Here is a 57,671-nt window from a genome sequence, read left to right as displayed (position 1 = left end):
ATTTTATCGAAGGATGGCAAGGTGTACAGTTACGAAAGGCAGTTTGCAGGTGTTATTGACAATAACTATGCCCAGACCGACTGGTATAAAAAGCTGGGGGAGTCTTCCGGCAACATGGTGTGGCTGGGATTATACCCCGGATCACCCATTAATACGATGCAGCAGCAGGATAAGGTGTTCGTCTTTGGACGGAAACTATATGATTTGACCAACCACAAGGAGATCGGAATTCTCGTCATCGAAACCAACCCGTATCCGATCATGGAAGCGCTCTCTAACGTGAGCATCAGTCCGGGGACAAGGGTCTACATCCTGGGCGAGGATCAAAAGGTTATTGCATCTTCCGGACAAAAAGGAGCGAAGCAACCGCAGCTTGATCAGCTGCCAAAACCTACGGAGGACGAAAATATTGTAGTCGACAGCACCTCGAACCAGTTAATCGTAGCTGCCAACACCTCTTTAGCTGGATGGACCATCTATGGTCTAACGCCTAAAAAAGATATAAGGGCGGAAGTCTATCAGACGACGAAATATCTGATTATCGTAGTGTTGCTGCTCATCATTTTGTCTACGGTGCTCGCATCCATCGTTTCACGCAATATTGCTTCACCGCTAAAGCTGCTGATCCGGGAGATGAAGAAGGTAGAGATGGGGAATTTCAGCGGTTCGGTCAACGTGAATTCTTTTGATGAGATTAATAGTCTTGTATCGTCCTTTAACCGAATGGTGCACCGGATGGATGAACTGATCGAGACGATCAAGATTTCGACGGTCAGTGAAAAGAATGCACAGCTGCAGGCGCTGCAATCCCAGGTGAATCCGCATTTTCTGTATAACACGCTGGATATGATCTATTGGATGCTGGATGAGCAAGAAAATGAGCAGCTGAGCAGGGTTGTGCTTTCGTTATCGCAAATGTTCAGATACAGCAGCAATTGGGAGGAAGCATCAAGGACGACATTAAGGCGTGAGCTGGAGCAAATCCGTCATTATCTCACGATCATTGAGATGAGGCTCGGTGGAAGACTCCGGACGGAGATTGAAGCGGATGAAGCTTGGATGGATGTTGTACTACCTAAAATGACCATTCAGCCGATTATTGAAAATGCTGTTAAATACGGCCTGGAGCCGCAGGGCAGCCTCGGATATCTGAGAGTGACTACGGAAGCACATGAAAACAAGCTGCATATCAGGATCGAAGATAACGGCGCTGGCATGGATGAGCAGACACTGGAGAGAGTGAGAGAGACGCTCACGCACAGACAATCAGGAATATCAAACGAGGAAAAGTCCGGACCAAGACGCGGTATCGGGCTCCGGAATGTCCATGACCGCCTCGTTATGATGTTCGGTGAAGCCTACGGCCTGCAGATCGAAAGTACACGTAAACAAGGTACGATGGTTGAAATCACCATTCCTATACCATCAAAGGGGGAGAACGAAGATGAACATATTGATCGTGGATGATGAGAATGTAATCCGGGAAGGGATCAAACGGACGATCCGCAAAGCTTTTCCTGAGCATGATGTACAATTGGCAGCAAATCCGGATGAAGCGGTCATGATTCTGAGAAGCGGTCATATCGATGTTGTGCTGACAGATATTTTGATGCCGGGCATGACTGGACTTGAATTCATGAAGCTGTCAAGAAGCAGCCATCCACATATCAAATGGGTCATTATCTCCGCCTATTCGGAATTTGCTTATGCTAAGGAAGCGGTGAGGCTCGGAGCCAAGGATTATTTGCTAAAGCCTATTGGCAAGGATTTACTGGTTTCCATGATTGCGCAGCTTGTTGAGGAAGTAGAACGGGAAGCTGAACTGGAACAAGAGGCCAAGATGCTTCGAAGTAATCTTAAATTTTTGCGGGAAGCTGTATTTCAGCGATGGGCAATGGGGCTGGACATCGGGAATATGGATATTGCCCCTTTCGTGGAGCGGCATCCGCAGTTTCAATTGGCTCTAATCAAAATGGAAAGTGACAATGCGGTTCATCTGGAGCATTACATTGTAGAAAATGTGCTCAACGAGCTGATCGAAAGATATGGTGAAGGGTTCGTCACCAGTTTGGACGGCAAAAGTCTGCTTGGTCTGATCACCGTTGATGAGGGATATGGGATAAAAATTTTAACGGATGAGCTGCGGATGCATCTGAAAAAATATGTGAAGGTTCCATTTCAAATTCAGCTGTCGGATGTGATCAGTGATTTTAATAGTATCCCTGCGATTATACAGAAAATGGGACGCGATTCAGGCACACTGGAATTCGATTACTACGCACCCGGTGGTAACCGGGCGATGGAAGTTGCTGTACAGTATATCCGGGCGAATTATAATACCGATGTGACCCTTGAAAAGGTGGCTTCTGTCGTGTTTTTGAATCCGGCCTATTTCAGTCAGGTATTCAAACAAAAAACGGGCAGCGGATTTAAGGAATATGTAACAGGACTTCGAATGGAAAAAGCAATCCATCTCCTGGATCATACCCAGCTTAAGCTGGTTGATATCGCAGAAAAGATCGGTTACCAGGATGTAAAGCATTTCACACAGGTATTTCGTAAGCGCATGAATGTCACACCGACAGAATACCGGCAGCGTATGGCATCGGAATCCAACATGAGCCGAGCATGTCATTAGAAACAACAAGACAAATCGGATGTGTATTTGATCATTAGAGCTCTGTCATTTCAATGTGGCAGGGCTTTTTTTTGCATATATAACAACAGTTGAATTGATAATAAGACACTTATTGATATATAGGAACAAATGTTCTATAATTGATTTATGAGGTACGTCGAGCGTGATAGAATGGAGGCATTTCGTTTTGAAAAAGGATATATGGAATATCGCCGAACGGATGAGGGAGAGCAATGTACCCGGACTAAGCATGGCTTTTATCAGTGAAGGGAAACTGAGCCGTCATGAATGTTGGGGAGAGGTGGAAGCGGGAAGCGGGGATCCTATTCAATCTAATACGCTGTTTAACGCTTGCTCCATCAGTAAATTTGCTGCGAGTATACTCGCACTTCAGTTGGTTGAGGAGGGGCTTTTGAGTCTGGATGAAGATGTGAGCAAGTTCTTGATTTCATGGGATATCCCTGAACATCCAAGTTTTAATTCACGAACGGTTACTCTTCGCAGACTCCTCTGTCATCAGGCGGGGTTCGCTGACCCCCAAGGAGGCTTTGGTCAATATATCAGCGAATACGGTTCTCCTGACATGGCTAAGCTGCTTCGAGGTATGACTTACTACTGCCAACAGCCGATTGAATTGATGGCAGAGCCGGGCAGTCAATTTATTTACTCGGATACGGGTTTTTGTATTATCCAGCTGATGATCGAGGATGTGACAGGGGAGTCCTTTGATAAGCTTCTTCGAGAAAAGATATTTGAGCCGTTACATATGAACAACAGTATCATCGTTACATCCCAATCGGGGATCCGGATGGGTTCAGCGGTTGGACATAACAAGCATGGAGTACGTCTGAAGGAATCTCATCCCATATACCCATATCCGGCAGCAGCCGGATTGTGGTCAACATCTGCGGATCTGGCCTTGTTAGTTGTGGAACTCCTTTCTTCACTTCAGGGAAATAGCAGGCTTGGCATCTCTGCGGAAACTGCTGGCGAAATGATCAAACCCCAAGGCTGTTTCAAGTGGTCGGGTCTTGGTGTATTCCTTGAATCCCCTGATGGTGAACTCGAAGTTTCATCTCTTGGCTGGGGAGCAGGATTTCAGTGTATGCTGATTACTTATCCGAAGACAGGCACAGGAGCGGTCTTGATGATGAACGCAGATCCGGGAGTGCATCAGACCCAAAGCCTGCTTGGACATCTAGCAAGTTTGTGGCAGCAAGGGCAGCTAATTTGAGAGTAATAAAAAGCCCTTGTTCTCTTCGCAAGAACAAGGGCTTGTACATATGAACAGCATAAATTACTTCATTAATGAATATCCCGGAACAACCCGACAACCTTGCCAAGGATCGTCACATGATTCAGCCTTAGCGGCGTATAGGACGGATTCTCTGGCTGTAGACGAATGTGATCCTTCTCTTTATAGAAAGTCTTGACTGTAGCTTCATCCTCGTCGGTCATCGCAACGACAATGTCTCCGTTATCAGCGGTCTGCTGCTGACGTACAATGACATAGTCCCCATTATGGATGCCTGCCTCGATCATACTATCTCCCATTACTGAAAGCATGAATACTTTCTCATCCCCTACAAAATGCTGGGGAAGAGGGAAATAATCCTCAATATTCTCTGTTGCGGTAATAGGCACACCGGCTGTAACCTTACCAACTACAGGAACTCTTGCAATCGTATGTGTGAACAGGTTACTGCTCTCGGACTCTTCCTGACCCAGAATCTCAATGGCGCGAGGTTTCGTAGGGTCTCTACGGATTAAGCCCTTCTTCTCAAGTCTGTCCAGATGACCATGAACAGTTGAGCTCGAAGCCAGTCCTACGGCTTCACCGATCTCACGAACGGAAGGCGGATAACCCTTGGCCCGGACTTCATTTCTGATAAATTCCAATATCGCTTGCTGCCGGCTAGATATCTTCGACATTCCCCATCAACCCCATTAGTAACGTTTGGTAAAATTATAACATAGAACTACCGTTCGTACAAACACAAGTTCTAAAATCAGGAATTTCAAATTCGATACCATTTCTCCATATCTAAAATATTAATCAGTGAAAGGATTTCTATCTAAATACTACAGTTTCAAGGCAGCAATTTGGATATAAGTAATATTTAAATAAATAGGAACAATAGTTCTGGGAACAATCGTTCGAAAAAAGTATTGAACAAAACATGTGTTCGTGTTATATTGGTTTCATACAAGAACAAATGTTTGGAGGAATCCTATTATGTTAAGACACACTACATATCAGAGTATTTATAATAATGACTTTATTGAAACTGCAAGCAGCGGTTTGAAGACTACGGAACGTTATCAAGCATTACAAGCCATGTTCACACGCCGTCTGCTTTTCAAGCTTTTGTTGGCGGCTGTAATTATTATCGCTGGTTGTACAGGCATGGTAAGAGTATTTGCTGGTTCTTCTCAAGATGAGATACCGCTGGAGCAGGTGGTTGTTTCCCAGGGAGATACACTTTGGGGAATCGCTGTGGAATACAAACCGAAGGACATGGATACACGCGCTTTTATTCGTGTTATTAAGGAAACGAACCATTTAAAGTCCAGTGGAATTGAAGCCGGAGATGTCCTATCTCTTCCTTTATATTAATAGTTTTTATACCAGAAGAGCTTGGAAAGGTTCATACCTTGACAAGCTCTTTTTCTCATGGCAAAGTTAGGTATGAATTGAATAATGGAGGAGTAGTGTATGGATATCGACAGCTTAGTTGAGCGGATTAACGAGCTTGCCCGTAAGCAGAAGGAAACGGGTCTGACAAAGGAAGAAACAGAGGAGCGTGCTAAACTGCGCGAACAATACCTCCAGAACGTCCGCCGCAATTTTAAGTCCCAATTGGAATCCATCGAATGGGTCGAGGACCAGCAGGACGGTAAGCGCAAGTAAAATACATGACAAGATGGTTAAGGGGGAACAACTATGTCCCGTTCCTGGGAAAGAATGGTTCAGAAAAACACATCTCAATTAAACAAGCAGCGCAAGAAGGATGGAAAACCTTCAATCTATGCTTCGAAAGGATCTGCAACAGCGGATATTTTCAGAGGCCGGAATTTCGTTCTTCCCGTAACATTAGTTGCACTGGCCGCTATATATGTGCTTCTGGGTATGGCTAGTCAGCAGCAGGCGATGAGCACTTCATTAACTTGGATTGTGGTCGGACTGTATATTTTACTTGCGGTGGTTATTTTTCTGCGGAGACCGTTTCTCAAGGTGGATAAAAATTCAATTTCTACGATTAAATTCAACAGAGATCGCCGTCTCACGGCTGACCAAATCGCTAGCATTAAAGTTGGTTCCGGTTCGGTGGTTATTGAACTTAAAGGTGCAAAGGGCAAGAAAGGAAAAGTAAGTAAAGGCGGCAACTGGGTTTTCACCCGATTGATCAATCGTTATGATACCGCAGCCATGGGTGAACGTTTGGAGCGTTTCGCTAATACTTTTGAAATTCCATTTGAAAAATAATAGATAAAACACGGGAGAGGGATGGATAAGATGGGAGCAACCGCTGTATTTTTTGATTTGGACGATACGCTGCTCTGGGATGAGCGGAGCGTGGAGGAATCTTTTCGGGCGACCTGCGACACGGCTGCTGCGAAAACGGGGATTGATTCGCGAGCGTTAGAAGAGGCTGTCCGCAAAGAGGCCAGAGCTTTGTACGAAACTTACGATACTTACGCTTTTACTGCCATGATCGGAATCAATCCTTTTGAAGCACTATGGGGTAAATTTACAGCGGGTGAACAACCTGAATTCCGCCGGATGGAGCAGATCGTCCCTGGTTATCAAAAAGAAGCATGGCAGCGCGCACTTCGTGCAATGGGTGTGGAGGATGAGCAATTGGCTCTGCAGCTGGCAGAACAGTTTGGAGCAGAAAGACGTGCTCGTCCGCATGTGTATGAAGAAACCTTTCAGGTGCTTGATGAGTTAAAAGGACGTTATAAACTCCTGCTTCTGACGAATGGATGTCCTGGACTGCAGCAGGAAAAGCTGGATGGCGTACCTGCACTGGCTCCCTATTTTGATGAAATCGTTATTTCGGGAAGCTTTGGCAAAGGCAAACCGGATACAAGCATTTTTGAACATGCCCTTTCCCGTTTAAACATCAAGCCTGAGGAAGCCGTGATGGTAGGCGACAAGCTCTCCACGGATATGAAGGGCGGACTTGCCGCTGGATTAAACACGGTTTGGATCAACCGTAACGGGAAGCCCTACCACTCTAATATTCAGCCAGATCATGTGATTAAGCATTTGTCAGAGCTTCATGGTATTTTGGAAACTTTATAATGCTGTGCTGTAAGCTTTAATCAAAAAGTCTGCTTTGGTGATGCATGATTTACTGCGCCGAAACAGACTTTTTTGGTATAAAAAAGATGCTTGTGTCAATGACGTGTTTTATGAGAGATATTTGTCACCAAATTGTGAACAGGCTTGCGTTTTGAAAGAGTTAAAAGTATGTATAATAATTAAGGCGCGGTATACCTAAGCGTACATAACGAAGTAAATTGATTTAAGGAGTGACAGATATGAAGAACAGAATATGGTTAACGGGAGTTATTTTACTTGTTATTCTGGCGTTGGCAGGTTGCGGCAGCAAGAGTGAACATGATGGGATGAATATGGATGAAGGCATGATGGAGCCGCTGACTGTAGATTTAAGCTGGACACCGGAACAGGTAAAGGTAGGGCAAAAGGTATCCATTGAAGTAAATGTGGCACAAAAGGATAAAAAGGTCGATAAAGCGGATGAAGTGATGATTGAAATTACGAAAGAGGGAGACAGCAGCAACCATGAAAAGGTGCCGGCTGAAAATGCAGGTGCGGGAAAATATGTACTTGAGAAGACATTTGATAGTGATGGAACCTACAGCATTACTTCTCATGTAACCTATGGCCCACAGCATACGATGCCTACCAAAAAGCTGACTGTTAGCAAGTGATTAAAGTTTTTGATATGGACAAAAATAAAAGAACCTGGCTTTGTTCACAAAGTGCAGGTTCTTTTTCTTATGAAATAAATGAAATTAACAATTCATACGATTAATTAATTACGCTTTTTGGAAGCTAGGATCCTCAACAGGATAAGCAACCCAGCCATTCTTTTCAATGAAGAGACGGACGGCAATAATTTTACGGTTATCCATCAATGTAAAGAAGTGGTTGGTGTTCTCGGGTACAGAAATAACGTCACCAGCCTCGAGCTCCACATTAAAGTATCCAAGATCATCACTGCCCTTAATGACAAAAATTCCTTTACCACCAACAATTGCTCGGATTTCATCTTCCGTATGGGTGTGAACCTCTTCGAATTTGTTAAGCAAATCCTCAAGGTTTGGAGTCGAATCAGACAAAGTAATAACATCCCAAATTTGATAACCACGGCGTGCAGTCAGGTCGCGGATTTCTTCATCATATGTGCTCAAAATTTCATTTTTTTGCTCATCATTTAATTGAAAGTTAGTTTGAAGCTCGATAGGAAGCTTGGAGGCATCCCATTTTTCATATAGTACATTTTGATTGTTTAAGAATTCACGAACATTATCGTCACCAGAGATTCTTTCGTTCGTATTGCGGATCACGATTTCAGCCATTAGCTTACCCCTCTTTTCCACTTGGTTTAATTCATATTATAACGAAGCAGTCTTTCTTTGTCGATGGCATCTTCCTTCTTAACATGGGGGATGACTGCGTTTCTGACACTTTTCTAATATAAAGGATTCTGTTAAACTAAGAGCTAACGTTTTGCAGGGGGGAAATTACATGGACAGACCGGGCTTGCAGGAAATAATGAAAGAACGAATATTAATACTTGATGGTGCCATGGGAACCATGATACAGCAGGTTGAGCTCGGTCCCGAGGATTTTGGAGGAGAAGAACTCGAAGGCTGTAATGAAATGCTGGTTCTAACACGTCCGGATGTCATTGAAGAGATTCATGAACAGTATCTGGAAGCGGGAGCCGATTTGATTGAAACTAATACCTTCGGTGCAACTTCCGTTGTACTTGCGGAATACGATATACCTGAAAAATCTAGAGAAATTAACCTGAAGTCTGCCGAAATTGCCCGCCGGGCCGCTGATAAATTCAGCACACCGGACAAGCCAAGATATGTTATCGGAGCGATGGGGCCAACAACAAAGACACTTTCCGTAACCGGAGGCGTAACATTTGAAGAACTGATAACCAGTTATGAGGAGCAGGCTCTTGCTTTAATTGAAGGCCGCGTTGATGCACTGCTATTGGAGACGAGCCAGGATACACTGAACGTAAAAGCGGGAAGCATCGGGATCCGCCGGGCTTTTGATAACAGCGGTGTCACCTTGCCAGTCATGATATCCGGTACGATTGAACCGATGGGTACAACACTCGCCGGACAAAATATTGAAGCTTTTTATATTTCGCTTGAGCATTTGAGTCCGGTATCGGTTGGTTTGAACTGCGCCACGGGACCCGAATTTATGCGGGATCATATCCGCTCCTTGTCAGCCATGGCAAAAACGGCAGTCAGCTGTTATCCGAATGCCGGACTCCCGGATGAAAACGGGAATTATCATGAATCTCCGGAGTCTCTTGCGCGTAAAATGGAAGACTTTGCGAAGCAGGGCTGGTTGAATATTGCCGGGGGATGCTGTGGTACGACCCCGGATCATATCCGCGCCTTGTCTGATACCATGAGCCAATATAGCCCGCGACCAATGGAAGGCAACCATTCTCCCGCGATTTCAGGAATTGATCCGGTCTATATCGAATCCGATAACCGGCCTTATATGGTGGGTGAACGGACCAATGTACTTGGTTCGCGGAAATTCAAACGCCTTATTGTTGAAGGCAAATATGAAGAAGCCTCGGAAATAGCCCGTGCACAGGTGAAGAATGGCGCACATGTCATCGATGTTTGCGTACAAGATCCTGACCGTGATGAAACGGAAGACATGAAGCTGTTCCTGGAGCTGGTCGCTAAAAAGGTCAAAGTGCCGCTCATGATCGATACTACAGACGCAGACGTTATTGATCTTGCATTGCAATATTCGCAAGGGAAATCGATCATTAACTCCATTAATCTTGAAGATGGTGAAGAAAAATTCGAGCGGGTGACCCCGTTAATCCATAAATATGGAGCAGCTGTCGTTGTCGGCACCATTGATGAGACCGGACAAGCGATTCATCGGGACGATAAGCTGAAAGTAGCTTTGCGCTCCCATGACCTTCTCGTGAACAAATACAAATTGCAAGCGGAAGATCTGATTTTTGATACACTGGTTTTTCCGGTGGGTACCGGGGATGAACAGTATATCGGTTCTGCAAAGGAAACCATTGAAGGGATTCGACTCATTAAAGAAGCTTTGCCTGAATGTCAGACTATTCTCGGTATCAGCAACGTATCCTTCGGTTTGCCTGAAGCGGGACGAGAGGTGTTGAACTCTGTATTCTTGTATGAATGTACGAAAGCAGGTCTCGATTACGCGATCGTCAATACGGAAAAGCTGGAGCGTTATGCCTCGATTTCGGAGGGAGACCGCAAGCTTGCAGAGGCATTGATTTATGAAACAAATGATGAGACGCTTGCTGCTTTTGTAGCCGCGTTTCGGAACAAAAAGGTGGAGAAGAAGGAAAAGCTATCTAACCTGACCTTGGAGGAACGTTTGGCATCTTATGTGGTGGAGGGTACTAAAGAAGGGCTGCTTCCCGACTTGGAAGCTGCGCTGCAAAAATACGGAGCTTTGGAAATTATCAATGGTCCGTTGATGGCCGGGATGTCCGAGGTTGGGCGCCTGTTTAACAACAACGAGCTGATTGTGGCCGAAGTACTTCAGAGCGCAGAGGTCATGAAGGCTTCCGTGTCGTATCTGGAACAGTTCATGGAAAAAAATGAATCTTCAGTTAAAGGCAAAATGCTTTTGGCAACCGTTAAAGGTGATGTGCATGATATCGGGAAAAATCTGGTGGAGATCATCCTTTCCAATAATGGTTATCAGATCGTCAATCTGGGTATAAAAGTACCACCGGAAACTATTATTGAGGCTTACCGCAAAGAGAAGGCCGACATGATCGGCTTGTCCGGACTTCTGGTTAAGTCTGCCCAGCAGATGGTCGTTACTGCGCAGGATTTGAAAAACGCCGGTGTAGACGTACCCATTATGGTAGGTGGAGCCGCGTTAACTCGTAAATTTACGAAGACCCGTATCCGACCGGAATACCAAGGCATGGTTGTATATGCGAAGGACGCTATGGATGGACTTGATATTGCCAATAAATTGATGGATCCTGTGCAGCGTGAGATGATGCAGACGGAAATGCAGGCTGAGCTTGAGGCACTGGCCGCGGAAGTGGAAAAACCAAGAGCGATGCCGGAGCCGACAAGGGCAGCGAAGTCCAGCGTATCGACGGATGTGCCCGTATTTAGCCCACCGGATATGGAGCGTCATATCATCCGGAATTACCCGATTACACATATCATTCCTTATATGAATATGCAGATGCTTCTGGGGCATCACCTCGGTCTTAAGGGACAGGTTGAGCAGCTTCTTGCCGAAGGCAATAAGAAGGCAGTAGACCTCAAAGCCACGGTTGATAACCTACTGGATCAGGCTGCCACGGAAGGAATCATTCAGGCACATGCGATGTACCGATTCTTCCCGGCACAATCCCGGGGGAATGATGTTGTGATCTATGATCCTGAGGATACATCCAAAGTGCTTCACACCTTCAGCTTCCCGCGTCAGAATGTACCTCCATTTCTTTGTTTGGCGGACTTCTTAAGGTCTGTCGACAGCGGACAGATGGATTACGTTGGGTTTTTGGTTGTGACAGCAGGTGAGGGGATCTCCAAGCTGTCTTCCGAATGGAAAGACAAAGGGGATTATCTCCGTTCACATGCGCTTCAATCGGTTGCACTCGAAACAGCCGAAGCACTAGCTGAGCGTGTGCATCACATCATGCGGGATAGTTGGGGCATTCCGGATCCGGCGGATATGACGATGAAGCAGCGTCATGGAGCACGCTATCAAGGGATCCGCGTTTCATTCGGTTATCCTGCTTGTCCGGATCTTGAGGACCAAGAGCCGCTGTTTAATCTGATGCATCCTGAGGACATCGGCGTTCTGCTCACGGAAGGCTTCATGATGGAGCCGGAAGCATCAGTCTCGGCCATGGTGTTCGCGCATCCGGAAGCTAGGTACTTTAATGTGGATAAGGTGAAATGATACATTGGAGTATTGTATCGAATCATTTATAGGTTAAATGGGAACGGTGCTGCTTGCTAATGACGGAGCAGCCGGTTCTTCTTGCTGATATACATAGAAAGAAGGTTGCTAGTTATGGAACTTGAATTTTTGGGGACCAATGCGGGAGTACCCTCACTTCAGCGGAATGTGACGTCGATGGCTCTGCGAATGTTTGAGGAGCGGCGAACGTTTTGGTTATTCGACTGTGGGGAAGCGACGCAGCATCAGATTCTGCGATCTTCATTAAAGCTCAGCAAACTGGAAAAGGTATTTATCACACATTTGCATGGGGATCATATTTTTGGATTACCCGGACTTTTGTCCAGCCGTGCTTATCAAGGTGGTACAACCAAACTAACGGTTTACGGTCCTCCTGAATTAAAACAGTTTGTTGAAGTCAGTTTGACTCTGAGTCAGTCAAGAATCGAATACGAACTTGAAGTCATTGAACATACTGGCGGATTGGTGTATGAGGATCAGGAGATTATGGTTGAATCGCTGCTGCTGGATCACCGAGTGGATAGTTATGGCTACCGCATTGCTGAGAAAGACAAGGCTGGTAGCCTTGATCTCAAGCGGCTTGCCGAGTACGGGCTTAAACCCGGACCTGCATATGGCCAGCTGAAAAGAGGAGAAAGCATCGATCTGGGAAATGGCCAGCTATTGAAGCCCGAAGACGTTTTGGGTACGCCCAAAAAGGGAAGAATCGTAACCATTCTGGGTGATACACGGCCTTGTGATAATGTTTTGACGCTTGCCAGAGATGCGGATCTATTGGTCCATGAAGCCACATTTATGCATGATCTAAAAGAATCGGCTCATAATTATCATCATTGTACGTCGATTCAGGCGGCGGAAGCTGCTCTGAAGGCAGGAGCCAAAGAACTGATCCTTACCCATTTCAGCTCGCGATATAAAGATCTTGAGCATCTTCAGCCACTGCTCGAGGAAGCTAAAACCGTTTTTCCAAATACAAAGCTTGCTGAAGAGCTAGTAATGTTTCCCGTTCAGAGACATGCTTAAGTGATTAGGGTAGAGAACGGGAATTCATCGAGTTGAAAAAAGCTCCCTATGGAGCTTTTTTCTATATTGGAGTAAGCTATAAACATGGATTCCATAGGGGCTTCAGCGGCTGAAGGAAATCGTCTGGCAATTGATTATTTTCCGGGAAAGCGCAGGAAATGACACAAGGTATCAGCTCCAGACTTTTTGAGGCTTAGGAAGCGGATATCTTTGACGAACTGCGGTGAAAAAGAGTCTAAAGCGTCGTAGAAATAGAAAGAGTTGCTTCAATGAGTTGCGGCTTTTCTTCATTTTTCTTAGAATAGAACTTGCGTAATCAATTGAATCCGGATTGTTTTCTGTTTCTATATAGGAAATACTGAGCATAGGTCGGGAAATGCTGAACAGAAAATAGTCCGTAACATACTCTGAATACAGGTATATTGTCTATCTGTCTGAGGAATCGGAAAGAGGCACAGCGATGACACAATACAAAAAAACAAAAGGACTATTGATTGATCTTGACGGTACTCTCTATCATGGGAAAAATCGTATTCCCGGAGCGGATACACTGATACAAGCATTAAAGAAACACAATATTCCTTATATGTTCGTGACGAACAATTCATCCAGAACAGCTGAAGGCGTTGCTACACATTTGAATGAAATGGGGATTCAAGCTTTGCCGGAAGAGGTATGTACATCTTCACTTGCAGCGGCGAAATATATTGCTGAAGAATCTCCAGGAGCTGCTGTGGCTATGCTAGGAGAAGAAGGACTTCGTCTCGCGCTGGTGGATGCGGGATTACATATCGTTGACGAGAATCCGCAATTCGTTGTGCAGGGGATTGACCGTTCATTTACATACGAGACGCTGGCCAATGCGGTCCGCTGGATCCGTGAAGGGGCTGTGTACGTGCTAACGAACCCGGACCTGCTTCTTCCGTCGGATCATGGTTTGGTACCGGGAGCGGGCGCTTTGGCTGCATCGATTCAGGCTGCATCCGGCGTTGAGCCAGTGGTAATCGGTAAGCCTGCCGGCCATCTGATGACTTTTGCTACGGATCGATTAGGCATATCGCCTGCGGAAGCAACGGTTGTAGGCGATAATATGCGCACAGATATTGCAGCCGGAGCTGCTGCCGGTTGTCAGACGATCCTCGTCTTGATCGGACTCACGACAGAGGAGAATTTGGCCGAACAAATCCAGAATGCTGGACTAGAAGCGGATATTATTTGTAAAGACTTGTACGAATTAATAGCAATCGTATGTCCGTCTTCAGAGAACATTTAAATATATTGAAGCCATCATTGCTATATACGAAAGGATTGATGAACAAATGCCGGAATTGCCGGAAATGGAAAATTACCGAAGACTACTTTCGGAGTATATTATAAACCAGCCGATCACACATGTGGTTGTCAACCGAGATAAGTCAATCAATGTACCAGCAGACCAGTTCATTAATGAGCTGACTGGACTGCGTGCTATTTTTGTGGAGAGACGTGGAAAATATCTTGTTTTTCATATGAATAACGGTCGCAGACTCCTGCTGCATCTCATGCTGGGCGGGATGTTGTACTATGGAACAGAGGAAGGCCGTCCGAGCCGGAATACTCAAGTGGAAATTACTTTTGGACAGAATACATTATACTTTATCGGTCTTCGTCTTGGATATCTCCATCTGCTGTCCGCCAAGGAAGTAGAAGAAATCCTAAAGCCGCTTGGGCCAGAATTGTTTGACCGGAGAATGAGCAAGGAGCGTTTTGTGGAGCTGCTGAAAGGGCGACGCGGTGCGATGAAAAGCCTGCTGGTAAATCAGCATGTTATCGCGGGCATTGGCAACTGCTATGCGGATGAGATCGCTTTTGAAGCCGGATTGCTTCCTTCCGTCAAGATACAGGATCTTTCAGAAGAGGCGGTAGGCAGATTATATGACGCGATGCTGAAGGTTTTACCTGATGCGCTGGAGCATGGAGGTTACATGGAGGCTCCCTTTATGGAGGGAGATACTCGGACCGGTGGATATGATGACATGTGCAAAGTTTACGACCGTGAAGGGGAAGGCTGCGTTCGCTGCGGCGGGGTTGTGAACAGAATTGAATTGACAGGACGCAAAGCATTCTTTTGTCCGTCCTGCCAGCATGAACAATAAACGATTGATCGGTTGTCATGTCAGCACCCGCGGAGGCTTTGGGAGAGCAGCCAAGCGGGCATGGGAAATGGGAGCCAGAGCATTTCAATACTTTCCTAAAAATCCGCGCAGTCTGGCATGGAAGGATCTAGATGCCATCGCTGCGGCGGATTGCTTTCGTTTTTGCCGGGAAAAAGGGATGCCAAGCATAGCTCATACACCTTATCCAGTGAATATTGCGGCTGGAGATACACGGGGGAATGAACTGTATCAAGTGACAGTGGCTTCCTTGAAAAATGATCTGATCATTGCCGAGGCCTGCGGATCTGTGGGAATTGTCGTACATTTTGGCCATCTGAAAAGCAATGACCCGTTACAAGGCTATAAAAATATAATACAATGTTTAAATGAAACGTTGGCTGATTGGCAGGGCAATGCGAAAATACTGCTTGAAAATCAAGCAGGTCAACCAGGATCGATGGGAATTACGCTCGAAGAGCTGGTTAATGTCCGCAATTTGGCGAACGAGCCGAAAAAAATTGCCTTTTGTCTGGATACCTGCCATGCTTATGCTTCGGCCACATGGATTCCCGGGCAAACCGATCGTTTGATGGAGCGTGGACGTGAGCTTGGATACTGGGAAGAGCTTGCAGCCTTACATTTGAATGATTCAAGATATCCGTCCGGTTCCGGGAAAGACCGTCATGCCCGGATCGGTGAAGGTTATATCGGGACAGAGGCAATTGTCGAACTGATCTCATTTCCAGAGTTTGAACGCATGCCGCTTATTTTGGAGACGGAGCCTGGTACGGATGGAACGCATCAGGATGAGATTGAGTACTTATACCGCAATTTAGAAGAGGAATGAAGAAATAGAGCTTATTCGAGCTAATGGGAAGAATCGGAGAAAGGGGGAGCGGCTGTGATTCATTTGTATCTGGATGATTACCGGCGTTGTCCGCAAGGATTTGCTTTAGCCAGAAATGCACAGGAATGTCTTTTGATGCTGGAAGAATGTAAGGTGGATATTCTGTCACTGGATTTCGATCTTGGCCCCGGTGAGCCTACCGGCAAAGAGGTTGTACGGGGAATGATTGCCAGGCAGCTGTTCCCGCGGGAAATATATCTGCATACATCCAGCATGTGGGGGAAGAGAGAAATGTACGAGCTTCTCTATCAGTCCGTACCTGAACATGTGAAGCTGCATAACGGTCCGATGCCTCCGGAGGTGCTGGATCGTATTGCTGAGGGGGTGCGGGAATGAGGGAATTGGACGAAAAGAAGCTGCTTGAAGAGTTGTGGAGCAAGGGCAAGCCTTTGGCTGTCTTCCTGCACACTCCTTTTTGTGGAACCTGCAAGGTGGCACGTAGAATGCTTGAAGTTACGGAGCACCTGCTTCCGGAAGGCATCCTTGCAGAAGCGGATGTGAATATGCTGCCTAAGGTGGTGGAGCAGTACAGGATCTCGAGTGTTCCGGCCCTGCTTATCGCAGACCCCAAACGCGTCAGTAAACCTGAAATTGTATATTCCATGGGATCGGTAGAGGACTTGTTAGCTCAAATAAGGGGAGTGCTTTCATGATTTCGATGCGGGATGTGTCTTTGAGAAGAGAAGAGAATCAGATTTTGGATCATGTATCCCTGGAAATCAAAAAGGGAGAAAATTGGGTTATCTTAGGACGGAATGGTTCCGGCAAAACGACGATTCTGGAAATGCTCACAGGATATCTTTTTCCAAGTGAGGGCCGTATCGAGGTGCTGGGAAATATATATGGGGAATGCGATGTCCGTGAAGTCCGTAAGGAGATTGGCTATATCAGCCCCAATCTACTGGAAAAGCTGAATCTGAGTGATCCGGTGTGGGAGGTCGTTGCCACAGGTGCATATGCGTTTTTGCGCTTTTACCAGGAGATTCCAGGCGAGATTAAGGAAAGAGCCCTGAAGCTTCTGGATGAAATGAATCTGGGTAAGCTCTCATATCATCCGCTGGGTACGCTGTCACAAGGTGAACGAAAAAAGGTGATGCTTGCACGAAGCCTGATGAGTGAGCCTAAGCTGCTGATTTTGGACGAGCCCTGTGCGGGACTTGATTTGTATGAGCGCGAAAAGATGCTTGCTGAGGTTGAGCGGCTTGGGGAGCGGGACATCACCGTAGTCTATGTGACTCACCATGTGGAAGAGATTATGCCGTTGTTTACACATACGGCCCTGATCCGCGATGGTAAAATAGCGGGTGCCGGTCCGAAACAAGAAATTTTGAACAATGAAATGATAAAACAAACCTACGATATTCCGGCCCGGATCGAATGGGACGGCGGCCGGCCTTGGATTAAAGTGGTTTCTGGAGGGTAATCCGTTTTGGATGATAAACAGTTAATGAATGAAGAGATGAATATTGAAACATCCCGGTTCATATGCACGGCCAACCATGGCTTTGCACCTTATGCACAGGAGGAGCTGCGCCGGAAGTTCGGCAAGCTCAAAAGTAAAACCATGATATCAGGTGAGGTTTTCCTGGCCACCTTCTTTGAGGATGCGGACAGAGCTGTGGACATGATCGTCACCAATCCTCCGATTTTCCTGCGCCATATCCAGCCGGTTCAGCTGGAGCTGAATGCAGGTACTGAAGAGGCATATACGCATATGGTTCAATATTTGAACCGTCAAGACAAGCTGCATGGCACAAAACTGTCACTGCAAGTACGTAAAGCCGATGACAGCGTACTGGAAGAAAGTGCAGGACAGCTCCGTGATAAGCTGCAGGAGAAGCTCGCCGAATTGAACGCTGAATTTGTCGTGCGCGATGCGGAGTGGGTCATTTCTGTGTTTGCAGCGGAAGACATGTTTTATATTGGCGTGTCGGAACCCGTGAATAATCTGTCTGACTGGAGCGGTGGCGCCATCCGGTTTCAGCGCGAGGACGGTCAAATATCACGTGCCAAGTTCAAGCTTCTGGAGGCAGAACAAAGCTTTGGGATTGATTTTGCTACCTTTGATACGGGCATTGATATTGGCGCGGCGCCTGGAGGCTGGACTTCGTTTTTGCTGGAACGAGGACTGCGCGTAACTGCAGTTGATCCTGCCTTTATGCATGAGTCGCTGCAAGACCATCCTGCATTAAGAATTTTCAAGAAAAATGCTTCCGAAGTGCGTTTCCGTGACAGTGAATTCGATTTGCTAGTTTGTGATATGAGCTGGAGTCCAAAACAGATGGTTAAGCTGGTAACGGAGCTTCTGCCGAGTCTAAGACCAGGTGGCACGGCGGTCGTTACGGTAAAGCTGATGCATAAAAAGCCAATGGCGCTCATTGATGATGTTATTTCATCATTTGAAGATGCCAATATGCAGATCCAACGGGCAAAACAACTCTTTCATAATCGTGACGAAATCACTTTGTATATGATTAAATATTAATGTAGTGAAATTATTTTTTGAGCGATTTAGAGATATGCTATTAAAAAAGTGCTTTACACAGATATTACCATTGCTCTATAATGATACCAAATTAACCAGATGATAAATAAAGGGAAAGCATCCCGGTGTTTGGCTTTACGGATAACCGTAACAGTCATCTCCAGGAGTGCTTTCCTTTTTTTTGTCTTGAAAGTGAGGCGACGAGAATGGATCATCCTTCCAAACTGCTTATCGGACTGACGATTGGGGGGAGATATGAGATTGTCCGGAAGATTGGAGAAGGCGGCATGAGCCATGTGTATCTTGCAGAGGATCTGAAGCTGCCTGGCAAGTTGTGGGCTGTTAAGGAAAGTGTGGTCGATCCGAAACATTACAGCAGCATAAGGGATGAAGCAAAGCTTCTCATTTCTCTTAGTCATGCCAGACTTCCAAGGATTGTGGATTTTTTTTCTCCTGACAATGATGGATATTCGTATCTGGTAATGGATTACATCCAGGGAATTACGCTTGAAAAATATTTTAGCGGTTATAGAGGCAAGATTCCTGTAGATTCCATCCTTCAACTGGCGGACCAGCTGCTGGAGGTGCTCGGTTACTTACATACACATGATCCGGTTATTATTTTCAGAGATTTGAAGCCGTCAAATATTATGCTTACGGAACAGCTGGAGCTAAGACTTATTGATTTTGGGATTGCCCGAAATTACAAGCAGGAGCAGACGCAGGACACGGTTAAGTTGGGGACGATCGGATTTGCGGCTCCCGAGCAATATGGTTCCGGACAAAGCGATGCAAGGTCTGATCTGTATGGCCTGGGAGCTCTGCTGCTTTATCTGTCCACCGCGGGAGCTTATAGTGAGTGGTCGGATAGGGTTGAGAAGTACATTCGTCCCGATCTGCCGCGCAGGCTGATTCCGGTGATACGCAAGCTTCTGCAGCTAGCTCCAGAGAACCGCTATGCGTCGGCAAATGAAGTTCGCAAGGAATTGGCTTCAGCAGTACGACAGAAGACTGTACCGGAAGTGAGACGCGGAAGAGATATCGCCGGAAGAACCAGTACACAGGTGATCGCAGTGATGGGAGCGAGCGGAGGTACAGGTACAACGCACACGGCCATTGCGATTAGTCATTTTCTGGCGCAGAGCCACAGCAAGGTCGCGCTTGTTGAAATGAATGTAAGATCTCCGGCTTTTCGGAGAATTCAGCATATTGTGAATGGGGATCATGTGCCGGGCGGGGGCAGCCGCAAGTTTGAAGTGCAGGGAGTGGACTACTGGAGGCAGACGGCAAGAGCTGATGTCATCACCTTGTTATCAGGGAGCTACAACTATGTTGTGATCGATTTGGGAACTTACCGCGAGCGAGAGCGTTTGGAAGAGTTCCTTAGGGCAGATATTTCCGTAATTGTTGCATCAGGTGCGGAATGGCGTCAGCAGGATGTGATGGATATGGTCCACAGTCTGTCGAGATATCCACAGCAGAAGTGGATGTATTTTCTGCCGCTTGCCCCAACGGATGCTGTCCAAAGGCTGCGCAGGCAGCTAAACACATCTCAGGTATTTTCACTTCCGCTGCATATGGACCCTTTTGATCAAAGTGAGGAAATGGATCGTGCGCTAAACCGTATTTTTCAAGGCGTATTGACAGGGGTCGAGCGAAGAAGGAGATTCAGGTTCGGACTCAGCTGATTCGTGTGAGAGAGGAGAATGAAAAGGTACATGTCCAAGCTGAGACAGCGAACAAAACAAATGCTCTATGCCGGACTGGCGGGTGCCGCTGTAATGGGTGTTATATTTGCAGGCTATGCCGTGTTCAGCAGTGTGCAGCATCATGCCAGGGAAAACAGAATCAAGCAGGATTTTGAGCAGCAGATTACGAGGCTGGAGCAGGCGCAGTTGGATGAGGAAAAAAAGATGGCATCCAGTTGGGGACTCGCTAGAGATATTAATGCGGGTGAAGTCATTTCAGCAAAGGATCTTGTGCAGGTTAAGCTGCCCCAGGGAGCGGCTCCGGTCAATCTAGTTCAAAGCAGTGACGTGAGTGGAATAAAGATCGCCAAGATTGATTTGAAAAAAGGTACTGCATTAACGATTGCAATGATTTATGAACAGGAGCCTTTGCTGGCTGATCTCAGGAACAGGGAATTACAGGCGATAGCATTGCCTTCCAATTTGCGTGAGCATGACGTAGTAGATGTGCGTGTCCAGTTTCCTACAGGACAGGACTACATCGTTTTATCCAAGAAGAAAATCGACAAGCTGATCAGTCCGGCGATGTGGATTACGATGACGGAGCAGGAAATTCTGTCATTATCCAGCGCTATGGTTGACGCTTATCTGCACGATGCCAAGCTGTACGCTGTTACTTATGTTGAACCGGAAATGCAGGATAAAGCTATACCGACGTATCCTGTTAATAAAGAGGTACTGAAGCTGATTGACAGTGATCCGAATATTGTAAAGAAAGCGGAACAAAAGCTGTCTGAAGCTGTACGTGTTTCCCTTGAAAAAGACTTGACGGCAGCATCAGACTCCCGAAAAGCAAGCCAGAGCTTTGCGGATTCAGAGTTTGCTCCAACGTATCAAAGCGGAGGGACAAGCTCGGGACATCGCTCGGAGTCCACTAGTTCAGGATTTACTTTTGAAGATTTAAAACCAGAAGACGATTCAACAACTCGTGGTAATGAAACAGAAGATAAAATTAAAACGGCCAATCCGGTACCTGCTACTTCTGATAAGGATACTTTTTCCTGGGGGGAGGCTCAGGACAATAAGCTGCTTGAACAAAGTATGAACGAAAATCAGACCGAGACAGAGCTTCCCTCTACTCAGCCATGATCAGGATACAAACATAATCGATCCAAAGTAAAAGTGGAAAGGAGCAGGATGGGGTTTGAACACATGGATTTTTGCCGGCTTATGTGACAAGAGCGAGATCTTGATGTATTTATGCAAAATGCTGGTCTCCAGCAATTACAGTGTGCTGTTGGTGGATGCGACGGAAAAAAGAAAATATCCATTTTATATCGGGCAGCTTGATGAGCAGCTGTCAATTACGGAATTTGCAGGATTTGATGTTGCATGCGGATTTGATGATGTGGTCAGCCTTGACGCTCATTTACAGATCACGAGCAGCAGCTTGGATAACTATGACTATGTTATCTATGATCTGGAGCATCCGGATTTTTGTACACCGAGAGTATGGAGAGAGGCTTCTGCGTTAGTTTGGGTTACTGATTATGAGATCTGGACGCTGGAAAAGGGAAGCATGTGGCTGCATGAAGCTGTTAAACGCAACTTTGCTGAAGGTACGGAGCCAGAAATGTTTAAACTGATCGTCCGAGCAGTGGATGAGTGGTATGCTACCTCCTACCTCGACGGATATTTTAATCACCTGCCGGTATGTTGGAAAGAGGAGCCGATTGTTATCCCATGGAATGAGCTTGATTTGTCACTAAAGCTGCGGAATGAGCACACAAAAAGAGTCCAGATGAAGCCGCTGACCAGGGGATTTAAAAGAAATCTGTGCCAACTGGTTCAAATGATTACCGAATGGGATCAAAAAAAGATCAATCGCGCACTGCGGGTTGCGGAGAGGAGAAAAGCATGAGCAAGATCGTCTTTTGGAGTCCCCTTCAAGGAGGCAGCGGAAATTCCGCACATGCATCTGCGGCTGCCATAAGTATAGGGATGGAATATCGCTTGAAGCTGCTGTTAGCACATGGAGGCAAGGCGAAGGAGAGGGTGGAAGGAGCTTTTCAAACGGGGGCTTACACATTGGATCATTCATTGATTTCCTTTCAGGATCATGGCATGGACGCGCTCGAGAGACTTTGCCTGAACCGCAGATTAACCCGTGACAATATAAGGGATTACACACTGCCAATGCTTCCTGAAAGACTGGACTTGGTCCAAGGAAATGCAAAATCGGAAGGAACGATGCCCGGGTACCGGAAGGAGCTCCTGCAGTCCATATGTGCTGTTGCAAACCAGAGTTATGATCTTGTTTTGGCAGACGCAGGATGCGGTATTCCGAAGGATGGAAGCGGTGACCAAGCGCTGCTGGAAACAGCCGATCTAATCGTAGTTAGTCTGAATCAGTGTATTGAGGGTTTGGATTTGTTCTTTAAGGACGGTGGCCGTCCACCGGTGATAAATGAAAAACCGTACATTTTGGTGCTGGGCCGGTATGATAAGTACTCCCATTGTACGCTGAATAACGTGAAAAGGAGGTTTGGCTACAAAGGAGCGATTCATGGGATTCCATACACAACGGATTTCTTGGATGCATGGAATATGCGAAGTGTCCTGCCGTTTTTGCAGCGCAGCCGTAATCTGAACAACCGGCAGCCTTCGGCAGCATTCCTGGAGAGTATCCGATCATTGAACAAGGACATATTAACTCAGCTGGATATGACCACCGCACTGAAGCTGGTGGAAAGGGGGGCATAAATGATCTCCGGAATGAACATGAACATTCTGCTGATCGCGGTAATTGTTCTTTTTACAGGTTTGCTCGTCTATGTGAAATGGTTGGATTATCGTCGCCCTGCCTTGAGCGCAAATATCGCAGCCGGACAATATTCGGTAGAGATAATGACAGAGTTCGTGAAGGAAACGCTGCATGAACTGACACACAGCCAACTAACCGATCTGGGACTTCATGAGGAGGAGTACAAGCGGAGGCTGAATAAGCGGAGTGAGCTTCGCAAGGCATTAAAGGAGTGTATCTCAGGTGACCTGCATGAGAAGCAGTACGTCAAACAGTTCATAGCGGATCTGCTCGTCAGGAGTTTTGGTTTAACGGAGGAGCATATTAATGATGTCATTCCATTTGAAGATATTGGACGCTTAACAACGCAGGATCAGTTTGAAATTATTTTTTACTTATACCAGAAGCAACATGGACAGGAAGCATTGTCGCAGCTATTTGAAAATTATGGATTAGCAGATCCGCGCATCATAGACGGATATGGGGAACAACCCGTATACGCGGTTACGGCTGAGGATATTGAGCAAATTTTCATAACGGAGTTAGGCTATGGAAGCTTAACCTTTATCGAGAAATTGGATATTGTCGTGCAGCGGATTTATCAGCAATATAAGGGTTTTTCAGTGGTAGACGATCTGCGGGACCAGCGCATCGATGGAATCAGCGGAGGTGTTAATGGCATTCTAACAGATGATGGAATACCGGATACATATGGAAATCATAAATACTCGCTGCCGTTATTGTACGAGGATGAATATCACAAGCCTTTTTCCGCATCCGAGAGCGTTTGGGTTTTTTATAAAGGGAAATCGGTACACATGGCTTTTCTATCTTTCGGTTCGGAGCTGGAGCTTAAGCGAGTCTGTCAAAACATTTATAAGTACAACCATCCTGGGCAGCTGTCTGAATCCAATGGTTATAAGGTCAATGAAATGAAGGACGGCTCACGTGTCGTTGTTGTCCGACCGCCGTTTGCTGAATCCTGGGCTTTTTTTGTACGCAAGTTTGATATTCCGAATGCCTCCCTACAGCAGCTGGTGACCGGGGAGAACGCCGAGCTTCCGATTGAACTGCTTAGCTACCTGATGAAAGGAAGCCGAATTACGGCCATAACCGGTGCACAGGGTTCGGGTAAAACAACGCTGCTCATGGCAATGGTAGAGCATATCGACCCCACATTTACTCTACGTGTTCAGGAAATGGCCTTTGAGCTCCATTTGCGTAAAATTTACAGCCGGAGAAACATTCTGTCTTTTCGAGAAACAGAACGGATATCGGGCCAAGAGGGATTGGATTTGCAAAAGAAAACGGACGGAACGGTCAATATCCTGGGTGAAGTTGCGAGTGATGAGGTCGCTGCATGGATGATTCAAATGTCTCAGGTAGCCAGCTTGTTCACTATATTCACTCACCATGCCAAGACATTTCGTGACCTCGTATATTCGCTGCGGAATTCACTGCTGAAGACCGGTGTGTTCCACAATGAGCATATCGCTGAGGAACAGGTAATACAGGTTATTAACTTTGATATCCATATGAAAAGGGATGGGGATGGCAGACGGTACATTGAAAGGATTACAGAGTGCATTCCTGTAGAGAACAATCCTTTTTTGGAGAGGAAGATGCATGGAGAGGGCACTATCGAGCAATTGCTGGGCGAACTCCTGGAGCTTCAATACGAGGCAAGGCAGAAAGCGCAGCGATATACCTCCCGTAATATTGTGGAGTATCGGGACGGGAAATATGTCGCAGCTGAACCGATTTCCGGCGGGAATGCCGTTGAAATGGCAGAACAGATGGGGATCGAGGACGCGAATAAATTCCGTGAGTTTTTGAATCATCATTGGGGCAGTCCATATGAATATTAAAGCGATCCTGCTCGTTGTCCTGATGTCATCACTGATTCTTTTTGGAATATCTTTTGCTTTTCTGTCTTGGTCCAAGAGTAGACAAAAGCATACTGCTCAAACGTATTTCCATGGAAAGTCGCTGTTCAAAAATATCAGTTTGATGGAGCGCTGGAATCATTTTTTACAAAAATCTTACATGATCATGTCTAAAATTCCTGGGCTGTCTGCTTACATACAAAGAGTCAGAAAAAGAATATCGGGTGTTCACGCATACGATGAATTCAGATTGAGACGTGAAACAACTAAGATCACTTTGGTTGTTTTAGGCATTTTAGCATCATCTGCACTGATTCTTTTCATGCTTAATCCTAGCGTAAGCTTCCTTCTGCTGGTCCTGCTTACAGCAGTGATCATTAACAGTCTGCTAATCGATATGTACGTTAACCGCATGGAGAAAAAGCTGTTGATGCAGATGATCGACTTGTTCTCTGAAGTAAGGCATAGATATCAGCAGCATGAAATGATCGATGAAGCAATATATGAAGCGGCAGAATCTGCAGGTTATGAGGCGTCGGTCCATACACGCAAAATATACGAGGCTTTAAATGCGAAAGATCCATCCGAAGAGCTTGAGAAATTCTATGAGACGGCACCTAATCGCTTTCTGAAGGCCTTTGCGGGTATTTCTTTTATGATTATGGAGTTTGGTGACAAGGTCAAAGAGCAGGGCTCGATCTATTTGCAGGGGCTAAGCGGTCTGACCAAGGAAATTCATTTGGAGATTTTACGCCGGGATAAGCTGGATTATCTTTTGAAGGGTTTGAATGTCATAGCGCTTGCTCCCGTATTTTTTACGAAGCCGATTGAGCGGTGGGCCCGCAGCAGTTTTCCGGCTATGGATGAGTTTTATACAAGCAAGTTGGGTTATATCACGAAAATTGTAATTTTTATCGTCATTATATTGTCCTTTGTTTTGCTTCAGCGGTTACAACAGGACAATGAGACAACATATCGCTGGAGTGATAAGAAAAAAACATGGGAGCAGTTTTTTTCTTCCTTTTCAGTTATAAGGCTCACAGCTTCCTTTATGGCACCTAAGCCGGCGACTCCGGCATATGCCCAAATGATACGGTTGCTTAAGGAGAGCAGTACACATTTGAGATATGAATGGTTCTATATCCGCAGAATTATGTTTTTTATTTTGTCCTTTGTGGTGACCATGACGATCATGATGGTTTTGCATCAAACAGCCAAAAGCCACATCTTACATGCTCCTGTAGGCGGGAACACCTTTTTCGGACAAGTCTCCAGCGATCAAAGAGATGCAGGTCATCAACTTAGTGATCAGGATCTGAGGGTGATGAAGGAGGTTGGTATGTCATCTTCTGCTAGTTATGACGAAATCGCCAGTAGGGTCAATGGAAAGCAAAATATCAACTCCAGTAAGGATACGCTTGTCAATTCAACGAATCGAATCCTATCCAAATTGAAGGCTTACAATCAGGAATATCTAAAGTGGTGGGAGATTCTGACTGCTCTTTTGATAGGATGGGCCGGATATCAATTTCCGCTATGGCTGCTCTATTTTCAGCGGAAAATACGTTATATGGATATGAGACATGAGGTCTACCAGTTCCAGACGGTGATTTCCATGCTCCGGGAGATGGACAGGATATCGGTCGAAGAAATACTGGAGTGGATGAACCGATTTGCGAATATTTTTAAAATACCAATCCAGCGATGTGTGCTGCATTATGATCATGGTGCGGAAATGGCGCTAACTCAACTGAAGGAAGAGGTTCGGTTGATAGAATTCCAAAGAATTGTGGACAAGCTGCTTCTCTGTGTTGAGAAGATCCCAATTGCCCAGGCATTTGACGATCTTGAGAATGAGATGTCGTTTTACTTCGAACAGCGCAAACAGGAATACGAGAAAATGATTGATACGAAGGCAGGTTTGGGAAAAATGTTTGGCTTTGCACCCATGTATGCGCTTATTTTTATGTATCTGGTTGTACCGCTTATTGTCATAAGCTTCATGCAGATGAATGTGTACTATGAACAAATTCAAAAAATATAAGGAGTTGCTGTCTAATGAATAACGCTTCTAGCGCATTGAAGGTGGCCGCTGGCATATTTCTGACCATCGCATTGATTACTATAGTTGTAATTCTCTTTATTTCGGCACAGGAGGCTACCAAGACAGCGCAAAATAACTTTTCGGATATTCAAACCGAGCTCTCTCAGGCTTCATTTACGGTATATGACGGCACAAGCATCAGCGGATCACAAGTGACAAATGCTTTACGCAAATTTTATGACAAGGATCAATTCGGCATACTCGTCAAAACTGGTAAGAACAAAGGAGGACAATGGTACGGAAACACTTTGTTCATTGACGATGTTGTAACGGACGACAGATTTGGTTCAGTCGATGATAATAAGAATAAAACAGGGGATTTAAGAAATACAACGCTTGAATCCAGCAATGAATACGTAAACCCAAGCGGTAAGTTTAAAGCCAGCATCGTAAGAGACAAATCCAACGTTGTACGTGGACTTATTTTTGTACAATAGCATCTAGGGAGGAAGAGGGGCACCATGAACGAAAATATGCGAGACATGATAATACTTAGCATAAGTATAGCCCTGTTTCTGGGTGCCTGCTTCTTTACTTTGGGCCTTACCAGTCAGATTAGGATGACACTGCATGAAGCAGCCTCCGTAGTTGGAGGTCAAAAGCGGAGTGTTCATTCAACCCTTAAGCTGAGCGAGCCTGATATCTACAGCGGTTCCCAGGCGCTCCTGATCGTGGTTGATTCCGAAGTCCGTATCCAAGCAGATGGCGTAACCGTCACCCAAAATGATCCTGTTGCGCTTATTAAGCAGTCCATTTTTCAAGCTGATGCTAAGTATCGCACAGTATATATACGGGATATCCACGGAAATTTGACGGAATTGCAGTTCTACAAGCTTCCTACGATAGAGGGATCCTCATGAGCAGTTCGGTTTCGAAATTCGTAGCAGTACTTCTCGCCGTTGCGCTAATGTTCGTTTATCCGGCTGCTGAAACATATCAGAGACATGATGATTTATCCCGGATCATGGTCTACAACGCAGTTACCCAGTTTGTCGATGCAGTCAGGAATAAGGGATATCTTACACCGGTCATGTATCAGGATTTCTTGAATGAGATTCATAGGACAGGCAATGATTTTGATATTCAAATGGAGCATTTACATAAGAAATACACACCCGTTTACATAGATGCATCGAATCCGGACACATTTCAACATGATATTGATGTATCCTACGCAGGTTACTATACGGCTGATATAATGTCTGCTATTTTTCCGAATTCTACTATGGAGAAGGATGATGATGCTCGGAAATATAAAATGAACGTTGGTGATTTCTTCAAGGTCACTGTTAAGAATATCAACCGCACGGCAGGAACGATCATGATGGATTTTGTATCTGGTTCTATTTCAGGGGAAGCGGCTGTGCTTGCATATCCGTATGGAGGCATGGTTCTCAATGAAGATTACTGATTTTTCAATCGTGTTCGTCATCATCTTTGTGCCGGTATTTTTACTCAGTGGTTTTCAAATTAAGGATCAGCAAACGGCGCAGTTTCTGGAGATGAAATATGTGACTGCGCTCCGTACGGCTGTTCAAGATGGAGCAAGCGTACTGAATATGAATGAGAAGCAGGAGTGGGAAGCGGGCTATGGATCATCGAAATATTTCCGCGCTGACAAAGAATTGGCTTTGGGCATTTTCTATAGGAGCCTGTATGCGGATCTGGGAATTGAAGATGATGTACAGGCACAGCAGCTACTTGATTATTACATTCCTGCCATCGCTGTTATCGACTATGACGGTTATTATGTTTACTCGGATGGTGAGTTTACAGGTAAGGATCATGAGACGCTCATCAAGCATGTTTGGAGTCCTAAAAAGCCCTATGCTTATAGTGACGAGTATGGAAACCTTATCCGTTTCACATTAGATAATGTTGTGGATGTCTATGATCATGAGGCTGATAGCTGGGTTCATGGTTTACAGAGAGAACTGAAATCAACGACGGGTGTGCCCTTACTAGTCCAATCTGAATTATTTGAGCAGGTAAAACAGACAACCATTGTCCAGACTATTGAAAACGACTTGGCCAACGTTATTAATCGCCATAACGAAAATGCTGTTAAGAATGGTGTCTCCTATGATTTTACACTTCCTTTGATCCCGCGTGAGGAGTGGAATAACTCTATTCATGATATTGGCCTCATTGCATTTGTCCAAGGCATCCCTGTCGGAAAAGACTACATCAACAATTATGCCTTGGGCGGCGGCAGAATAGTGAAAAAGCCAGATATTTTTGCGGGTACAGATCCTATAACAGGTATTCGCTATTTCGAACGGGGAGACTGCCGGAGTGGACTGCGCATCGAAGAGACATTTACTTCTGCGAAGGACGCTGCCGCCGAAGGGTATTATGAAAGAGGCTGTCACCAAGATGTCTTTCCATAAAATCTTAGACTGATGTATCTCCTGATGAAGGACATCGACTCGCTGAATATTGATGGCGAAATTAGTGTACGGCATCCTCGACGGTTTATACAGATATGTATCTTTTGAAAAATAGTCATGTTCATGTTTTCGGAAAATTCCTACTTATGATAAAATGATATCTTGAATGCCCGTTTTCAATCATTTTCACTAAAAGATATTTTTATCATAGACAGGAGTCAGAATGTATTTATGAGTTTATTGACAGTTGAGAATGTCTCCCATAATTTTGGGGGGCGCACATTGTTTAAAGATGTTTCCTTCCGCCTACTGGCTGGTGAGCGTGTTGGTCTGGTCGGTGCGAATGGGGTCGGTAAGTCTACGTTGATGAACATCTTAACAGGACAGCTGCTTAAAGATGAGGGTAAGGTAGAATGGACTCCAAGGATCCGTTACGGTTACCTGGATCAGCATTCCAAGCTGACACCGGGAAAAACCGTCCGCGATGTATTGAAGGATGCTTTCCTTCCGCTGCTTGAGCAGGAACAGGAAATGATGGAAATCACCAATAAAATGGGGGATGCCACTCCTGAAGAGCTGGAACTGCTGCTTGAACAGATGGGTGAAATCCAGGAACAGCTTGAAATAGGAGATTTCTACCTGATCGACGTTAAGGTCGAGGAGATGGCCAATGGGCTTGGTTTATCCGCGATTGGTCTGGATCGTGACGTAACATCGCTTAGCGGCGGTCAACGCACTAAAGTTCTCCTGGCCAAGCTCCTGCTTGAAAAGCCGACGGTCCTTCTTCTGGATGAACCAACGAACTATTTGGATGTAGAGCATATTGATTGGCTTACCCAATATCTGAAGTCATATCCATATGCTTTCATGCTCATCTCGCATGATACGGAATTCATGAATCAGGTCGTAGATGTTATTTATCACTTGGAATTCGCCAAGCTGACAAGATATGCTGCCAACTACGATAAGTTTCTGGAGATGGCTGATATTTCAAAGAACCAGCATATTGATGCATATGAGAAACAGCAGGAATTCATCAAAAAGCAGGAAGATTTCATTCAGCGAAACAAAGCCCGTGCTTCTACATCCGGACGTGCGAAAAGCCGTGAGAAGCAGTTAAACCGTATTGAACGTATTGATAAACCTGAAGAAGCAGCTAAGCCGATATTTAATTTCAAGGAATACCGTGCAAGCGGCAAGACCGTATTTGAAGGAATTGACTTTGAGATCGGATACTCGCATGCATTGCTGCCAAAAATGAGCATGACGATTGAACGAGGGGAAAAGATTGCAATCGTTGGTTGCAACGGCGTTGGTAAGTCCACGTTACTAAAGACTATTATGGGTAAAATCGCTCCAATCAGCGGCAAGACATATCTTGGAGATTTTCTGGAGCCGGCTTATTTCGAGCAAGAGGTTCGTCCTGGTAACATTACACCGATCGATGATGTCTGGAATGAGTTTTCTTCTCTGAATCAACATGAAGTACGGGCTCATTTGGCACGATGCGGATTGAAAAACGAGCATATTACTCGTCCGCTCAATATGTTAAGCGGTGGCGAACAAGCCAAAGTCAGACTGTGCAAGCTGATGATGCGCGAAACCAACTGGATTCTGTTTGACGAACCGACAAACCATTTGGATGTCATCGCCAAAGCTGAACTGAAACGGGCCTTGCAGGAATTTAAAGGAACCGTTCTGCTCGTATCCCATGAGCCTGATTTTTACGAGGACTGGGTTACAAAAACATGGAACGTGGAAGAATGGTCACATCAGAACGCTTGATCGATCGTAATGCCAATTAGGAAGCTGCCGTATTCCCTCAGTGGAATGCGGCTTTTTATCGAAGGAGATGTACTCATGAACACCGGAGATGACCGTTACTCCAGGCAAGAACGATTTACACCGTTTGGATTAGAAGGCCAGCTTATGCTGGGGAAAAGCCATGTATTGATTATCGGTGCCGGTGCTTTAGGCACCTCGATTGCCGAGACGCTCGCCAGAGCCGGTGTGGGACATATAACGATAGCAGACCGCGATTATGTGGAGTGGAGTAATCTCCAGCGTCAGCAGCTTTTTTCCGAGGAGGATGCTGTCCTAAGACTTCCCAAGGCAATCGCAGCCAAACAAAGACTGCAAGCGATCAATTCCTCCATTCAAATCGACAGCCATGTAATGGATGTGAAGATTGAAGAACTGGATACTCTTGTCAACGGTGTGGATCTGATCATGGATGGAACGGATAACTTTGATACCCGTCTGCTTATTAACGATATATCTCTAAAGCATAATATTCCGTGGATTTATGGCGGATGTGTCGGAAGCTACGGCATAACCTATACGATATTGCCAGGTCATACGCCATGTTTGAACTGTCTGCTTGGTGCCGTTCCTCTGGGCGGAGATACATGTGATACCGCAGGTATTATCCCACAAGCTGTGCAGGTTGTAACTGCCCATCAAACGACAGAAGCGATGAAGCTGCTTAGTGGGCATCATGAGGCTCTACGTGATAAGCTGCTGACTTTTGATCTGTGGCGGAATGAGTCGATGTCCATGGGAGTCAAGCATGCGAAAAAAGAAGACTGCCTTTCTTGCGGAACGCATCGAACTTATCCCTACTTATCTGCATCTAATTTGGAAAAGACAGATGTATTATGCGGACGTGATACTGTACAGATTCGTCCGGGCAAGAAGCAATCCCTAAATCTGCAGGAGACTGCAGACCGGCTTTCGAAGCTGGAAGAAAGCATGGTAGAGAGCAATCCGTTCCTGGTATCTTTCACGGCGGGAGAACGGCGCATTGTTATTTTTGCTGACGGTAGAGCATTGATCCATGGAACGAAGGATATAGCTGAAGCCAGAACCATATATCACCGTTATTTTGGATGAATATGAATACCTGGATATATCATCTGAATTATAAAAACCATTCCAAAAGGAATGGTTTTTTTCACGGCCGGAAACCCTATGGTGAAGTATCTGCCAATGGACTTTAACGTGAAATCGGGTGAAACCATGCAAGAAAAGCTTTTAGTAATTGGAAACTTTTTGAAAGATGCGGGTTTAATGGATATCCTTCTTCAGGATGGATTTGAAATAACCGTCGTTCCAAATGAGCACAAAGCCATAAGAGACATTAATGAGCATAGCATCGACATGCTGCTGCTGAAACGTTCGGAACATACAGCAGGTTCATTACATAAATTTATAAAAGCACTGCTTAGAGAGCAAGGGGACAGGCCTTTTCCAATCATCCTTTTCGAAGAAAATCATAATACGGAAGCTGTCATTGAGGGACTTAGGGCCGGGGCGAATGATGTCGTGCCGAAATCAATCCAGGGCAGTGAGCTGCTGGCAAGAATTCGGAATTTGCTTGGGATTTTTCATATTGAAAATGAGCGAAACAATCAAAAAGTTATCATTGGTGATTTAGTTATTGATCCGGGAAGCCGGAAGGCAAGCAGAGATGATAAAGAGATATCATTGACGGTCAAAGAATTTGATTTATTGTTATATTTGGCGAGGCATGCGAACCGGGTATGTACACGCGAGGAGATTTTGAAGAAAGTCTGGGATTATGATTTTCTCATGGGGACCAATGTGGTGGATGTATACATCCGGCATCTTCGTACAAAAATGGATAAAGGTTTCAGTAAAAAACTGATTCAATCCGTACGCGGAGTGGGTTATATAATAAAAGAAGGCGAATAAGTCCCTAAACTTATCGCCTTCCCACTATTCATTAAAGTATTTAATTTACTAAATCATACGGCTTTACTAAAGTACCCGGCGTGCTTTCAAGTAAGTTCTCTTCCAGTTACCTGAGTTCAGATTAGAGATTGTTACGCCAGGGGAACCGTAAGTGTGCAGGATTTTACCGTTGCCTGCATACACTGCGACATGAGTTACGTTTTTACCGTTTGCTCTGCTACCGCTGGAGAAAAACACGAGATCGCCTGGTTTAAGGTTGGATTTCGAGACAGCGACGCCGACTTTGGATTGTGCTACGGACGTACGTGGAAGTTTAACACCGTATTTACCAAAGATATATTTCATGAATGAGGAGCAATCGAATACTTTTGTTGTACTGGTAGATGCTCCGAATTTATAAGGTGTACCCATAAATTTTTTACCATAATTCACAACAGACGTTCCTTTAGAAGAAGTAGCGGATGATGCGGATACGGATTTAGATGAGGATGCTTCCGTCACTGTTGCTCCGGTTGCCATCATCGCAGTAAAACCTATCGATGCACATAACCCTACGGCTACTAGTTTTTGGATTAGTTGTTTTTGATTCATGTTTGTATGACCTCCAAATTTCGTTTTCTTTCAGGCTCGTTTCCGAGTATAACAGTTTTGTAACTCCCTAAATTATGGATAGCACCTATCAAACCCTTGCAGTGCTAGGGTTTTTTCCCTTTTATTAAAAAACCATTAAAAGTTACAAAAAATTAAGAACTAGATATGCAGCAAGCTGTAAAAACAAGAAAAACCCTTGATAGACAAGGGTTTTTTAGAGACAATCATTTAGTAACAAAATCGTATTGATACCTAATTTGAAATGTTAATTCCGTATGGTTTTCATCCGGAAGATACTCTAGTCATTGCTTTGAATGACGAGTAAAAGTCCACTCGTAATGCTCACCCGGCCAACCGATTCCTGCAGCACATTGCTGATTCCGAGGGACTCCCCGATTTTTAATGTGGCATTTTCGAGTGGATACTGGAATCCTTCGAGCGTAATACCGGTTACCTCTGGAGTCATCGGGAGCAGAGAAACGTATTTGTAACCGAGATCCCGTACCTCTATTTTAGAGCCAGTTAATGTAATGTAATTGTTTTGATCCATGATGGCACACTCAATATGATGCTGGAGCGCACGGTTCAACATCTGGACATTGGCAAGGGTATGATCCATCCTCGTTCCTGTGCCTCCCACGAGCATGATGAAATCAGGCTGCTCCCGAATGGCCATTTCAAAGGCTAGCTCCGTATCCGTTAAGTTTTTATCAACCGGGTCACATTCGACGATTCTTCCGGATTCCGCTCTGACATGCTTCAATTCCTGTGGTGATATTGAATCAAAGTCTCCAACAGCCAGATCAGGCTTGATATCGTGACGGATGAGATATAGTGCTCCCTTGTCAGCACCAATGATATAATCACCAGGCTGGATCTCCTGTATATATTGAGGGTGCAGCTCTCCCCCTGAAAAAATAATGACGCGTTTCTGGTTCATTTTGATTCCCCCTAAATCCAATTCGTTCCTATTAGATCGTTACTCCAGTATAAATGAGAAAACATAGTTGCACAATTTAGCCAGCCGCGACTACAATAGGAAAGACATATGATAGGGGAGAGGTTAGAGAGAAATTGGACATGCATGCTTTTGAAATTTTCAGCATCATCGGGACAATTGCTTTTGCGATGTCAGGTGCCTTTGTCGCCATGGAGGAAGAATACGACATCCTGGGCATACTGGTGCTGGGACTTGTCACGGCTTTTGGAGGCGGGGTCATTCGTAATGTATTGATCGGTGTTCCCGTAACGACGCTTTGGAGCCAAGGACTGCTGATTAAACTGGCGATTTTGTCAGTCATCATTGCATTTCTGCTTCCTCTAGGCTGGATCAAGCATTGGAAGCGAACGGAAGCTTGGTTTGATGCAATTGGGCTGTCCGCTTTCGCAATCCAGGGAGCTCTGTACGCAGCCAATATGCATCATCCGTTGTCGGCTGTGGCGGTGGCTGCAGTAATGACAGGGGTTGGCGGAGGGATTATCCGAGATCTTTTGGCTGGTCGCAAGCCGCTCGTGCTTCGGGATGAAATCTACGCGGTATGGGCTATGATCGCCGGTGTGGTGATCGGTTTGAACTGGATTCATACGACATGGCAGGCGGTTCTTTTATTTGCTGTCATTGTTATGCTCCGTATGTTTTCCGTCTTCTATAAATGGAAGCTTCCGCGGCGCATGCTGCACATGTCTTCTTCAACCGGTCTATCCGTAAAGGGCAACCACAAAGGCAAACACAACCGGAAGACAGCATAATTGGAGAAGGAGGCATACATTCAACATGGTATCTGTACTATTTGTTTGTCTGGGGAATATTTGTCGTTCACCTATGGCAGAAGCCATAATGAGGTATAAGGTTAAAGAGGCAGGATTGGAAAGAAGCATTCAGGTGGATTCCGCCGGTACAGGTGACTGGCATATTGGACATACGCCTCATCAAGGTACGCGTGATTTGCTTGACCAGCATCAAATCAGCTATGAGGGCATGATTGCTCGACAGTTCGCTAGCGCTGATTTTGAGCAATTCGAATACATCGTATGCATGGATAATAGCAACTGGAGTAATGTTAAATCTCTTCCTGGTGCAAAAGAGGAGAGTCTGATCAGATTTATGGATTTGCTGCCCGGGCATGAGCTCAAGGAAGTGCCTGATCCGTACTATACCGGAAACTTCGAGCAGGTATACGAATTGATGGATGCAGGCTGCCAAAAGCTTTTGGACAAGATTAAAACAGAAAAGCTATAATAGTAATAAATTGGGGGGAGTATTCTCCTTTGATGAAAATGGGCACGAATGGTGCCTTTTTTCGGAAAAACAATTAAAACGCAATCATTTGATCAAACAAAAAAGGTGAACCATCGACATTCTTCTGCTGAAGGGCATACATGCTTGTCATTGGGCTCACCTTTATTATGTTTAATTCGGGACTAGGCGTGTAAAAAATACATAAGCGCATCAGGCAGCTCTTTTTGCCAGAAGCCCCAAATATGCTTGCCGTCTTTTTCGGCATATTGAACTTTTGCACCGCGATCCAGCAGTAATTCCCGGGTTTGACGATTTAATTCGACAAAGTTATGAACGCCATGATCCGTTTCAAAAGCCGTTTCCTGCAGACCGACAATCATAAAGACATCGAGCCTGGACAAATCGTCCTGAGCTTCGTAAATGTCCTGGGAAGCGGGATAGTACGCACCGGACAAGCTGATAATACGCTCAAAGAGCTCCGGATAACGAATGGCCAGATGGAGCGATACGCTGCCGCCCAATGAGTCACCGGCCAGAACACGTTCGGAAGCTTCCTTGCGTACAGGATATTTCGCTTCAATGAAGGGAATAATCTCTTCTGCAAAGCAGCGGGTGTAGGCTTCAAAGCGGCTTCCAAAAGGAGCATATTCTTCCGTGCGGATCGAGGTGTCGACTTCAACACCTACTATTATAAAAGGCTCTGCATCGCCATCCAGGATCAAATGATTGGCTGTAGTCGCAATTCGGCCAAAATTAAAAAATTCTTCTCCGTCCTGGCAGTAAACGACTGGATAGCTCAAAATTTCATTGTAGCCTGGCGGCAGGTATACCCGAAGGTTGCGCGTTTCGTTCAGAAAGCGACTGTCCATTTGTTCTTTATTAATAGTGCGCTTTAGATACTTCGAATCTGTCATGAATATTCATCCTTCTCACAGTTGATTTTTTAGGCTGAAAAAGCTATTTCATTCAGATAACCCATCATGTGGTAAAGTTCACGATCCTGTCAAACTTTTCAGAACTGTTATATGATAATCATCACACTGTTATATATACAAAACTCAGTTATTCTGAAATTTTATCCGCAATGTCTTTGACGAATCGAATAAAACAGGTGTATAATAATTCTATAACAGCAGCACTTGATATTCAAATTTTTTTGTTGAGGTGAAGATAATGAGCAAGGTGCCTTATGAAGTGTATACCGAGGAAGTCGAAGCTCTTTCCGTGCTCTCTCCCGAAGGTGAAATCATTAACAAAGATAAAATGCCTAACCTTACTGATGATCAGTTAAAAGAAATTATGTACCGCATGGTATTTACCCGTACTTGGGATGATCGTGCCGTGAACCTGGGCCGTCAAGGACGTCTTGGTTTCTATGCTCCGGTATCTGGACAAGAAGCAACGATGGTCGGCAGTGAATACGCTCTTGAAAAAGAAGATTTTGTATGTCCGGGCTACCGTGATATGCCGCAAATCGTATGGCATGGATTGCCACTGTACCAAGCATTCCTGTATTCCCGTGGACACCAGCATGGTGGGGAAATTCCTGAAGGCGTCAATGTTCTGATGCCGCAAATTATCATCGGTGCGCAAATCCTGCATGCGATGGGTATTGCTATGGGCTTCAAACTGAAAAAACAAAAGCAAGTTGCTATCACTTATACAGGTGACGGCGGTTCTTCGGAAGGTGACTTCTATGAAGGTCTGAACTACGCTGGACGCTTCAAACTGCCAGTCATTTTCTTTGTACAAAATAACGGTTATGCCATCACGACTCCTTTCGCAAAACAAACAGCAGCATTGTCTATTGCCCACAAAGCAGTAGCAGCCGGTATCCGCGGTGTAAAAATCGACGGTATGGACGTGCTTGCTGTCATTAGTGCTGTTCAGGAAGCTGCAGAGCTTGCCCGTAAAGGCGAAGGCGCTACTTTGATCGAAGCTGTGACTTACCGTTTCCGTCCTCACTCCTTGTCTGACGATGCTACCAAGTACCGTACGAAGGATGAAGAAGGCGAATGGAACGAAAAGGATCCGATTACTCGCATGGCTAAATATCTGGAGAAAAAAGGCCTGTGGTCTGATGAAGACACTGCCCGCGTAAAAGATGAAGCCAAAGCGAAAGTGAACGAAGAGATCAAAAAAGCAGAACAGACTGCTAAAATGACGGTTCCTGGCTTGATCGACAGCATGTTCGAGCAAACCCCGAAACATTTGGAAGAACAAAAAGCTGATTTCCAATAAATCGATTGAAAAAGTAATGCTCAAGCAACGTGAACAGTGAATGTTTAAGGAGGAAAAGAAGCAATGGCACAAATGAATATGAAAGAAGCAATCCGCGATGCGATGCGCGTGGAAATGAAACGTGATCCTAACGTCATTGTGTTTGGTGAAGACGTAGGTAATGTCGGCGGTGTGTTCCGTGCAACGGAAGGCCTGCAAAAGGAATTTGGCGAGGAACGTATCTTTGATACACCGCTTGCTGAGTCCGCGATTGGCGGGATGGCAGTAGGTCTTGGTATTCAAGGCTTCCGTCCTGTGGCTGAAATCCAGTTCGTCGGATTTATTTATGAAGCTCTGGACCAAATGTTCGTTCAGGCAGCGCGTATGCGTTACCGTTCCGGCGGTCGCTATAACGCTCCAATCGTGTTCCGTACACCTTTCGGCGGCGGCGTAAAAGCAGCTGAGCTGCACACAGATTCCCTTGAAGGTTTGGCTATCCAAACTCCGGGTATTAAAGTGGTAGTGCCTTCGAATCCTTATGATGCCAAAGGCCTTCTGATTGCCGCGATTCGCGACAACGATCCTGTCTTCTTTATGGAGCATTTGAATTTGTACCATGCTTTCCGCGCTGAAGTTCCTGAAGAGGATTATGTCGTTGAGCTTGGTAAAGCTAACGTGGTGCGTGAAGGTTCTGATGTAACCATTATTACTTATGGCATGATGGTTCATACGGCAACAAAAGCGGCTGAAGAGCTCGAGAAGACCAGCGGCATTAAAGCCGAAGTGATTGATCTGCGTACGTTGAATCCTTTGGATATTGATACAATCGTGGCATCCGTTAAGAAAACGAACCGTGCAATCGTGGTTCAGGAAGCGCAAAAAACTTCCGGCGTTGCCGCAGAAGTGATTGCACAAATCAACGAGAAGGCCATTTTGCATCTGGAAGCGCCTGTCCTCCGCGTAGCGGGTCCCGACACCGTATATCCTTTTGCACAAATCGAAGATACATGGCTTCCTACACCGGCTCGGGTAATTGCTGCAGTCAACAAAGTCATGGAATTCTAAGAAAAGCAGTCATTTGATAGGAGGTAGTAAAGGTGGCAAAATTTGAATATCGGTTCCCTGAACTGGGAGAAGGTTTGCATGAAGGCGAAATTATTAAAATGCACATCAAACCAGGCGATAAAGTAACAGACGATGACATCATCATGGAAGTACAAAACGACAAGGCGGTTGTAGAGGTTCCTTGCCCAGTTAACGGTACAGTGCAGGAAGTTCTGACAAAGGACGGACAGGTATGCCGCGTCGGCGAAATCGTTGCTATTATTGATGCAGAAGGCGAAGTTCCTGAACAGGAAGCTCCAGCTGGCGACCATGGTTCCCAGGAAGCGGATGCAGCTAAAGGCAGTGCGGATACCACTTCTTCCCCTGCACAAAGCAGCCCTGAAGAAGCCAAAGAAGGCGGAGAGAAGAATGCTTCGGCTCCAGCCGCTCCAAACAAAGAAGTACTTGCTACGCCTAGCGTACGCAAATTTGCCCGCGAACAAGGCATCGACATCACTCAAGTGAATGGTTCCGGAAATAACGGCAAAATCACAAAAGAAGATGTTGAATCCTTCAAAAATGGTGGAGGCCAGACTTCGGCTCCGGCTACGCAAAGCGAAGAGAAAGCTGCTCCAGCGGCATCGTCCGCAGCGTCTTCTGCAGCCGTGGATCCACGTGCAGAAGAAGAACGCGTACCGTTTAAGGGTATTCGTAAAGCGATCTCCAATGCGATGGTTAAATCGGCTTACACTGCACCTCATGTTACCATCATGGATGAAGTGGATGTTACTGAGCTGGTTGCATTCCGTACGCGCATGAAACCAATCGCTGAGAAAAAAGGCACGAAGGTCACTTATCTGCCTTTCATCGTGAAAGCTCTGGTTGCGGCTTCCCGCCAATTCCCTGCTTTGAACGCGATGATCGACGAAGAGAACAACGAAATTGTGTACAAGAAGTACTACAATATCGGTATCGCAACAGATACAGACAACGGTCTGATCGTTCCGGTTATCAAGGATGCCGATCGTAAGAGCATCTGGATGATCGCTGACAGCATTCGTGATCTGGCAGCACGCGGCCGTGATGGCAAGCTGACTCCTAACGAAATGAAGGGCAGCACGATTTCCATTACTAACATCGGTTCTGCCGGCGGTATGTTCTTTACTCCGATCATCAACTTCCCTGAAGTTGCAATCCTCGGTACCGGACGTATCTCTGAAAAACCTGTCGTGAAGAACGGTGAAATTGTTGCCGCTCCTGTAATGGCATTGTCCCTGAGCTTTGACCATCGCATCATCGATGGCGCAACTGCACAACACTTTATGAATTACATTAAATCACTGCTCAACAATCCTGAGCTGCTGGTTATGGAGGTGTAAGATATGGTAGTAGGCGACGCTTCTCTCGATATCGATACATTAGTTATAGGTGCTGGCCCCGGCGGTTATGTTGCAGCAATTCGTGCTGCACAGCTGGGTCAAAAAGTCATCATCGTGGACAAATCCGAAGTTGGCGGCGTGTGTTTGAACCGCGGCTGTATTCCTTCCAAAGCGCTGATCGCTGCGGCTCACCAATATGAGTCTGCAAAGCATGGCGAAGCTTTCGGCGTGACTGCTGAGAATGTAAAAGTGGATTTCACGAAAACCCAAGAATTCAAAAACAGTGTTGTCAAAAAGCTGACCGGCGGCGTTGCTGGTCTCTTGAAAGGCAATAAGGTCGAAGTTTTCAACGGCGAATGCATGTTCATCAGTGAAAATGAAGCACGCTGCTTCAATGAGCATGAATCTCCACGTTACCGCTTCAAGCATTGCATCATTGCAACGGGTTCCCGTCCAATCGAGCTTAAGGCATTTCCTTTTGGCGGACGCATCATGTCGTCCACAGAGGCTTTGAGCCTGCCTGAGATTCCGAAGAGCCTTGTTGTTATTGGCGGTGGCTATATCGGTGCGGAACTGGGTCAAATGTTCTCCAAATTTGGTACGAAAGTGACCATTCTTGAAGGCTTGGATACGATTCTGAACGGATTCGATCCGGACATGACCAAGCTCGTTGTGAAGAACATGACGAAGACTGGCGTTGAAATTATCACGAATGCAAAAGCAGAAAGTGCTGAGCAAACAGATAAAGACGTAACCGTTAAATATTCTGTTGGCGGCGAAACCAAAGAAGTTACAGCAGACTACCTGCTCGTAACCGTTGGACGTCGTCCTAATACGGACGGAGACCTGGGTCTGGATTTGGTTGGTATCGAAATGACTGACCGTGGTCTCGTGAAAGTTGACCATCAAGGTCGTACGAATAAACCAAACATCTTTGCTATCGGTGACATCGTTGCTGGTCCTGCACTGGCTCACAAAGCTTCTTACGAAGGTAAAGTGGCAGCAGAGGCAATCTCCGGAGAGCCGTCTGTTGTGGACTACAAAGTCGTTCCTGCCGTTGCATTCGTAGATCCTGAGTGCGCTAGCGTAGGTTACACGGAAAAAGAAGCTAAAGAAAAAGGTTACAAAGCGAAAGCTGCGAAGTTCCCATTTGCGGGTAACGGTCGTGCGCTGTCCCTGAACAATCCTGACGGTTTTGTCAAAATGATCTTTGACGAAGAAACTCAGCTGGTTCTTGGATGCCACATTGCAGGTATCGAAGCTTCCAACCTGATTGCTGAGCTGGGTCTGGCTATCGAGATGGGTGCGACCCTTGAGGATATCGCCCTGACGATTCATGCGCATCCAACACTTGGTGAGATCGTAATGGAAACTGCCGAGCTTGCTCTTGGCAACCCAATCCATGTTATTGCACCACGCAAATAATTAGGTTTGAATAAATGCAGTATCTGAACAAGAGCCTTGCGTAAGCAGGGCTCTTGTTTTTTTGTTCCATCCAGAAGGAAGGTTTTATTTAGCTATTTCTCAGGAGTTGGGAGCATGGTAAACTAGTAACAAGGATTTTTTGAGATAGATAGATACGGAGAACGAAAGGGTGGACGAAACTTGCGAAATTACCTGGAGTTAATGGAAGACATTATGGAAAATGGAACACCAAAAGAAGATCGGACTGGAACAGGGACGATATCGGTGTTTGGCAGACAGCTGAGATTTGATCTCTCCAAGGGCTTTCCTCTTTTGACGACCAAACGGATTCATATTAAATCTGTGGTGCATGAGCTGCTATGGTTTCTGAGCGGTGAGACCAATGTTCGTTATTTGAAGGAAAATGGTGTGTCGATCTGGGATGAATGGGCCGATGAAAATGGGGATTTAGGACCGGTGTACGGATCGCAGTGGCGCAACTGGGAAGCACCGGACGGCACGCATATTGATCAAATTGCCAATGTCATTGAATCCATCAAGAAAAACCCTGATTCACGCAGACATATTGTCAGCGCATGGAATGTAGCGGAAATTGAGCAGATGAAACTTCCGCCTTGCCATTTTGTGTTCCAGTTCTATGTAGCGGACGGGAAACTGTCCTGTATGCTGACCATGCGCTCGGTAGATACATTCCTCGGCCTTCCGTTTAACATTGCCTGTTACGCCCTTCTGACGCATATGGTGGCGCAGCAATGCGGACTTACGCCCGGCGAGTTTGTTTGGTCAGGCGGCGACGTGCATATTTATTCAAATCATCTGGAGCAGGTCAAGACTCAGCTTGATCGTGAACCGTATGAGCTTCCGGAATTGCTGATTAAGCGTAAGCCGGATTCTATTTTTGAATATAAGTTTGAAGATTTTGAATTTGTTGATTATAAGCATCATCCGGGCATAAAAGCGCCGGTAGCTATTTAATAGGCAAATCATTGACCATTTCGATTAGAAGGAGCTGGCGTGCATGAGCATGACGTTTATTTGGGCCATGGGCGAAAACAGAGTCATCGGGCGTAACAACGGGCTTCCCTGGAGACTGCCAAGGGATATGGCTTTTTTTAAAGAACAAACCATGGGTAAAAAGGTTCTGATGGGACGGAAAACCTGGGAGTCCTTTGGCGGAAAACCGCTTCCAGGCCGGACGAATATCATTCTGACGCGAGATCCTGAATATACAGCACCAGGCGCCCAGATTATTCATACGATAGATGAAGCACTCGGGCTTGGGAATGAAGAAGAATTAATGGTTATTGGTGGCTCGGAAATCTACCGCGCACTGCTTCCCAACGCTGACTGTCTTGTGGTAACGAAGATCGATGAAATATTTGAAGGGGATACATTTTTTCCTGAAATCAACGAGTCTGAATGGAAATGTGTTCAGGAAGTACAAGGAATCCGGGACGAAAAAAACCCGTATGATTACCGTTTTTGCACGTATATTCGAGTGTAGGTTATATGAATAGTTTTCATCCGTATGTAAGCAGCGTGTCAAATAATACAAATAATTATTCGGAAAATCCATTTAATATTCAAAGATTAAGATGATACTATAATTGAAATATCATGGTGTCGTTATTTGATAGAATCAACAGGAAAAGAACGGATGGGGGAACACGTCATGTCTACACCAACAGGTTTTATGGAATACAGCCGCCAGCTGCCGGCTGACCGCGAACCGGCTGAACGTATAAAAGACTGGGAAGAATTCCACAAGCATTTGTCTGAGGAAGAACTGCGAACGCAGGGTGCACGCTGTATGGATTGTGGTACTCCTTATTGTCACACAGGGATTGACATGGCAGGGGGAACCTCCGGTTGTCCTGTAAACAATCTGATACCGGAATGGAATAACTTGATATACCGCGGCCTATGGAAAGAAGCTCTTGAACGTCTACACAAAACCAATAACTTTCCGGAGTTTACAGGCCGCATTTGCCCGGCTCCTTGCGAAGGCTCCTGTACAGTGGGTCTGATCGGCCAACCGGTAACCATCAAGACGATTGAACAGGCTATCATCGATAAAGGTTTTGAAGAGGGATGGGTGGTTCCGAATCCGCCTGAAAAACGTACAGGTAAACGTGTTGCCGTCGTGGGTTCTGGACCTGCCGGTCTTGCAACCGCAGCCCAGTTGAACAAGGCAGGCCATAGCGTCACCGTTTATGAGCGTTCTGACCGGATTGGAGGACTACTGATGTACGGTATCCCTTCCATGAAGCTGGATAAAGCCGTGGTACAGCGCCGTGTGGATCTGCTTGCTGCGGAAGGAATTCGTTTTATTACCAACACGGAAATTGGCAAAGATATCTCTTCAGAGCAACTCGTTGACGATTATGATGCGGTCGTTTTATGCGGCGGTGCCACGAAACCTCGTGAATTCGATATTGAGGGCAGTCAATTGAAAGGTGTCCATTACGCTATGAATTATCTGAACGGAACCATCAAGAGTCTGCTGGACTCCGGATTGTCTGATGGACAATATATTTCCGCAGAAGGTAAAGATGTGATTGTCATTGGCGGTGGTGACACCGGTTCCGACTGTGTGGCTACGGCTCTCCGTCATGGATGTAGCAGCATCACTCAATTCGGTACACATGATATGGCTCCGCTTGAGCGTGATCCGATCAACAATCCATGGCCGCAGTTCCCGAATGTTTATACGCTCGATTATGCTCAGGAAGAAGCTAAAGCGTTATATGGTAATGATCCACGTGAATTTTCCATCATGACGACCAAATTTGTTGGTGATGAGGAAGGTAATTTAAAGGAGCTTCATACGGTTCAAATTAGACGGATCGTTGATGAGACGGGACGTAAGATCTATCAGCCGATTCCAGGTACGGAAAAAGTATTTGATGCACAAATGGCTCTGATCGCCATCGGATTTGACGGACCGGAACAAACGATTGTCAATCAGCTTGGGTTGGAGACGGACCGTCGTTCCAATGTGAAGGCACCGTACGGTAAGTATCAGACGAGTGTGGATAAAGTATTTGCAGCTGGAGATATGCGCCGCGGTCAAAGTCTAGTGGTATGGGCCATTAATGAAGGACGTCAGGCTGCTCGCGAAGTAGATAAATACTTGATGGGTTCCACGGTTCTCGTGTAAAGAAAGCTATATAAGTGAAGGACTTCCCTCTTGGGAGGTCTTTTTTTTTCTTGTAATTACCACTCCTCATACATACGGAAGGTCACGTAAATTTGATCAGGTCCATCCATGGCGCTTACCACTAGGGTCAATGTCTGCTGCTCAGGCAGATTGGCCAGCCTGTTATCATCAAAAGGAATCAGGGCATTGAAGTAAGCTTCTGATGCTCCATAGGTTTGGCCTTCATAGACTACCTGCCCGCCTGTGACGGTGGTGCAAGTGAAATTGACTTGTAGGGCTGTACTGTCCGCGGGTATAGATGTTGTTGGTGTTGGGAAGTATTGAAATCTGCCATCCACTGTTCCTCCCTGGATCAGCTTATAACGGACGGGCAATGAGGAGATGATCTCAACGCCTTGTGCATAGACTGCCGCGCCAAACTGTTCAGGAAGCATGAAAACCGGAACCCTTTGATAACTGATTACCGCTTGTTCATTGGCTGTGAGCGTAATGTTATTTCTAAAGTCTGAAGTAATGCGGCGTGAGTCTGTTGGCGATATAGGTATTTTTATATAAGCATTGTCTTCGTTAACAGCAAACATCTGCACCGCTACATTGTTCATGGAGATGTAATAAATGAATTGAGCAAAATCAAAAAAGGCGGGGTAATCACGAATTACGACTCCGTTCGGGGGCAAGGTTATCGTTTCCTGGGCGAATATCTCTTTGGTTCCGGCAACACTAAAGCCTTCAAGGTATATATTTGCAGTAAATCCGCAGTTATTCACCAGAATCAACGAGTACTGAGAATAGCTGCGACTTGATGTTTGTGTCACATTGGCGATAATCTCCGTTGTAAGCACCGGCATGTGGATCCCTCCTTTACGCTGAATTATCGAATTCTTCAAAATATGCTTTTTAGATCAATATATGAAATGAAACAAGAAGCTTTGAGGGCTGAAACAAGAAAGGGGCATTCTTTTTCGAATCACTTTGATCCTTGGTGCAGCATATGATGTAGCACGGAAAATACGGGTGTCGGGAGTGACCCTATGAAATACGCGATTTTGGGTAATTTGCCTTGGGAGAGCTTTGCATATAAAGAGATACTAGACCATCTGCCTGAAGGTGAAAAATATATTTTTATAGGCAATAACCCGGAACATGAAAGTGTAGAGTGTGATTATACCTTCATGAATATGGACATGTGGGAAGTAAATGGGAGCAGCGAATATATTGCTGTCGTATGTTCACCTTTCTGGATTCAACAGGCACTTGGCGGCGGATTCAGCAAGGTGCTTTTTATTATGGACGTTTGTCCGGTAGAAGAAGACCAACAAACCTGGAATAAGTACAGCGGCTTGTTAGCAGAGGCGTCGGATCTGGTGATAACTCTTTCTGAAAAGACATATCTGGAGCAATCCTTGCAGAGAAGAAATCTGTACTGGTGGGATGGAGAACATGAGGAGACGGAAGAGAATCATGCTCTGCTTCATTTATTTGTAGAACATGTGGCGCAGGGAAATTCATTGGACGGATTAATGAGAAGGCAGTGGGAGCAAAGAATACAAGTGTATTCCCGGCTGCATCGTCAGATGGGGCCGCATGAGACAATCAGCTACCTGCTGGCATCTTATTGGTATTTTCTTGAGGATACGGGAGCAGCCCAAGCACTTCAGGAATCCTTTGAAATGATGCTCCTCAGAGAACATCATGGAACGCTGCATTCACATTATCGTTTCTTTTCAGCCATTGAAGTGCAGCAAGGGGAGATAGAGCGGGCGGTATATACGTATGCGATTACGGCGGTACTGCCGCATGAGAAAGAAACGCTGGCGAGGATGAAGCGATGGGCTGCAGAAGAACGTCTGGAGCTCTTAAAAGCTGAGCTTTATCGCGTGAATGAAGATTACCGAAGAGCAGAGGAAGCTGTTGAAAGGGATGATTCGGAGGAGGCCGCTCATTTTCTCGCAGATATGTATTTGGAGCAATGGATGTGGGAGAAAGCGTTGAATGTGATGGACCGACATCAACTTCTATATAAAAATGGAATTTCCAGAGAGCAAGTCAGAGCCATTTTGTTATGGACGCGCGGCCGGAAACATGAGGCGGTAACGGAGCTGCTGCGAGCATCGATTCAGGATTGGAACATTTTAATGTCCTTCGCTGAAACGGATTTGCTGGAGCAGGCATATCACCGGCTGAAGGAGAGAGTGAATCATGGATCTGGATCTTAAGAAGCTGCGCAAAACCAAAGACAATAAGCTCACTGCGATCATGCAGGTACGTAATGAAGAGGGAAGAATGCTAGAGCAGGTCCTGAAGGATCTGAGCAGCTTTGTGGATGACATCGTCATCGTGGATGATGCCAGCACGGATCAAACCGTTAAAATATGCCGGGAATTTCCCAAGGTTGCTCATCTGCTAACGCTGCAAAAATCACATTTTGACAGGGAATGGCTTCTTCGCAAACAGCTCTGGGAGCTCGCATGCTCAACGGATCCGGACTGGATATTATCCGTAGATGCGGATGAAATATATGAGGACAAAGCAAAAGCTTATATGAGGGATCTAATGGATCAGGATCAGTTTGACTGGGTGGGTTTTCGCCTATTTGACTTTTGGGGAGGTACAACCCATTTCCGTGAAGATGAGCACTGGCAAATACACCGCAGGCACACCCGTACACTTGTCAGGTACATTCCCGGCTATTATTATTTTTATCCGAAAATGGATCATCATGTCCCGCGGCTTCCTCTCAGCTATGCCGCACTCCCCGGATTTCTGGCGGAACTGCGCGTTAAACATTATGGATGGGCCATCAGCCGCGAGCAGCTTGAGGAGAAATACGAACGCTATATGCAGCGTGATCCGGATGGGATTTGGGGAGATTTACAGCAATACAAGTCAATTCTGGATGAGCATCCGACGCTTGTGGAGTGGAGAGAGGAAGACCTATGAATGAAGTCAGCATATTAACCCATAGCTTTGTTGATGCATATAACGGCAACATCAATCGTATATACGGCGGCGGATTGGAGCGTTATTTGCATGAAATATGCGGGATTATCGCAGACCTGGGACGAAAGCCTGTCATACATCAGCTCTCTTATTGCGGTGATTTTGTGAAGGAAATCGGACCGGTCCGTGTGCATGGCTATAACTGCAGTCAAGGCGACAGCATTGAGGTGTTTAACCGGATGACTGCGGAGGCGAAGGGCCCGCTCATATACTCCAGTTTTATTTGGGAGGCTATAGAATATAAATCAGGCAGTTTAGGGATATGCCATGGAATCAATTGGGACTATCATGCAGCATCGGCTGAACACAAAGCAGAGGTCGGTCGAAATATTCAGCAAGCTCTCGGATATTTGAAAAAAATCGTATCGGTAGATTCCCACTTTCTGACCTTTTGCCGTGCGGTTTGCCAGTATCCTGATCCGGACCAAATTATGCTGCTGCCCAATGCAGTGGATACCGCATGGTTTACGCCTGGGGCGAAGTGGAGGGGGCTTGAGGAGCATGGAGACCCAGTCCACATCGTCTATCCGCGGCGTATCAGTCTGGAGCGAGGGATCGTCCCGATGATGCTGGTAGCAGACCGGTTGCTGCAAAAATACCCTCAGGTCCATATTGAATTTGCCGGTGAGGTCGTTGAGAACAATTTGATAACGAAAGCGTTCCGTCAGTGGACGGACAGCAGTCCTTACCAGGAGCGGATCACTCACCGAAGTTATACCTTTCAAGAGATGAATGAAGCTTATCAGAAAGCAGATATTGCGGTGATACCCACCATTTTTTCCGAAGGGACCTCTTATTCTTGTCTTGAAGCCATGAGCTGCGGTCTGCCGGTTGTAGCAGGGAATGTTGGCGGACTAAATGATCTCATCATTGATGGATATAACGGCTTTTGTGTGTCCCCTACCGAAGAAGAGCTGTATCAGTCCATAGCAGTCTTAGTGGAGAATTCCGAGTTGCGTCATTATGTTGGAGCCAATGCGAGGGCTGTCACCCGGGCTTTTGATATCCGCATTTGGAGAGAGAAGTGGAGAGAAATATTGCGCTCCTATCTGGGACTGGAGGTTTGAGGCGCTCATGGACGTGAAAAGGAATTCAGAAACGATCGGAAGAGACCATGAGGAAGGTCAGAAGCATATTTGGGAAAAGCTGTGGAGTAAAGGGGTGTCCTACCGCTGGGATCCTTTAAGTGAGCTGGTGATGAATGCGCTGCTCGAGACAACCGGACCGTTTGATGGAAAAAGAATAATTGAGGCCGGATCTGGTACAGGTAAAATATCACTCCGATTGGCCATCGAAGGTGCGGAGGTTACGCTGGTCGATTACGCGCAGCAGGCTCTGGAACAGTCTAAGCTGGCATTTAGGCTTAAAAATAGAAATGCTGAATTTATACAATCCGATATCCGGTCCATGCCGCTTGGCGATAAGGCCTATGATGTATGCTGGAGTGCCGGAGTATTGGAGCATTTTTCGAATGAAGAAAAGGTGAACATCCTGCTGGAAATGGCCCGTATTACCAAGCCAGGAGGCCATATCGTTGTTCTTGTCCCATACAGCGGCTGTTTGCCTTACCGTATGGGTAAAGCATTTGCGGAGCAAGCAGGCTCATGGCCGTATGGTGTGGAAATGCCTGTTGAGTCGCTAAAGGGCTCATTCAGCAAAGCTGGAATACAGCTGGCTGAAGAGCGGGAAATCGGATTTTTGGAGAGTTTAGATTTCATTGACTTTATTCCGGATGGTGGCAGTGTCAAAGCATGGTTGAGGGACTGGTACAGCAGCCTTGAAATAGAAGAAAAGCGGCTGTTTCCAGGCTATCTGCTGTTGACACATGGCAAAGTAGTCTAGAAACGTGAGGAAGCTCCGGTTGAAGGTAAATACCTTTTAACCGGAGCTTCCGTATTTCAGCAGATACTTTTCGATAATGCGTTCCTTGATGAACTCGGCGCGATGGCTCCAGCTTTCCGTTTGTGCGATGTCCTGTCGTGCTTGAATCCATTCAGGGGTACGATCTTTAAGAAGCGCTTCATCCAGATGCCTGAGAAACTGGGCAGGAGAACGGCCAATTCGGACATGCTTCTGCATGCTGACTTCTGGCAAATCAGTACTGATCACGGGCAGTCCCGCAGCCATGTACTCATACATTTTGACTGGATTGGCTGCACTCGTTACCTTGCGGACCTCAAACGGAATAATGGCTGCATCAAAATGACTTGCATACAAGGGAAGGCTTTCATACTCCCTGTTACCAAGCCAATGAACATTAGGAAGGTCAGAAAGTGAATCAGGTCCTCTACATGTAATCTGACCGATGAAAACAAAGGTATAATGAGGGCGTTCCACGGCCAGCATCCGGATTAATGAGTAGTCCAGCCAAGATGCGACAGCGCCCCAAAAGCCAATCACGGGCTCCGTCGTGCGACATATCTTAAGATCCTTTTCATCCTGAATCGTTAATGGTGTTTTCTGTACTGCTTGGGCGAAATGCGTGTAATCCGCTGCATTGCGGACCAGATGTATCTGCGGATGTTTTGGGACGGTGGATTCGTATATGATTTGCGAAGCGCAGAGCACGATGTCCGCAGCCTGAATTTTACGGTCCTCCCATGCGGCAAAAGGAGCAAACTCCTCCTCTGTTGTGTCAGCCAAATCGGAGATGACCATACTTGTATTAAAGCTTGGAAGGCTATCGACATAGGGGCCATGCGTGAGCCACATGACATAAGGCTGACGGAGGTTCAGTGCCTCGACATCCTGACACACCGCGAAATGATCGTTTAGAACGACAAAGGGATGTTCGCGGTCTTGCGTGACATTACAATATATAACGTTAAATCTAAGCAGGCTCAAATGGTAGAGCAGCTGCTGCGGCCGCTGGCGGTGTACCTGGTAATCAAAACAAGGGAGATATAGTATGGGCGGCATCGTTAATGGTTCCGGCATCAGGTGATCCTCCTTTAAGGATGGTTACGGCCGCATCGTAGCAGCTCGAAGCAGCAGCGGTAAGCGAATACCAGATTTGACAGGAATGGAATATCGGAGTGTTGATTTCTCTGTTAGACAGGCTGCTCTGGCGACCAGCGCGTAAGTGTTATGGGGATAGCTGCCGAGGTGAATCGCTGCGGCGTCCAGACAGGCGGAGGACGAACATCGCTGGGCAATAGTTGCGTAGAGCAGAATTTCCTCTAGAGCAGGGATTCGCTGTTTATCAATCGAAAACGATTGTCCCCACTGCAAGCACCAAGCATGGAGTACATGAACCGGCGCAGACAGCAGACCTGCAATGACGGAAGCGGGCAGCGAAAGAGACGATGAATATTCATAAAAAGCCTTGAGCAGCTGATAAACCTGCGGGTAAGCTCGACACTGGAGAAGGAGCTGAAGCGCAGAGACTAGGTCTTTTTCGGAAGGGGGTTCATGATTTCGGCCCGTGAGATAAGCATGTATCAATGTAAGCGGCGAATGGATCAACCGCAGTTGTTCGTCTACATGACCTGCAGCATCGGAGTCCTGTGCTTTCCAGGCAGCAGACCATAGATATGATAGCCAGAAGGGGTCTTCGGGCCAGCAGGAGGAGGAGTCCAGCAATTCCGTGTATAAGCAGCAGCCAGGCTCGGATGCATATCGAAGCATGAGTGTAATCCATAGCTGCCGTTGCTCAGTGAGCGCTCGTGTTTGCATGATGAATTCCAGCCAATCCTCTCTGCCAGCATTTAAAGCCGCTGGGATAAGGAGATCCAGCTGTTCCTGCAAAATAGAGGTATTACGGGGAATGATCCAGTCCAGCATCGGAAACGTGTTACCTGATAAGAGGGAGCAATGTAGAGCATCTGCCCAGGCCGGCAAATAATCCGGATGAAGCAATAAAGCATGCTGATAATGAAAAAGTGCCCGTTCTGGGTGCAGTAATTTCTCTGAAAGCCTGCCGGAGAGCCATGAAGTGCGGTATGTGCCGCTTCCGGCTGTGGAGGAATACATCGGTTTGGCTTTACCTTGGATAGAGGCTCTTAGCATCCAGTCATATGCCTCGCCGTAGGCTTCTTTCTGTGAGAGCAGTATGCCCTTGAGTTCAAGCATATCCGTAAAATCCGGATGGTTTGTTATCCCTTGGTCAGTTATGACTTCAGCTAATTCATGGTGTTCTGTCATATACAGGGCATATGCAGTTTTTAAATATACATCGGAAATAAATCCGGATTCCGGGTTTTGTTCATATACGGGTATTAAATGCTTAAGTGATTCTTCGTATTGGCCTTCCTGAAAATACTCCGTTCCCAGCGCATACCGTAATTGTACATTCAACGGATCTTGCTGTAGGGAGGCCAGAATAAGCTCGAGATTGCGCAAGTGTTTATTTTTTTGATCAATTTCAGATTGTAGGTAGCCGTAGTGCTTGATTTGTAATGGAGCATACGGAATCGGATGCTGGGTAAGCTCTAGAACGCTCTCCGCAGCATTTTCATGAATGGCACCGCGGAAACGAAGATTAGGATGGTTCCGGAATAGCCGGCACACGGAATCTGTAAAATAGGCTTCTTCGGATATTGTATCGTAATAGCTAATCAGTGGAATATAAAAGCCTGCAATGCGGTCGTCACTCGTCAGCATTCCAGACAACATATCCGCATTCCAATTATCGGCTTCTTCATCCGCATCCAGAACCAAGATCCAGGAACATGTGGCCATATCCAGTACACGGTTTCTGGCCTCAGCAAAATCGTTATTCCACTCCAATTCAATAATACGGGCTCCATATCTCATGGCGATGGACTGGGTTTGATCTGTTGAACCCGTGTCACCAATAATGATTTCGGAGACCCATTCCTGTACGGAACGCAGGCATCGGTCCAGATGCTTCTCTTCATTTTTAACGATCATACAAAGGGATATATCTTGGGGCGGCATGATGTGCGGCTCCTTTATTCGTATTCTTCATACATAGGCAGCATACGGATAGCACGGCGAATGACGGACCGATGGGGCTGATTATTCAGAACCTGGAGCAGTCGAGTTTCCGTAAAAGCGGTCAGCAAGCGGCTGAAAGATCGTTTTGGATCTGCAAGGGGAGCAGCAGGGGAGGCATGAAGGGGAGCTAGCAGAGCTTCGACTGATTTCAGCGCGTGCTCCGTATTTCCGGAATAATAGTTGTACTCGATTTGCTTCATTGGATTCAACGCACCAGACTCCGTAAACGTTCCGGGCTGCTGAAGTTGAGTTCCTTCTGACAGCTGTTTGCATATGAGCAGCCATTGTTCGTTCTCGGGAGAAGCGCTTTTTATCTGAGAATTCTTAAGCAGCATATACGCCGCATGATAACAACGGTTTGCCATGAGCAGCTTGATCATGACGTTCATCTTTTCAGGGGTGTTAATCTTGAAATGATCATTCACAAGAGAAGGGATGAGATGCTCCTGAAGATTTGTTTTCATCAACATGATGATTTTATTCAAGGGCAGGCGCATACCCGGTTCATGCTTGATCGTTTCGGCATACCAGCGAATTGCCTGCGCATCATCTCCGGCATCCTCATACATTTGGCCTAGTCCGAGAGTGGACAGGTAAGTTCCAGCACCGGTTTCCGTGTGATAATGCACGGGAGCTGGACCGAATCCGACTGCTTTCAGGAAAGCTCTTTCTGCCTCGATTAACTGCCCCGAAGAGAGATAAACAACGCCCTTCAGATGATGGAGGTCTGTATAATCTGGATAATGAATAAGACCATAGCTGCATACAGACACGGCTTCCTCTGCATGACCCAGAGCGAACAGACAACGTGCTTCGTATTTGAACAGCAAATGGTAGTAGCTGATATCAGTCGCAGCGGATTGTTTGGCCTGCCTAATATGATGCAGCGCCGAATCATGCTCGTTCATACGCATGTATTCCACGGCCATGTTGTAATGATGAAACGGATCCTCGGGTTCGGTCTGCAATGCCTGCTGGAGCAGTTCCATATTTCTGCGGATCTTATCTTTGGCGGCGACTATACTGCTGCTGTATCCATAATGATGGATTTTGATATTGGTGATGTGAAGCTTTGCAGCGGGCCGATGCTCGGTGATAGAAGCGGCTATTTGTTCATGGATTCTTCCGCGGAAACGATGTTCCGGGCGCCGGCGAAACATGCGAAGCAGGGGATTGACGGTAATGGTGGCAGAGTGGATATGATCGCTGATGTGATTTTGCACTTGCAAGAAAAAACCTTCGAATTCCATATGTTTGGCGCATAGATGCAGCTCCGCAATATCATTCGCGTCAAGCTCTTCATCCGCGTCCATAAAAAGAATCCACGGCCTGCGAGCAAGCTCGATGCCTGCATTCCGGGCTTTGGCAAAATCGCCTTCCCACGGGATTTGAAGAACTTGTGCTCCGAACTGGCGTGCTATTTGAACCGTATCGTCCGCGGAGCCTGTATCGACAACGATGATCTGGTCGACGGCCTTGTTAACGCTTTTCAGGCAACGGGCAAGGCTCGAAGCTTCATTCCGGACGATCATGCAGAGGGAGATTCCGGTTGCGGTTCTGCTCATCGATGCATCTCCTTTGTCTGTCGTCCCAAGACGTATGCCATCCGGATCTTTCCAGTTGACGTATGGCAGACCGAAGTTGATGGGCTTCTTGCAAAAGAGTTGCGGCACCAGGTAAAGATGCATGCGCCTGCTCCAGATGATCTGCTGCCAGATGCAAATAACATACGGCGGCGCCAACGGAAGCTTGATCGAGTGATGGATCATTCAGCGTAATATTTTCGAATAATCGTACCGCTTCCGTGTAATGGCCCTTGTCATATAGAATTTCGGCCAGCATATGTGCCCCTTCATCGTCGAGTGCTTGAACTTCGAGCAGGGAAATAAACAAATCCGCTGAATCAAGCATATAACCTACCTTGTATAATGCTTTGGCTAAGGTGAGGGGTCCCGTATTTTCCAGAACAGACAATCTGCGTGCTAGATCCGTTAAGCCAATGGAAATGGATTTTTGAATCAGAGTGTGGATCAGCTGTGCTTCTTCTTTCTGTTCTACAGCTTCGTGTTGAGAGTCTGCCTCTAAGGACTTAAAGAGAAGACGATCGATACGCTCAATAGGCTCACGCTCATGTTCATGGATGAATGCCAAGATGTGAGGTTCTAGGGAACCAAGAAGCTGCCATTGTGTAATCAGATGCAGCATTTCGCGTTTAGAATTCGATGCAGAGTTCACACTGGCTGCATGGTAAAGGAAGGAATGGGCTTCCTTTAAATTGTTCGAACGAATCAAGGATGATCCATAGAGGGTACTAATCTCATCCTCGGTGATCCACTGGGCAGGGCATAGCCGGATGATTTCCTCATCCGCTCCAATACTGTCGAGTGAATGGAGCAAAAGGCTCCACTGCTGCTTGTTGCGGGGCTGAATTGTTTTTAGGAGGAGTTTACTAATCTCTTCATCGGAAGTATGCAGTCTGTGAAAGGAAGTTGCCAAACCTTGAGCTGCCGGGGAATACGAAAGTTGGAGCTGGATTGCTTCATAAAAAAGTCGCGCTGCCTCTTCAGGTTGTTGAAGCTTCAGAGAGATTCCCCCCATTTTACTTAAGGGTTTGTAGCTATTTATGCCTGCTTCCGTTACATAGGAGCTGGAAGTACACCCGGCTGCTTTACGGTAAGCTTCGAATGCTCTTTCCCATAAACCTTGCATCTCCAAACATTGACCATGAAGATAATGAATATCTGCATAGTCCGGATAACGCTCTGTTTCCTGAAGGCATATCAGTCCAGCTTGCTGCGCTTCATTTGAATCCAGCATGATTTTAACCAGATCTTTAATCAAAGTTGGCCGAAAATAAGCGGTGGAAGGCGCAAGCTGCTTAGATTGAAGCATGTATTTTTTGGCTTCCGGGATGTTGCCCCCCTGACAGTGTGTAATTCCCAGATGATAGAGATAGTATGGGTGTTCTGGTTCATCCTCCAAAGCATTCATAAGTATATGGTAATTCCGTTCCAGCTTGTTTTTGTTACATATGTTTTGGGATAAGTATCCCGTATGCTTCATTTCGATGCCGGAATCTTTGATTTTATCTCTACCTGAGAAGAGTAGAATGGAAGGTTCGATTTCTTCGTGGATCTTTCCTGCGAAATGATATTCCTGGCGGTTTCGGAACAGGCGGAGAGAACGATGATATAGCATATCCTCCTCCGAATGGCTTAACAGATTAATGATGGTGATGTCATAGGCTTCGACATGGCTTTCTTCGATCAGCAGCCGGATCTCGTCCATACTTGTGAGGAGCTCTTCATCTGCATCGATGACCAATATCCAGTCTGTAGTCGCATAACGCAAAGCTTCATTTCTGGCCATTGAGAAATCATGTTGCCATTTTACTGAAATAACATCGGCTCCATATTGTTTAGCAATATGGATGGTATCGTCTTGCGAGCCCGTATCAATCACGATGATTTCATCCGCAAGCTTAACGGAATTCAGACAATTATGAATGATTTCAGATTCATCCTTAACGATCAGATGGATTCCAATTGTGGACACTATTTATCTTCCTCCTTCCTGAAGGAGGAGTATACGGTGACCCGTATACTCCTCGACCGACCTTCACAGGATGATGCATCATCCCTTTTTATATTGTATTAGTAGAAGAAGCTTTAAGTTCCTTGGGCATTGAGGATAACATTGATCGTGGATGGCAGACCTGTTGAAGCTGATTGATATGACACGCGGGTGTATTTAAGGAAGCGTGCAGGTACCAGGACATCCACGGAACCCGCTGCTAGCGGATTATCTCCGGTTGTATCCACATAATAATTTGTACCATCGGCACTGATTTCGATTTGAGTATTTACCGGATTGGCACCGCTATTGTGCACGAAGAAGGAATACACGCCAAGGACGCTTGTTGTAACAGCAGGGAGCGGTGTCAAAGCATCGGCTGTTGTGATACCGATGTCAGGCTGCTCGACAAAGCTCTTTTGTGATATAGAGGTAATACTGCTCAAGGTACCGGCCGTGATGGTGGCGCCGAGCACGCTGGTGATCGTACCGTTTAAGATGTCGGTGACCGTACCAGCGGAAGTCAGAGTACCCGCAGTAATAGTAGCCCCGAGCACGCTAGTGATCGTACCGTTTAAGATGTCGGTGACCGTACCAGCGGAAGACAAGGTACCGGCCGTGATGGTGGCGCCGAGCACGCTGGTGATCGTACCGTTTAAGATGTCGGTGACCGTACCAGCGGAAGTCAGAGTACCTGCGGTGATGGTTGTGCCCAGTACACTGGTGATCGTACCTCCAAGAATGATGGTAGTGAGGTTGCCGGCCGTATCTGTGGCGACAACGTGGCTGGTGTTAGTGGCATCCCGACCGTAAATAAGCATACGCAAATTGTTAGGGTCATTTTGAAAAATACTGTAGTTAGGCATATAATCACTCCTTTATTTCAAAATAGGGAATCTTTCTTTTGATTTGACTTCTGTTGCTTTTAAAGAATACATCAGCTGTGTATATGTTCGGTTAGGTATACGCCGCTTTAAGCCTCCTTACTAAGAAATGTCTTCTGATATGATATGGCTTGATGACTTTAAGAGAAACGGCAAGTGCACGCTGATATNGTAATG

General features: G+C 46.0%; 55 protein-coding genes (1 of these 55 running past the window's edge). 44 read left to right on the top strand and 11 right to left on the bottom strand.

The features are described 5' to 3' along the window. The 3 genes from E6W40_RS13690 to E6W40_RS13680 all read left to right on the top strand — a co-directional run. Positions 1-1,467 carry the 3' portion of a sensor histidine kinase gene (locus E6W40_RS13690; protein ID WP_342774696.1) on the top strand. Its footprint begins 348 nt before the window's first position, so 1,467 of the gene's 1,815 nt are visible here — the last part of the coding sequence; the start codon falls outside the window, past its left edge; its stop codon occupies positions 1,465-1,467. Beyond that, the gene (locus tag E6W40_RS13685; protein WP_136605958.1) at positions 1,445-2,638 is read left to right on the top strand and encodes a response regulator transcription factor; all 1,194 of its coding nucleotides are present in this window, start codon (positions 1,445-1,447) and stop codon (positions 2,636-2,638) included. The genes E6W40_RS13690 and E6W40_RS13685 overlap by 23 nt, the downstream gene beginning before the upstream one ends. 187 nt (positions 2,639-2,825) lie before the next feature. After that, positions 2,826-3,872, top strand: coding sequence for a serine hydrolase domain-containing protein (locus E6W40_RS13680; RefSeq protein ID WP_246072999.1), 1,047 nt, complete (start codon positions 2,826-2,828; stop codon positions 3,870-3,872). A 71-nt stretch (positions 3,873-3,943) separates the two neighbouring features. On the opposite strand, the gene lexA is transcribed toward E6W40_RS13680, so the two are convergent. Further along, a complete protein-coding gene (gene lexA / locus E6W40_RS13675) occupies positions 3,944-4,570 on the bottom strand; it encodes a transcriptional repressor LexA (protein WP_136605957.1) in 627 nt (208 codons plus the stop codon). A gap of 304 nt (positions 4,571-4,874) precedes the next feature. On the opposite strand from lexA, the gene yneA reads away from it, so the two are divergent. From yneA to E6W40_RS13650, 5 genes are all read left to right on the top strand, one after another. Further along, positions 4,875-5,255: a cell division suppressor protein YneA gene (yneA, locus tag E6W40_RS13670; protein ID WP_136605956.1), complete on the top strand. Its 381-nt coding sequence runs from the start codon at positions 4,875-4,877 to the stop codon at positions 5,253-5,255. 99 nt (positions 5,256-5,354) lie between these two features. Beyond that, positions 5,355-5,549, top strand: coding sequence for a DUF896 domain-containing protein (locus E6W40_RS13665; protein WP_136605955.1), 195 nt, complete (start codon positions 5,355-5,357; stop codon positions 5,547-5,549). A 33-nt stretch (positions 5,550-5,582) separates the two neighbouring features. Further along, positions 5,583-6,125 (top strand): hypothetical protein, encoded by a 543-nt coding sequence (locus E6W40_RS13660; RefSeq protein WP_136605954.1) that lies wholly within the window; start codon positions 5,583-5,585, stop codon positions 6,123-6,125. Between the two features lie 30 nt (positions 6,126-6,155). Next, positions 6,156-6,947: an HAD family hydrolase gene (locus tag E6W40_RS13655; RefSeq protein ID WP_136606991.1), complete on the top strand. Its 792-nt coding sequence runs from the start codon at positions 6,156-6,158 to the stop codon at positions 6,945-6,947. Positions 6,948-7,186: 239 nt separating this feature from the next. Then, the gene (locus E6W40_RS13650; RefSeq protein WP_136605953.1) at positions 7,187-7,600 is read left to right on the top strand and encodes a FixH family protein; all 414 of its coding nucleotides are present in this window, start codon (positions 7,187-7,189) and stop codon (positions 7,598-7,600) included. 108 nt (positions 7,601-7,708) lie between these two features. Here E6W40_RS13650 and E6W40_RS13645 read toward each other — a convergent pair whose 3' ends face one another. Next, positions 7,709-8,251, bottom strand: coding sequence for a 1,2-dihydroxy-3-keto-5-methylthiopentene dioxygenase (locus E6W40_RS13645; RefSeq protein ID WP_136605952.1), 543 nt, complete (start codon positions 8,249-8,251; stop codon positions 7,709-7,711). A gap of 169 nt (positions 8,252-8,420) precedes the next feature. Between E6W40_RS13645 and metH the strand changes: the two genes are divergently transcribed. The 22 genes from metH to E6W40_RS13535 all read left to right on the top strand — a co-directional run bounded on the left by metH (position 8,421) and on the right by E6W40_RS13535 (position 33,020). Beyond that, positions 8,421-11,864, top strand: a complete 3,444-nt coding sequence (gene metH / locus E6W40_RS13640) for a methionine synthase (protein WP_136605951.1) — start codon at positions 8,421-8,423, stop codon at positions 11,862-11,864. A gap of 114 nt (positions 11,865-11,978) precedes the next feature. After that, a complete protein-coding gene (gene rnz / locus E6W40_RS13635; RefSeq protein WP_136605950.1) occupies positions 11,979-12,908 on the top strand; it encodes a ribonuclease Z in 930 nt (309 codons plus the stop codon). Between the two features lie 460 nt (positions 12,909-13,368). Continuing rightward, positions 13,369-14,181, top strand: a complete 813-nt coding sequence (locus E6W40_RS13630) for a TIGR01457 family HAD-type hydrolase (protein WP_136605949.1) — start codon at positions 13,369-13,371, stop codon at positions 14,179-14,181. 46 nt (positions 14,182-14,227) lie between these two features. Further along, entirely contained in the window at positions 14,228-15,043 is an 816-nt protein-coding gene (locus tag E6W40_RS13625) for an Fpg/Nei family DNA glycosylase (RefSeq protein ID WP_136605948.1), read from the top strand. Next, positions 15,033-15,890 (top strand): deoxyribonuclease IV, encoded by an 858-nt coding sequence (locus E6W40_RS13620; protein ID WP_136605947.1) that lies wholly within the window; start codon positions 15,033-15,035, stop codon positions 15,888-15,890. Before E6W40_RS13625 ends, E6W40_RS13620 begins: the two co-directional genes overlap by 11 nt. Positions 15,891-15,944: 54 nt before the next feature. Then, positions 15,945-16,286: a cyclic-phosphate processing receiver domain-containing protein gene (locus E6W40_RS13615; RefSeq protein ID WP_136605946.1), complete on the top strand. Its 342-nt coding sequence runs from the start codon at positions 15,945-15,947 to the stop codon at positions 16,284-16,286. Continuing rightward, on the top strand, positions 16,283-16,603 hold the full coding sequence (locus E6W40_RS13610; protein ID WP_136605945.1) for a thioredoxin family protein: 321 nt from the start codon (positions 16,283-16,285) through the stop codon (positions 16,601-16,603). Before E6W40_RS13615 ends, E6W40_RS13610 begins: the two co-directional genes overlap by 4 nt. Beyond that, positions 16,600-17,373 (top strand): ABC transporter ATP-binding protein, encoded by a 774-nt coding sequence (locus E6W40_RS13605; RefSeq protein ID WP_136605944.1) that lies wholly within the window; start codon positions 16,600-16,602, stop codon positions 17,371-17,373. The genes E6W40_RS13610 and E6W40_RS13605 overlap by 4 nt, the downstream gene beginning before the upstream one ends. A 24-nt stretch (positions 17,374-17,397) precedes the next feature. Then, positions 17,398-18,435 carry a 23S rRNA (cytidine(2498)-2'-O)-methyltransferase RlmM gene (locus E6W40_RS13600; RefSeq protein WP_136606990.1) on the top strand — a complete coding sequence of 346 codons (1,038 nt, stop codon included), beginning with the start codon at positions 17,398-17,400 and terminating at the stop codon, positions 18,433-18,435. A 206-nt stretch (positions 18,436-18,641) separates the two neighbouring features. Continuing rightward, positions 18,642-20,123, top strand: a complete 1,482-nt coding sequence (locus tag E6W40_RS13595) for a protein kinase domain-containing protein (protein WP_136605943.1) — start codon at positions 18,642-18,644, stop codon at positions 20,121-20,123. 30 nt (positions 20,124-20,153) lie between these two features. Beyond that, complete coding sequence (locus E6W40_RS13590; RefSeq protein WP_168928923.1) at positions 20,154-21,272, top strand: SAF domain-containing protein; 1,119 nt, start codon at positions 20,154-20,156, stop codon at positions 21,270-21,272. A 55-nt stretch (positions 21,273-21,327) separates the two neighbouring features. After that, positions 21,328-22,044, top strand: a complete 717-nt coding sequence (locus tag E6W40_RS13585) for a hypothetical protein (protein ID WP_136605941.1) — start codon at positions 21,328-21,330, stop codon at positions 22,042-22,044. Further along, complete coding sequence (locus E6W40_RS13580) at positions 22,041-22,886, top strand: hypothetical protein (protein ID WP_136605940.1); 846 nt, start codon at positions 22,041-22,043, stop codon at positions 22,884-22,886. The genes E6W40_RS13585 and E6W40_RS13580 overlap by 4 nt, the downstream gene beginning before the upstream one ends. Further along, a complete protein-coding gene (locus E6W40_RS13575) occupies positions 22,887-24,794 on the top strand; it encodes a P-loop NTPase family protein (RefSeq protein WP_136605939.1) in 1,908 nt (635 codons plus the stop codon). Then, positions 24,784-26,856 carry a hypothetical protein gene (locus tag E6W40_RS13570; protein ID WP_136605938.1) on the top strand — a complete coding sequence of 691 codons (2,073 nt, stop codon included), beginning with the start codon at positions 24,784-24,786 and terminating at the stop codon, positions 26,854-26,856. Before E6W40_RS13575 ends, E6W40_RS13570 begins: the two co-directional genes overlap by 11 nt. A 14-nt stretch (positions 26,857-26,870) precedes the next feature. Then, on the top strand, positions 26,871-27,353 hold the full coding sequence (locus E6W40_RS13565) for an ABC transporter permease (protein ID WP_136605937.1): 483 nt from the start codon (positions 26,871-26,873) through the stop codon (positions 27,351-27,353). A 24-nt stretch (positions 27,354-27,377) separates the two neighbouring features. Beyond that, positions 27,378-27,776, top strand: a complete 399-nt coding sequence (locus E6W40_RS13560) for a hypothetical protein (RefSeq protein ID WP_168928922.1) — start codon at positions 27,378-27,380, stop codon at positions 27,774-27,776. Continuing rightward, on the top strand, positions 27,773-28,327 hold the full coding sequence (locus E6W40_RS13555; RefSeq protein WP_136605935.1) for a hypothetical protein: 555 nt from the start codon (positions 27,773-27,775) through the stop codon (positions 28,325-28,327). The genes E6W40_RS13560 and E6W40_RS13555 overlap by 4 nt, the downstream gene beginning before the upstream one ends. Next, on the top strand, positions 28,314-29,306 hold the full coding sequence (locus tag E6W40_RS13550; RefSeq protein ID WP_136605934.1) for a hypothetical protein: 993 nt from the start codon (positions 28,314-28,316) through the stop codon (positions 29,304-29,306). The genes E6W40_RS13555 and E6W40_RS13550 overlap by 14 nt, the downstream gene beginning before the upstream one ends. A 231-nt stretch (positions 29,307-29,537) precedes the next feature. Further along, positions 29,538-31,091, top strand: a complete 1,554-nt coding sequence (gene abc-f, locus E6W40_RS13545) for a ribosomal protection-like ABC-F family protein (RefSeq protein ID WP_136605933.1) — start codon at positions 29,538-29,540, stop codon at positions 31,089-31,091. A gap of 75 nt (positions 31,092-31,166) precedes the next feature. After that, positions 31,167-32,198: a MoeB/ThiF family adenylyltransferase gene (locus tag E6W40_RS13540; RefSeq protein ID WP_136605932.1), complete on the top strand. Its 1,032-nt coding sequence runs from the start codon at positions 31,167-31,169 to the stop codon at positions 32,196-32,198. 96 nt (positions 32,199-32,294) lie between these two features. Continuing rightward, positions 32,295-33,020 (top strand): winged helix-turn-helix transcriptional regulator, encoded by a 726-nt coding sequence (locus tag E6W40_RS13535; RefSeq protein ID WP_211147006.1) that lies wholly within the window; start codon positions 32,295-32,297, stop codon positions 33,018-33,020. Positions 33,021-33,086: 66 nt separating this feature from the next. Here the strand turns inward: E6W40_RS13535 and E6W40_RS13530 are convergent, their stop codons facing one another. Together E6W40_RS13530 and E6W40_RS13525 are read right to left on the bottom strand one after the other, a co-directional pair. Continuing rightward, the gene (locus E6W40_RS13530) at positions 33,087-33,611 is read right to left on the bottom strand and encodes a C40 family peptidase (protein ID WP_136605930.1); all 525 of its coding nucleotides are present in this window, start codon (positions 33,609-33,611) and stop codon (positions 33,087-33,089) included. Between the two features lie 298 nt (positions 33,612-33,909). Beyond that, the gene (locus tag E6W40_RS13525; protein WP_136605929.1) at positions 33,910-34,551 is read right to left on the bottom strand and encodes a thiamine diphosphokinase; all 642 of its coding nucleotides are present in this window, start codon (positions 34,549-34,551) and stop codon (positions 33,910-33,912) included. Positions 34,552-34,691: 140 nt separating this feature from the next. Here E6W40_RS13525 and E6W40_RS13520 point away from each other — a divergent pair, with 140 nt between their 5' ends. Together E6W40_RS13520 and E6W40_RS13515 are read left to right on the top strand one after the other, a co-directional pair. After that, complete coding sequence (locus E6W40_RS13520; RefSeq protein WP_136605928.1) at positions 34,692-35,360, top strand: trimeric intracellular cation channel family protein; 669 nt, start codon at positions 34,692-34,694, stop codon at positions 35,358-35,360. 25 nt (positions 35,361-35,385) lie between these two features. Continuing rightward, a complete protein-coding gene (locus E6W40_RS13515; RefSeq protein WP_136605927.1) occupies positions 35,386-35,850 on the top strand; it encodes a low molecular weight protein-tyrosine-phosphatase in 465 nt (154 codons plus the stop codon). 182 nt (positions 35,851-36,032) lie between these two features. Here E6W40_RS13515 and E6W40_RS13510 read toward each other — a convergent pair whose 3' ends face one another. Further along, the gene (locus E6W40_RS13510) at positions 36,033-36,764 is read right to left on the bottom strand and encodes an alpha/beta hydrolase (protein ID WP_136605926.1); all 732 of its coding nucleotides are present in this window, start codon (positions 36,762-36,764) and stop codon (positions 36,033-36,035) included. A 259-nt stretch (positions 36,765-37,023) separates the two neighbouring features. Here E6W40_RS13510 and pdhA point away from each other — a divergent pair, with 259 nt between their 5' ends. The 7 genes from pdhA to E6W40_RS13475 all read left to right on the top strand — a co-directional run bounded on the left by pdhA (position 37,024) and on the right by E6W40_RS13475 (position 45,078). Then, positions 37,024-38,091 carry a pyruvate dehydrogenase (acetyl-transferring) E1 component subunit alpha gene (pdhA, locus tag E6W40_RS13505; RefSeq protein ID WP_136605925.1) on the top strand — a complete coding sequence of 356 codons (1,068 nt, stop codon included), beginning with the start codon at positions 37,024-37,026 and terminating at the stop codon, positions 38,089-38,091. A gap of 63 nt (positions 38,092-38,154) precedes the next feature. After that, entirely contained in the window at positions 38,155-39,135 is a 981-nt protein-coding gene (locus E6W40_RS13500; protein WP_136605924.1) for an alpha-ketoacid dehydrogenase subunit beta, read from the top strand. A gap of 32 nt (positions 39,136-39,167) precedes the next feature. Next, positions 39,168-40,493, top strand: a complete 1,326-nt coding sequence (locus E6W40_RS13495; RefSeq protein ID WP_136605923.1) for a dihydrolipoamide acetyltransferase family protein — start codon at positions 39,168-39,170, stop codon at positions 40,491-40,493. Between the two features lie 3 nt (positions 40,494-40,496). Next, the gene (lpdA, locus tag E6W40_RS13490; RefSeq protein WP_136605922.1) at positions 40,497-41,918 is read left to right on the top strand and encodes a dihydrolipoyl dehydrogenase; all 1,422 of its coding nucleotides are present in this window, start codon (positions 40,497-40,499) and stop codon (positions 41,916-41,918) included. A 180-nt stretch (positions 41,919-42,098) separates the two neighbouring features. Further along, positions 42,099-42,893 (top strand): thymidylate synthase, encoded by a 795-nt coding sequence (thyA, locus tag E6W40_RS13485; RefSeq protein ID WP_136605921.1) that lies wholly within the window; start codon positions 42,099-42,101, stop codon positions 42,891-42,893. Positions 42,894-42,936: 43 nt separating this feature from the next. Then, on the top strand, positions 42,937-43,422 hold the full coding sequence (locus E6W40_RS13480; RefSeq protein WP_136605920.1) for a dihydrofolate reductase: 486 nt from the start codon (positions 42,937-42,939) through the stop codon (positions 43,420-43,422). 168 nt (positions 43,423-43,590) lie between these two features. Continuing rightward, complete coding sequence (locus tag E6W40_RS13475) at positions 43,591-45,078, top strand: glutamate synthase subunit beta (protein ID WP_136605919.1); 1,488 nt, start codon at positions 43,591-43,593, stop codon at positions 45,076-45,078. Between the two features lie 56 nt (positions 45,079-45,134). Here the strand turns inward: E6W40_RS13475 and E6W40_RS13470 are convergent, their stop codons facing one another. Next, entirely contained in the window at positions 45,135-45,926 is a 792-nt protein-coding gene (locus tag E6W40_RS13470; protein ID WP_136605918.1) for a hypothetical protein, read from the bottom strand. 183 nt (positions 45,927-46,109) lie between these two features. Here E6W40_RS13470 and E6W40_RS13465 point away from each other — a divergent pair, with 183 nt between their 5' ends. From E6W40_RS13465 to E6W40_RS13450, 4 genes are read left to right on the top strand one after another with little or no spacing between them, the layout of a single operon-like run. Then, positions 46,110-47,294, top strand: a complete 1,185-nt coding sequence (locus E6W40_RS13465; protein WP_136605917.1) for a tetratricopeptide repeat protein — start codon at positions 46,110-46,112, stop codon at positions 47,292-47,294. Further along, positions 47,278-48,018, top strand: a complete 741-nt coding sequence (locus E6W40_RS13460; protein WP_136605916.1) for a glycosyltransferase — start codon at positions 47,278-47,280, stop codon at positions 48,016-48,018. Before E6W40_RS13465 ends, E6W40_RS13460 begins: the two co-directional genes overlap by 17 nt. After that, positions 48,015-49,145, top strand: a complete 1,131-nt coding sequence (locus E6W40_RS13455) for a glycosyltransferase family 4 protein (protein WP_136605915.1) — start codon at positions 48,015-48,017, stop codon at positions 49,143-49,145. The genes E6W40_RS13460 and E6W40_RS13455 overlap by 4 nt, the downstream gene beginning before the upstream one ends. A gap of 7 nt (positions 49,146-49,152) precedes the next feature. Further along, complete coding sequence (locus tag E6W40_RS13450; RefSeq protein WP_136605914.1) at positions 49,153-49,920, top strand: class I SAM-dependent methyltransferase; 768 nt, start codon at positions 49,153-49,155, stop codon at positions 49,918-49,920. Between the two features lie 36 nt (positions 49,921-49,956). Here E6W40_RS13450 and E6W40_RS13445 read toward each other — a convergent pair whose 3' ends face one another. From E6W40_RS13445 to E6W40_RS13425, 5 genes are all read right to left on the bottom strand, one after another. Next, the gene (locus E6W40_RS13445; protein ID WP_136605913.1) at positions 49,957-51,015 is read right to left on the bottom strand and encodes a glycosyltransferase; all 1,059 of its coding nucleotides are present in this window, start codon (positions 51,013-51,015) and stop codon (positions 49,957-49,959) included. Positions 51,016-51,039: 24 nt separating this feature from the next. After that, the gene (locus E6W40_RS13440; protein ID WP_136605912.1) at positions 51,040-52,977 is read right to left on the bottom strand and encodes a glycosyltransferase; all 1,938 of its coding nucleotides are present in this window, start codon (positions 52,975-52,977) and stop codon (positions 51,040-51,042) included. Positions 52,978-52,991: 14 nt separating this feature from the next. Continuing rightward, positions 52,992-54,602 carry a glycosyltransferase gene (locus tag E6W40_RS13435; protein ID WP_168928920.1) on the bottom strand — a complete coding sequence of 537 codons (1,611 nt, stop codon included), beginning with the start codon at positions 54,600-54,602 and terminating at the stop codon, positions 52,992-52,994. Further along, positions 54,553-56,592 (bottom strand): tetratricopeptide repeat-containing glycosyltransferase family 2 protein, encoded by a 2,040-nt coding sequence (locus E6W40_RS13430; RefSeq protein WP_136605910.1) that lies wholly within the window; start codon positions 56,590-56,592, stop codon positions 54,553-54,555. Before E6W40_RS13430 ends, E6W40_RS13435 begins: the two co-directional genes overlap by 50 nt. Positions 56,593-56,705: 113 nt before the next feature. After that, entirely contained in the window at positions 56,706-57,248 is a 543-nt protein-coding gene (locus E6W40_RS13425) for a DUF6385 domain-containing protein (RefSeq protein WP_246072998.1), read from the bottom strand. Between E6W40_RS13425 and E6W40_RS30100 the strand changes: the two genes are divergently transcribed. After that, entirely contained in the window at positions 57,232-57,423 is a 192-nt protein-coding gene (locus tag E6W40_RS30100) for a hypothetical protein (RefSeq protein WP_246072997.1), read from the top strand. The two genes, E6W40_RS13425 and E6W40_RS30100, sit on opposite strands and share 17 nt — an antisense overlap. Positions 57,424-57,671: the final 248 nt, after the last annotated feature.

The organism is Paenibacillus dokdonensis (assembly GCF_004916975.1).
GTDB lineage: Bacteria > Bacillota > Bacilli > Paenibacillales > Paenibacillaceae > Paenibacillus_AQ > Paenibacillus_AQ dokdonensis.
The sequence above is the reverse complement of the archived record's forward strand: the minus strand, read 5'-3'. Positions and strand labels throughout refer to the sequence as shown.

Bases quoted from the DNA above. Each gene is read 5' to 3' on its own strand.
- E6W40_RS13685 (WP_136605958.1), top strand. From the start codon at position 1,445: ATGAACATATTGATCGTGGATGATGAGAATGTAATCCGGGAAGGGATC.
- lexA (WP_136605957.1), bottom strand. From the start codon at position 4,570: ATGTCGAAGATATCTAGCCGGCAGCAAGCGATATTGGAATTTATCAGA.
- yneA (WP_136605956.1), top strand. From the start codon at position 4,875: ATGTTAAGACACACTACATATCAGAGTATTTATAATAATGACTTTATT.
- E6W40_RS13665 (WP_136605955.1), top strand. From the start codon at position 5,355: ATGGATATCGACAGCTTAGTTGAGCGGATTAACGAGCTTGCCCGTAAG.
- E6W40_RS13660 (WP_136605954.1), top strand. From the start codon at position 5,583: ATGTCCCGTTCCTGGGAAAGAATGGTTCAGAAAAACACATCTCAATTA.
- E6W40_RS13655 (WP_136606991.1), top strand. From the start codon at position 6,156: ATGGGAGCAACCGCTGTATTTTTTGATTTGGACGATACGCTGCTCTGG.
- E6W40_RS13650 (WP_136605953.1), top strand. From the start codon at position 7,187: ATGAAGAACAGAATATGGTTAACGGGAGTTATTTTACTTGTTATTCTG.
- E6W40_RS13645 (WP_136605952.1), bottom strand. From the start codon at position 8,251: ATGGCTGAAATCGTGATCCGCAATACGAACGAAAGAATCTCTGGTGAC.
- metH (WP_136605951.1), top strand. From the start codon at position 8,421: ATGGACAGACCGGGCTTGCAGGAAATAATGAAAGAACGAATATTAATA.
- rnz (WP_136605950.1), top strand. From the start codon at position 11,979: ATGGAACTTGAATTTTTGGGGACCAATGCGGGAGTACCCTCACTTCAG.
- E6W40_RS13630 (WP_136605949.1), top strand. From the start codon at position 13,369: ATGACACAATACAAAAAAACAAAAGGACTATTGATTGATCTTGACGGT.
- E6W40_RS13625 (WP_136605948.1), top strand. From the start codon at position 14,228: ATGCCGGAATTGCCGGAAATGGAAAATTACCGAAGACTACTTTCGGAG.
- E6W40_RS13620 (WP_136605947.1), top strand. From the start codon at position 15,033: ATGAACAATAAACGATTGATCGGTTGTCATGTCAGCACCCGCGGAGGC.
- E6W40_RS13610 (WP_136605945.1), top strand. From the start codon at position 16,283: ATGAGGGAATTGGACGAAAAGAAGCTGCTTGAAGAGTTGTGGAGCAAG.
- E6W40_RS13605 (WP_136605944.1), top strand. From the start codon at position 16,600: ATGATTTCGATGCGGGATGTGTCTTTGAGAAGAGAAGAGAATCAGATT.
- E6W40_RS13600 (WP_136606990.1), top strand. From the start codon at position 17,398: ATGAATGAAGAGATGAATATTGAAACATCCCGGTTCATATGCACGGCC.
- E6W40_RS13595 (WP_136605943.1), top strand. From the start codon at position 18,642: ATGGATCATCCTTCCAAACTGCTTATCGGACTGACGATTGGGGGGAGA.
- E6W40_RS13590 (WP_168928923.1), top strand. From the start codon at position 20,154: ATGTCCAAGCTGAGACAGCGAACAAAACAAATGCTCTATGCCGGACTG.
- E6W40_RS13580 (WP_136605940.1), top strand. From the start codon at position 22,041: ATGAGCAAGATCGTCTTTTGGAGTCCCCTTCAAGGAGGCAGCGGAAAT.
- E6W40_RS13575 (WP_136605939.1), top strand. From the start codon at position 22,887: ATGATCTCCGGAATGAACATGAACATTCTGCTGATCGCGGTAATTGTT.
- E6W40_RS13570 (WP_136605938.1), top strand. From the start codon at position 24,784: ATGAATATTAAAGCGATCCTGCTCGTTGTCCTGATGTCATCACTGATT.
- E6W40_RS13565 (WP_136605937.1), top strand. From the start codon at position 26,871: ATGAATAACGCTTCTAGCGCATTGAAGGTGGCCGCTGGCATATTTCTG.
- E6W40_RS13560 (WP_168928922.1), top strand. From the start codon at position 27,378: ATGAACGAAAATATGCGAGACATGATAATACTTAGCATAAGTATAGCC.
- E6W40_RS13555 (WP_136605935.1), top strand. From the start codon at position 27,773: ATGAGCAGTTCGGTTTCGAAATTCGTAGCAGTACTTCTCGCCGTTGCG.
- E6W40_RS13550 (WP_136605934.1), top strand. From the start codon at position 28,314: ATGAAGATTACTGATTTTTCAATCGTGTTCGTCATCATCTTTGTGCCG.
- abc-f (WP_136605933.1), top strand. From the start codon at position 29,538: ATGAGTTTATTGACAGTTGAGAATGTCTCCCATAATTTTGGGGGGCGC.
- E6W40_RS13540 (WP_136605932.1), top strand. From the start codon at position 31,167: ATGAACACCGGAGATGACCGTTACTCCAGGCAAGAACGATTTACACCG.
- E6W40_RS13535 (WP_211147006.1), top strand. From the start codon at position 32,295: ATGGACTTTAACGTGAAATCGGGTGAAACCATGCAAGAAAAGCTTTTA.
- E6W40_RS13530 (WP_136605930.1), bottom strand. From the start codon at position 33,611: ATGAATCAAAAACAACTAATCCAAAAACTAGTAGCCGTAGGGTTATGT.
- E6W40_RS13525 (WP_136605929.1), bottom strand. From the start codon at position 34,551: ATGAACCAGAAACGCGTCATTATTTTTTCAGGGGGAGAGCTGCACCCT.
- E6W40_RS13520 (WP_136605928.1), top strand. From the start codon at position 34,692: ATGCATGCTTTTGAAATTTTCAGCATCATCGGGACAATTGCTTTTGCG.
- E6W40_RS13515 (WP_136605927.1), top strand. From the start codon at position 35,386: ATGGTATCTGTACTATTTGTTTGTCTGGGGAATATTTGTCGTTCACCT.
- E6W40_RS13510 (WP_136605926.1), bottom strand. From the start codon at position 36,764: ATGACAGATTCGAAGTATCTAAAGCGCACTATTAATAAAGAACAAATG.
- pdhA (WP_136605925.1), top strand. From the start codon at position 37,024: ATGAGCAAGGTGCCTTATGAAGTGTATACCGAGGAAGTCGAAGCTCTT.
- E6W40_RS13500 (WP_136605924.1), top strand. From the start codon at position 38,155: ATGGCACAAATGAATATGAAAGAAGCAATCCGCGATGCGATGCGCGTG.
- lpdA (WP_136605922.1), top strand. From the start codon at position 40,497: ATGGTAGTAGGCGACGCTTCTCTCGATATCGATACATTAGTTATAGGT.
- E6W40_RS13480 (WP_136605920.1), top strand. From the start codon at position 42,937: ATGAGCATGACGTTTATTTGGGCCATGGGCGAAAACAGAGTCATCGGG.
- E6W40_RS13475 (WP_136605919.1), top strand. From the start codon at position 43,591: ATGTCTACACCAACAGGTTTTATGGAATACAGCCGCCAGCTGCCGGCT.
- E6W40_RS13470 (WP_136605918.1), bottom strand. From the start codon at position 45,926: ATGCCGGTGCTTACAACGGAGATTATCGCCAATGTGACACAAACATCA.
- E6W40_RS13465 (WP_136605917.1), top strand. From the start codon at position 46,110: ATGAAATACGCGATTTTGGGTAATTTGCCTTGGGAGAGCTTTGCATAT.
- E6W40_RS13460 (WP_136605916.1), top strand. From the start codon at position 47,278: ATGGATCTGGATCTTAAGAAGCTGCGCAAAACCAAAGACAATAAGCTC.
- E6W40_RS13455 (WP_136605915.1), top strand. From the start codon at position 48,015: ATGAATGAAGTCAGCATATTAACCCATAGCTTTGTTGATGCATATAAC.
- E6W40_RS13450 (WP_136605914.1), top strand. From the start codon at position 49,153: ATGGACGTGAAAAGGAATTCAGAAACGATCGGAAGAGACCATGAGGAA.
- E6W40_RS13445 (WP_136605913.1), bottom strand. From the start codon at position 51,015: ATGCCGGAACCATTAACGATGCCGCCCATACTATATCTCCCTTGTTTT.
- E6W40_RS13440 (WP_136605912.1), bottom strand. From the start codon at position 52,977: ATGCCGCCCCAAGATATATCCCTTTGTATGATCGTTAAAAATGAAGAG.
- E6W40_RS13435 (WP_168928920.1), bottom strand. From the start codon at position 54,602: ATGAGCAGAACCGCAACCGGAATCTCCCTCTGCATGATCGTCCGGAAT.
- E6W40_RS30100 (WP_246072997.1), top strand. From the start codon at position 57,232: ATGGTGGCGCCGAGCACGCTGGTGATCGTACCGTTTAAGATGTCGGTG.